We start from the raw sequence: 56,691 nt of genomic DNA, 5'->3' as shown, positions 1-56,691 counted from the left end.
GTCGCTTCCTGCGACATGCTTCGGGAAGCTGATACCCGCTCGAGACAAAAGCGAAACCGCCATGCGTTCCACCCCTGCACTCCGTCACGCCGTTTGTCTGCTGCTGCTCGTTGCCGCGCCACTGGCGTGTGGCGCAACCAAGCACTCGGCCACTTCCCGGCATCCCTCGTATCGCGGCCGCGTGATGTGTGGCTATCAGGGTTGGTTTCGCGCCGACGGCGATGGCTCGCAGCGGGGTTGGGTGCATTACGGTTGGGACGGCAAGTTCGATCCGCAGCACGTAACGATCGACTACTGGCCCGAGACGAGCGAGTACGCCAAGACGTACCCGACACCGTTTAAGATGGCGGACGGTACGCCCGCTCGGGTGTTCAGCAGTTGGGACCAGAGCACCGTCGACACGCACTTTCGCTGGATGAAAGAGTACGGCATCGACGGAGCGTTCATGCAGCGATTCTTTGGCGTCACCCGCACGCCCGAGTCGCGCGCTCAGGGGCGGGTGATCCTGGGCCACGCCTTGGAGGCCGCCGACAAGCATGGCCGGGCGGTGGCCGTGATGTACGACCTGTCGGGCCTGGAGCCGGGGGGCGACTGCGCGAGCATCATCCAGGATTGGAAGGAACTGGTCGACGAACTGCGCGTCACCTCGCGGGGCGACGATCAACCCTACCTGTACCATCGAGGCCAGCCGCTGGTGACCATCTGGGGCGTTGGCTTCCCCGATCGGCCGTACGACATTCGCCAGATTGGCCTGGAGAAGCTGCTCGACTTCTTGCAGCACGACCCCGAGTACGGCGGCTGTGCGGTGATGCTGGGCGTGCCGACCTACTTCCGCACGCTCGACCGCGACACCACGAGCGACGCCTACCTGCATGAGCTGATCGAGCGGGCCGACATCGTACTGCCATGGATGGTGGGGCGATTCAATTCCACCGCCGAGGGCGAAATGCGACGCTACCGCGAGCAGGTTACGGGCGACCTGGCCTGGTGCAGCGAGCGTGGGGTGGATTACGTGCCGCTGGTGTATCCGGGCTTCAGCTGGCACAACCTCAGCCGGCACGAGTTCAAGAAGCCGGCGCCGCTGGGCGGGATTCCGCGCGAAGGAGGGAAGTTCTACTGGAGCCTGGTGCATGGGGCCGTGGACGCCGGCGGCCAGATGCTTTACGTTGCCATGTTCGACGAGATCGACGAAGGCACCGCCATCTTCAAGTGCTCGGGTAGCCCACCGGTGGGGCTCGAGTGCCTGACTTACGAAGGCCTGCCCGCCGATCACTACTTGTGGCTCACCGGCCAGGCGGGCGAAGTGCTCCGCGGCGAGCGGAAACTGACCCGCGAGTTGCCGGAGCGATAAGGTAACGAGTTCCCAGCCCCAACCCCCAGCCTCCCCCACGCATGTCCCTCCCTCCCAACTCCACGCTCGGCGTTTTTGGCGGTGGCCAACTTGGTCAGATGTTTGCCACCGCGGCCCAAGAGTTGGGATACCGCGTGCACGTTTATTGCCCCGAGTCGGACTGCCCCGCCTCGCAGGTGGCCGACGAGCACACGGTGGCCGACTATCACGACTTTCAGGCGATTGCGAAGTTCGCCCAAGCGATCGATGCGGCCACGCTCGAGTTCGAGAACGTGCCCGTGGCGGCGGCCGAGGCGGCGGCCCATTTTGTGCCGGTGCGGCCGGCCGGCGAGGCGCTCTACACGGTGCAGGATCGCAGTCGCGAGAAGGGTTTCCTGACGCTGGCTGGCATTGCGACCACGCCGTTTCGCAATGTGCGTTCGGCCGACGAACTCAATGCCGCCGTGGAGGAACTCGGCACGCCGGCGGTGCTCAAGACCACTAAGTTCGGCTACGACGGCAAAGGCCAGACCATCATCCAACAGGCGGCCGAGACCGAAAAGGCGTGGAGCTACCTGGGCCGGCACAAGTGCGTCTTGGAACAGTTCATCGAGTTCGAACGAGAGATCTCGGTGCTGGTCGCCCGCGACACCGATGGCAACATGGCCACGTTCGGTCCGATGGAGAACGCGCACGCCAATCACATCCTGGACGTGAGCGTCTACCCGGCCAAGTCGCCCGAGCGAGCGGCGCGGGCCGCCATCGACGCGGCGCGGCAAGTGGCCGTGGAGATCGACCTGGTGGGCCTGGCCTGCGTGGAATTCTTCGAAACGCCCGCGGGCGAAGTGATGGTCAACGAGATTGCTCCCCGGCCGCACAATTCAGGCCACCTCACCATCGAAGCCTGCTCGACCAGCCAGTTTGCTCAGCAAGCCCGCACCGTGGCCGGATTGCCGGTGGCGGAGATGACCGCCCCGCGACCAGCGGCGATGGCCAACTTGTTGGGCGACTTGTGGGCCACCGGCGAACCGAACTGGGAGGCCGTGCAGCAGTTCCCGGGTGTCGAGCTGCACCTCTACGGAAAGCACACCGCCCGCGAAGGCCGCAAGATGGGGCACTTGACGGCCGTGGCCGACACGCCGGCGGAGGCCGAACGTCTGGTCCGCGAGGCTCGGGCCGCTGTTGTCCGTTAAACCTGGTGTGGCGACGTGGTGCGGTAGTTTGGGCCAAGTTTTCGGTGGTCGGGCCGAGCCGATCGTCTATACTTTCTTCAGCGCCGATTCCCCCTGCCTCCCCCGCCTTTCCTCAAGGAACCGATCCATGCGAATGCTTTTGTCGCTCGCCCTTGCGCTCACTTTCATTTGGAGCACCCAGACCATGGCAACTGCTGCCGAAACCGATAAGTCACAGGACAAAGAGTGGCCTGCCGCGCTCGACTTCACCATGAAGACGCTCGACGGCGAAAAAGTGCACCTGGCCGAGAAGTACGAGGGCAAGGTCGTGCTGTTGGTGAACGTTGCCAGCAAGTGCGGCTTCACCGGTCAGTACGCCGGCCTGGAAGAACTGCACGAGAAGTATGGTGACCAAGGCCTGGCCATCGTGGGAGTGCCGTGCAATCAGTTTGGTGGCCAGGAGCCCGGCACCGCCGAGGAGATCGCCACGTTCTGCGAAACTAAGTACGGCGTCGAGTTCGACATGCTCGAAAAGGTAAACGTCAAACGCGGCAAAGAAGATCAGGCGCCGCTGTACAAGTACCTGACTGACAAAGAGAAACTGCCAAACATTGGCAGCGACATCAAATGGAACTTCGAGAAGTTCCTCATTGGCCGCGATGGCAAAGTGATCGCCCACTACCGCTCGATGACCGGGCCGAAGTCGAAGAAGCTGGTCTCGGCCGTCGAAGAGGCCCTGGCCGACAAGCCCGACGAGAAGCCAGCCAAGAAATCCTCCGAGAAGCCGGCGAAGTAATTCGGCGTCGCCGGATCGAAATACCGTGATGCAACGAGCACGACCCAATGGGTCGTGCTCGTTGTACTTTGGCGGTTAGGCAGAGGTTGCCACCGGTCGGCCGACTCCGACGAAAACAGGCTGCTATTGCCGGAGCGAACCACTGGTGCGGAACGTCCGTACATCAGTTCGAGCTTGCTGTATTGTGCCCCGCTTGTGCTGGTTTCCCGGATTGACTTTCCCGGGCGGCCGGGGCGACAATACCCGTTGCCTAAACGTTGTACGCCACCCACATGGAGGTACCCCACCGTGACCCGCTCCGTTCTCGCTTTGCTGCTCGTATGTTGCGGGTGTTGCTGCCTGGCCGTGGCGCAGGACGAGAAGCCCAGCAAGGGGCCGAAGGTGCCTGAGGTGCTGCTGTCTGACCAGCATCAAAAGATGGTGAAGGTGGGCGTGGGGCAAGAGTTTCCGCAGCTTACATTGCCGCAGGCCGACCAGGAGGGAGGCCAGCCGAAGCCCTTGTCCGATCAATTCGGCACCGCCGCCACGGTGGTGGCCGTTTGGCACTCCGATGGCGCCATGGCCAAGTCGATGCTCCGCGACTTGAGCTATGACATCGCCAAACGCTATCAGGCGAAGCCGGGCGAGAAGCCCCAGGTTGCCACGCTGGCCATCGCCACGGGCACCCCCGCTGCCGAAGCTATCGCCGAGAGCACCGGCGCCAAATACACCGGCCCCGTGTTAATCGACGAGTCAGGCGAAGCGTTCGACAAACTTGGCACCGATCGTCTTCCCAGGATCTACGTGCTCAACAGCAAGGGGCAGGTTGTCTGGCTCGACATCGAGTACTCCCTCTCGACCCGCCGCGAGATGAAGCAAGCGGTCGCCGCGCTGGTGAAGAAGGCGGCCGAGTAGCTCGACTCGCGCCCCCCAAGCAGGGCGAAGCGCCGAGGCGCTCGTCTTTCGGAGCAGCCTTATGAGCACGCGCATCCACCAGATTCTCGAGCAGTCTGGAACCGTCGTCTTCCCTGGTATCTACGACGCGCTCTCGGCCAAGCTGGCGCAAGAAGCCGGGTTCGAGCTGGCCTTCGTTTCGGGTTTCAGCGTGGCCGCCACGATGTTGGGCGAGCCCGACTTTGGACTGCTCACCCAGACCGAGATCACCGACGCCGCGCGACGTATCTGCCGCGCGGTCGACATTCCCATCGTGGTCGATGCCGACACCGGCTATGGCAATCCGCTGAACGTCTATCGCACGGTCCGCGAGCTGATCGAAGCCGGCGCGGTGGGGTGCCTGCTCGAAGACCAGGTATGGCCGAAGAAGTGTGGGCACATGCGCGGCAAGCGGGTCGTCGAGCGCGGTGAGTACATCGAGAAGATCCGCGCCGCGGACGAAGCCCGCCGCGGGCACGACTTCTTTCTCATTGCTCGGACTGATGCGCTGGCCGTCCACGGCATCGACGAGGCGATCGCTCGCGTAGAGGCCGCCCGCACAGCAGGTTCGGACGCCAGTTTCGTCGAGGCGCCGACTTCCGTGGAGCTATTGGCCGAAATCGGTCGCCGCTCGCCGGGGCCGAACGTGGCCAACATGATCGTCGGCGGCCGCACGCCGCTAAAGACAAAAGAGGAACTGACCGAACTGGGGTTTCAGCTGATCGTACACCCGGTGGGTGGCTTGTTCGCTGCTACCAGCGCGATTCGCAAGGTGTTTGGAGAGCTCGCCACCACGGGCGACGAGCGCGGCACGGCGGCGGAGCAGGTATCGTTCACCGAGTTCACCGACATCGTCGGCCTGGAAGAGAAGTACGCCTTTGCCAAGCGATTCGGCGTGGAGTGACTTGGGCTAGAATCCGTGCCATTTCGAAGGAGTGTAAGCGACTGAGAAATCTACGTTACCACTCCATGGGCATGCTGCACTTGGGGAGTTCGGTCGGGCAGGCTCCCAAAGGGGCAACGTAACCTCGTTTGGCAAACCAGATTCTTCGGTCATCTAGTACTACAGCGCTAAGTTGCGCGAAGCACCGCAGCGATCACCACGAGTCCTTTTCGTGGTTCTTTGTGCCTTTTTGTGGCATAACTCGGGCAATTGCGGTCTCGGTCATGCTCCGCCGAATAGAGCAGTTGCTCCTCGACCGCTGGCTGCTTGTTCCCTCTACCCAGGGCGGCACTTGGACTCGTGTGACTCGTCCGCGTTTGCCCTGGGCTACCGAATTTCGTCCCTTCGGGACTGTTCTGATGCTTTAGGCTGACTCACTTCAGCCCGTGTTTCATCCGTGCTCATCCGTGGCTAGAAACCAACGACACTCAGCGCCGCCGTATTACGCTGCGAGCTAAGCCGCGAGCGGTTACAGCCCCTTCTTCATCCGATCGATCACGGCCATCGCCTCGAGCGGTGTCATCGAATTGAGGTCCAGCTCGCGGAGTTCGCTCACCAGGGGATGCTCGGCCGTTTCGAACAGCGTCAGTTGCAGCGAGCCGTTCTTCGAGGCTTTCTTCTTCGTGTGCGGCTCGGGCAGCTCGGCGTGTGCCTCGTCCACGCGATGCGCCGCCTCGAGCTCGGCCAGGATCTCTTCAGCCCGCGAACTGACGGCCTTCGGCACGCCGGCCAGCTGGGCGACGTGGATACCGTAACTGCGATCGGCCGAGCCCGGCACAATCTGGTGCAGGAACACGATCTTACCGAAGTGTTCGCGGACCATTACGTTCAGGTTGGCCACGCCTACCAGCTGGTCGGCCAGTTCGGTGAGCTCGTGATAGTGCGTGGCGAACAGCGTGCGGCTGCCGATCGACTCGTGCAGGTACTCGACGATGCTCCAGGCGAGTGACAGCCCGTCGTAAGTGCTGGTGCCGCGGCCGATCTCGTCGAGCACCACCACGCTGCGATGCGTGGCGGTGTTCAGGATGCGAGCGGCCTCGGTCATCTCGACCATGAAGGTACTCTGCCCGCGGGCCAGTTCGTCGCTCGCGCCCACGCGGGCAAACAGCCGATCGGCCACGCCGATGCGAGCACGGCGGGCCGGCACGAAGCTGCCGACCTGCGCCATCAGCACGAGCAGCGCCGTCTGGCGAATGTACGTACTTTTGCCCGCCATGTTAGGGCCGGTAATGAGGAGGATCGAGGGGTTAGGGACGAGGGACGAGTCCTGGTGTTGCGCGCCCCTCGCCTCTCGATCCTCGTTCCCTACTCCATTTCCTGCGCAACGCGTGTCGTTCGGGACGAACGTGCCGGCGGGCTCGGTGGCTTCGACCACGGGGTGGCGGCCCGCTTCGATTTCGAGCACCGGCTCCTCGGCGATTTCGGGACGGACGTAGTCCCGCGCCCGGGCCACCTCGGCCAGACTTGCCAGGGCATCGAGGTCCGCCAGCGCCGCCGCGGTGGATAACAGCCGCGGTCCAGCCTGGGCCGTGAGTTCGCGAAGTTCGGCAAACAGTTCAAGCTCCAGCGCCAGCACCCGCTCTTCGGCGCTCAATACCTTTTCTTCGTATTCCTTCAGCTCCGGTGTGATGTACCGTTCGGCGTTCTTGAGTGTCTGTTTGCGGATGTACTCCTCGGGCACCTTGTCGCGGTGGGCGTGCGTCACCTCCAGGTAGTAGCCGAACACCTTGTTGAAGCCGACCTTCATGCTGGGGATGCCGGAACGCTCAATCTCGGCCGCCTGGTAATTGGCCATCCACTGCTTGCCGCCACTCATCAGCTCGCGCAATTCGTCGAGCTTCTCGTGCGCCCCCACGCGAATGAACCCGCCATCCCGCGCGACCAGCGGGCAGTCGTCGGCCAGCATCCCTTCGAGCTTGCTCCGCAGCTCAGGACAGAGATCGACCCGCGACTCAATCTCGGCCAGTAGCGAGCTACTGCGGCCCGTGAGCTTCGCCTTCAGCGCCGGCAGCGCTGCCAGCGTCCGACCAACACACGACAGATCGCGCGGCCCCGCGCGGCCGGTCGTCACGCGGGCGATCAGCCGCTGCAGGTCGTAGATGTTCTTAAGCGCTTCGCGAATGGCAGCGGTGAGTTTGGTCTCGGCCACCAGTTCGGCCACCGCGTCGAGCCGGGCGTTGATCGCCGCGGTGTCGACCAGGGGATGCGCAAGCCACTCACCGAGCCGCCGCGCGCCCATCGGCGTGGTAGTGCGATCGAGCACGTCCAAGAGCGTTCCCTCGCGGCGACCGTCGCGTAAGGTTTGCGTGATCTCGAGACTTCGCCAGGTGGCCGCATCGATCTCCAGCGACTGGCCTTCGCGCAGAGGCACCAGCGTGGAGATATGCGACAGGTCGGTCTTCTGCGTTTCGGTCAGGTACTCGAGGATCGCCCCGGCGGCGGCCATAGCTTGGCGATCGCCCGCGTTCTCCTCGTCGAAGCCAAAGCCTTCGAGTGTGTTGGTACCGAAGTGCTTGGCCAAGAGCTCCATCGCTTGCTTCTGCCCAAACGCCCACGGCGGCCGCGTGGTCACCAGCCGCTCGCTGGTCCAGATCCGCGGTAGCTCTTCGCGTTGGTCGTCGCTCACCACCAGTTCGGTCGGGGCGATACGGGCCAGCTGGTCGGCCGTTTCGTTGGCGGCCAATTGCGCGGCCATAAACACGCCAGTCGACAGGTCGACCCACGCCAGCCCCACCCGCGCGGCGTCTTTGTCCAGGACCAGCGCCGCCAGGTAGTTGCTCTGCGAAGGATCGAGCAGCGAGTCGTCGGTCACTGTGCCACGACTCACCACGCGGGTGATGTCGCGCTTGACGATGCCCTTGGCCTGCTTGGGGTCCTCCATCTGCTCGCAGATCGCCGCGCGGTAGCCGGCGGAGATGATCTTCGCCAGGTACTGGTCGAGCTGATGATGAGGAAAGCCGGCCATCGCCACGGGGTTTTCGCCCTTGTCGCGACTGGTGAGCGACAGCCCCAGCACGCGGGCGGCCGTCTTGGCGTCGTCGTAAAACAGCTCATAGAAGTCGCCCATGCGGAACAGCAATAGCGCATCGCCGGCCGTCTCCTTGGCCTGGTGGTACTGCTGCATCATGGGACTAAGTGCCATCGCGTCGGTGCTCCGCTGGGATCGTTGGGGGCCCTCTATGCTAACGAACCGCCGCGGCGAAAGCAGGGGGCTGTGCGGTGTGGAGAAAACGGGGATTCACCACGGAGTTCACGGCGAACACGGAGAGTTTGGCGGTGGCATGCGACCCGTAGATCCCCCAATGGGTAAGGCAATTGGTGCTCAACTGACCTCACTTCCATCTCACAGGTGACTCCGGAAGCGAATCCAGAAAATCGGGGTTGGCACCTTCGAGCCAAACAAACACGCCGTCCGATCGAATTACACGTAGCAATGACATGCCTGCCATACCGAAAAGCACTATCCCGGCTATCATAACAAGAATACCAATGACCAAGCCTCCAAGTGGCAGAGGCGCAAGAGGGTTGTCAAAGTCTCCTGTTAGAAATGCGCCGGCGAAACTAAGTGCGAACGCCAAAATTGGGCCAACAATCACCATTGCGATTCCCAGTCTCCATCTCTTGCGGGCGATAGCCTGGTAGGCTGGCGATAGTCCAATACGATACTTCAGTCGTCTGCGATTAACGAATTCCATGACTGCCCGCCCCGATCTTCCCAGTAACAATCTGGCGGCCTGCTCTCCTGTGGATTCGTCAACTTGGATTTGTCCTCGCAGAAGATCGGCCTCGAAAAGGTAGTCGGCTGTATCTACTGCATCATTCGTCTTCACACATCTCGGTGGAAAAATTGCTCCCTCTAGTGGGACAACCAGCCATCTGCTCTCACGGCTTACGTTTGCTTCGGTGATATTATTCATGATAGACAAGTGCGAAGACTGACTTTAGTAATGGGACTGCGGTGTTAATAAAGTCGCTACTTGTTGCGACTAACTCGTCCGCCAAGAGTATACTCGAATGCTTTACTTTCAGGCTACTCTGCAGACACTACTGCGCCAGTTCAGCGACGCGAGCTGCTCGGAATTCGTGACCTCTGTGGTTGATTTCCTTGACCACCACCAAGCCGTTATACTAAAGGTGCAACTTCCCCTAATCGCCCCGCTATGAAACGCTTCACCATCACCCGGTTGCTCGAACTCTCGGCGCTGTTGTGGGTCGGGGTGGCGCTGCTCAACTATGCACCGGCTTGGGTGTGGGTGGTGATCGGGGTGCTCGGGGGGATCGCGCTGTTGCCGGTGCTGGCGATTGGTGTAATCGCCGGGTTCTACTATCCCATTGCTCAGGGGGTGAAGCTCCTGGGCCGCGGCGATAAAGAGGGGGAGTAACGAGTGCGACGCTTTAGGCTTTGGAGTTTGCTGTTGCTAACCGCCGTGATGGCTTACCTTATGGCGATTACCAGTGGGCCTGACGAGCAGATCGCCAACATGGTGCTGCTGACAGGCGTGGTGTTGTTTGTGCTGGCCGCCCTGGGAGGGGCTCATCGGCATCCTGGGCGAGGTTGGCAAGTCGCTACGCGGTAGCCGCGTCGAGCAGGATCGGCCCGCCACGCGTACTTCGAAATAGGCGGGTCGACGATCATGCCACGCTATTCTATCGCTGCTCTCTTGTTGCTGACGTTCGTGATTGCGATGGAGTTGACTGCTTGGCGGATCGAGCCCCTGCTAGCGGCATTCCCACTGGTTCCGGTCGTTGCACTGTTCGTGGTGCTATTGGTGGCGACCATTGGGCGAGTGGTCTCCGCGTTATTTGGCGGTGGTTGGTCGCGGCGGCGGCGGGACGTGGAGGAGTAGTCGCTGCGGTGGTGGTAAGGACTCTCGAACTATCGCGAATGGCAAGCCAGCGGCGAGTTTGCTCGTAAATCGACCACTGGCTTGCCCTTCGCGGTCCACCCCCTGGCTGCCAAGGAAGCGAGCGCGCCGCTATACTCAGCGGTTTCGCTTTCCCCTCTCTCCCCGCAGCGATCCAGCATGTCCGATACGGCTCAAATCATCGACGGCAAGGCAATTGCCAAGCAGATTCGTGACGAACTGGCCGTTGATGTGGTGGAGTTCATTCAGAACAATAGCGTCGTGCCCTGCCTGGCCGCGGTGCTGGTGGGCGACGACCCGGCCAGCGAAGTGTACGTTCGCAACAAACGCCGGGCGTGCGAGCACGTGGGCATCGACAGCCAGTTGCACCGCCTGCCGGCCGATACCACCCAAGACGAGCTATTGGATCTGGTGGCCAAGCTGAACAAGGACAACGAGGTGCATGGCATCCTGGTGCAGTTGCCGCTGCCCGCGGGGCTCGACGCCGATCAGATCCTGCTAGCGGTCTCGCCGGCCAAGGACGTCGACGCGTTTCACCCCACGAACGTCGGCCGGCTGGTGCAAGGCAAGCCGCGGTTTTTGCCCTGCACGCCGCATGGCGTGATGCAGCTTTTGAAGCGAACCGGCATCGACACCGCGGGCCAGCACGCCGTGGTGGTGGGGCGGAGCGACATCGTGGGCAAGCCGCTGGCCCAGTTGCTCTCGGCCCGCGGCGCGGACGCCACCGTGACGGTGTGCCACAGCCGCACCAATGACCTTCCCGGCATCACACGGCAGGCCGATATCCTGATCGCCGCCATCGGCAAGCCGGAGTTCATCACCGGCGACATGATCAAGCCCGGCGCGGTCGTGATCGACGTTGGCGTGAACCGCACCGATGCGGGCCTGGTGGGCGATGTGGAGTTCGAATCAGCCTCGAAAGTCGCGAGCCACATCACCCCCGTACCGGGTGGCGTGGGACCGATGACCATCGCCATGCTGCTCGTGAACACCCTGCGGGCCGCCCAGGCGCTAGAGCAATAGCCGGGCGTTGGTGCTCCCTCTCCCAGGCGGCCGGTTGGTCGATGCTTGTCGCGCCGCATGCAGGCACCTCGGGCAGGGCTGGTGACTTTGCGCATTGGTGGTCTGTTTTTTGCCGTAGATGGTTGGCTTCAGGCGGCCGAGTGATTCTACTGACAGTTTCCCGCTCCCCCGCGGCCCTGCCGACTGATAGCTGGGGACCTGGGGTCGAGTCTCCCCGAGTCCCTGCCGGTGTCGCCCGTGGGGGCCTGCGGAACTTCGACCCCCGCCGCCCTTGGGTCCTGCCTGCCATGATTAGCATTCTCGACTTCTTCACCATTGGTATCGGTCCTTCCAGCTCGCACAGCGTGGGCCCGATGCGGGCTGCGAAGACGTTTGTCGACCGGCTGGTCGAGCGAGAGTTGCTCGAACGGGTTGCTCGTCTCGAAGTCACCCTGTACGGATCGCTCGCGCTCACTGGCAAGGGGCACGGCACCGACAAGGCGGTGCTGCTGGGCTTGTTGGGCGAGACGCCCGATGGCGTGGACGTCGACACGATTGACGCCCGCATCGCTCAGATCGAAACCGACAAACGGTTGACCCTGGCGGGCACCCACGCCATTGATTTCCGCCCGCAGAAGGATCTGAAATTCGATCGCAAGACCAAGTGCAAGGTGCACCCCAATCAATTGCGGCTGGTGGCCATCGATGCCGAGGGCGAGCAGTTGGCAGAAGATGTCGTCTACTCGGTAGGCGGGGGATTCGTGCTCACGGCGGCCGACATTCAGGCCGCCCAGGAGGTCGAGGCCTCGGGTAAGGTTCCGCCGGACAGCCGCCCATACCCGTTCCGCACCGGTGCGGAACTGCTGGCCCGCACCAAGGAGACGGGTACGTCGATCAGCGAAGTGGTGCAGGCCAACGAACGGGTGTCGCGGAACGAAGAGGAGTTTCGCGCCGAAGTGCTCAAGCGGTGGCAGGTGATGCAGGACTGCGTAAAGAAGGGCTGTCAGGCCGAGGGCATCCTACCCGGCGGGTTGCAGGTTCGTCGCCGCGCACCGGCTTTGTGCCAGAAGCTCAAAGAGCGCGGACAGTCGCCCGACCCCTTGGCCACCTTGGATTGGGTCGACCTGTTCGCCCTTGCGGTGAATGAGGAGAACGCTGCGGGGGGACGCGTGGTGACGGCCCCCACCAATGGGGCGGCGGGCATCATCCCGGCCGTGCTGCACTATCACATGCGATTTTGCTACGGCGCAAGCGAAGATACCGTCGTGCGATTCCTGTCGGTGGCTGGCGCGATCGCGCTGCTCTACAAGGAGAACGCGTCAATCTCCGGCGCGGAGGTCGGCTGCCAGGGCGAAGTGGGTGTCGCCGCTTCGATGGCGGCCGGCGCACTGACCGAGGTGCTGGGCGGCACCGTGGAGCAAGTGCTGCAAGCGGCCGAGATCGCCATGGAGCATCACCTGGGGCTTACTTGCGACCCCATCGGCGGCCTGGTGCAGGTGCCGTGCATCGAACGCAACGCCGTGGCGGCGGTCACAGCCATCAATTCTTCGCGTATGGCCCTGGCCGGCGACGGCGAACACAAGGTGTCGCTCGACAAGGTGATCGCCACGATGCGGCGCACCGGTGCGGACATGTCGGCCAAGTACAAAGAGACGGCCCGCGGTGGCCTGGCGATCGAAGTGAACGTGATCGAGTGCTAAGCCTCGCTTGGTGGGTTTTGTTTACAGATCGCCCGTCCGCAGCTAGGATAAGGCCCGTGGCGGGAAGTCCGTGGCGACTTGCTTATCTTCATCATTGCTCGAGGGGCGTGTGCCGTGGCTTGGCTTTTTGAACGCACGGTGGAAACGGCGGCCTGGATCGCCCTGGTGGTGACCTGGGTGTCGATTGGCATGGCGATTTACTATTTCTGCCGGTGGTGCGGGACCCTGCAGGCCGACGAGGCCGACTGGTACCTGCTGCGGGACGCGGCCAAGTCGGCCGGCGCGGCGGTGGGCTTTGCGCTAGCACTGGGCGGGCTGGCCTGCGTCGACCGCTTTCTGTTCGACGCCGACGAGTAAGCGTACGGCCAATACCTGCTGATTCTCGGCTGGCTGGTTTCGCCTTCCGGCGCTACAATGTCCCGTGACCATGGACGATACCCCTGTGGTCGCCGAGCGGGCGGGTCCCGATGCCGGGCCGCTCGCCGAGCTGACCGCCGAGCTTGAACGACTCGACGGCTTCGCTGCAGTGCAGGCCAGCCTCACGGCGGGCCATAGTGGCACCCTGGGCGGAGTCTGGGGGTCGTCGTGCGCGCTAGCCGCGGCATCGCTCACCCGGCAATGTCCGGCCACGCTGGTGGTGGTCACTCCCCGACAGGCGATGATCGACACGTTGGCCGACGACCTGGCCCTGTTCACCACCACGCCGGTCACCTGCTTCCGCCCGTCGGAGGCCTCGCCCTCGCGCAGCGTGGTGATCGATGAAATCGAGTGCGAGCGGCTCCGGACCATCAAGCAACTGGCCGAGCGGCCCTCCGACATCCGCATCATCGTCAGTTCGATCCAGGCGTTGATGCAGCCAGTGGCCAGCCGCGACGTGCTGCGTGAATCGACCCGCGTGCTGAAGACGGGCCAAACGCTGGACGTCGAGGAACTCAGAGAGTGGCTTACCACCCGCGGCTGCCATGGTACGTCGGCCGTCGAGCTACCGGGCGAGTTCGCCATCCGCGGCGGCATCGTCGATCTCTACCCACCCGAGGCCGAGGCCCCGGTGCGGCTGGAGCTGTTTGGCGACGAAGTCGACTCGATCCGCGAGTTCGACGTTGCCACGCAGCGGAGCCTGGCCAAACGCGACAGCGTGGCCATCACCATGCTCGACCCGCAGTCGCCGGTCCGCTCGCACTTTACTAGCTACCTGCCCGAGGGGAGCTGGTTCCTGCTGGTCGAGCCAAGCGATATCGACGAGGAAGGGCGGTACTTCCACGAGCGGCAAGATGCCCCCGACCGGCTGCACAGCACCAAGACCACGTTGGCCGAAATCTTCAAGTTCCCGTCGGTCACCGCCGCGGGCATTCCGGCCGGCAGTTACGAGACCACCTGTCACTTGGGCTTCGAGTCGGTCGAGCGGTTCAGCGGCGACTTGCAGAAGGTCCGCGCGGAACTCGAAAGCGTAGCCGGCGACGAGCGGGTAATGCTGGTGTGCGAGACGCCGGCCGAGATCGAACGACTCAAGGAGTTGTTTGCCGGGTCGGCGCTGGTGAAGGAACATCGGCTGGAGTTCGTGATCGGCCGGCTGCACGAAGGCTTTCGTATTGTGCCGCGCAAGACGCTGCTGCTCTCCAGCGCCGAACTGTTCCACCGCCATGCGAGCGTCGCCCGCACCTCGCGGAGCTACCAGGGCCGGGCGATCGATAGCTTTTTGGAGCTGAAGCAGGGCGACCTGGTGGTGCACGTGGCCCATGGTATTGGTCGCTATCGCGGTATGAAGCTGCTGGAGAAGGAAGGCCGCGCCGAAGAGCACCTGGAGATCGAGTACGACGGCGGCACACGGATTTACGTGCCGAGCTTCCGTATCGAACTAGTGCAGAAGTACGTTGGCGGCAAGAAGCTCAAGCCGCCACTGGCGAAGATCGGCGGCAAGGCATGGGTGCGGCAGAAAAAGGCGGCCGAAAAGGCCGTGCACGACCTGGCCGCCGAGATGATCGAGCTGGCTGCCAAACGCGACGCCCGCCCTGGAATTCGCTTCCCCGAGGACACGCCGTGGCAGAAGGAGTTCGACGCCGCGTTCCCCTACCAGGAAACGCCGGACCAACTGACAGCCATCGCCGACATTAAGGCCGACATGCAAATCACCCGGCCGATGGACCGCCTGCTGTGTGGCGACGTCGGTTTCGGTAAGACCGAAATGGCGATCCGCGCGGCATTCAAGGCGGTCGACGCGGGTTACCAGGTGGCCGTCCTGGTGCCGACCACGGTGCTGGCCGAACAGCACCGCCGAACGTTCGCCGAACGGATGTCGGAGTTCCCCTACGAAATCGCCGCGGTGTCGCGGTTCTGTACCGCCGGCGAGCAGAAGATGATCCTCGAGCGAACCAAAGAGGGCAAGGTCGACATCCTGATCGGCACCCACCGCTTGGCGTCGGGCGACGTGGCGTTTGCCAACCTGGGGCTATTGATCATCGACGAAGAACAACGTTTCGGCGTGGCCATCAAGGAACGCTTGAAGGCGATGCGAACCGTGGTCGACGTGCTGACCATGACCGCCACGCCGATTCCTCGCACGCTGCACCTGTCGCTGCTTGGCGTGCGGGCGATCTCGAACCTCGAAACGCCGCCGGCCGATCGTGTGGCGGTCGAAACCCGCGTCACTCGCTTTAACGACGAACTGGTCCGCAGCGCGCTCTTGCGGGAGCTGAACCGCGGCGGCCAGGCCTACTTTGTGCATAACCGCGTGCACGACATCAAGAACGTCGCTGAGCGGCTGCAGCAGATCGTGCCCGAGGCCCGCATCTTGATCGGCCATGGGCAGATGCGCGAGGGCGAACTGGAGGACGTGATGGTGAAGTTTGTGAACCACGAGTGTGACATCTTGCTGGCGACCACGATCATCGAGAGCGGCCTCGACATCCCCAACGCCAATACGATGTTCATCGACGACGCCGACCGCTATGGCCTGGCCGACCTGCACCAACTGCGGGGCAGGGTGGGGCGGTACAAGCATCGCGCGTACTGCTATCTGCTGGTCGACGAAAACCGTCACCTCTCGCCCGAGGCCGCCCGGCGACTGCGGGCCATCGAGGAGTTCAGCCAAATGGGCGCCGGCTTCGCCCTGTCGATGCGAGACCTCGAGATCCGCGGTGCTGGCAACCTGTTGGGCACTCAGCAGAGCGGGCACATCGCCACGGTGGGGTACGAGATGTACTGCGCGATGCTGGAGAAAGCCGTGCGGCAATTCAAGAATCTGCCGCCGCCGGATTCGATCGACGTGAACATCGACCTGCCCGGCTCGGCGTACCTGCCACCGCAGTACGTGGCCGACGCCCGGACCAAGATCGACCTGTACCGGCGGCTGGCCCGGCTGACGACCATCGCCCAGGTGGATGAGTTCGCCGGCGAGCTATCCGATCGTTTCGGCCCCCTGCCCGAGGTGGTCGAGAGCTTGCTGGAGCGCAGCCGCCTGCGCATCTGGGCGCACGGCTGGGGTATCCACTCGCTGCACCGCGATGGCCGGTACGTGGTGCTAGCGTATGGCAACCGAGCGAAGCTGCGGCGACTGGTGGAACGCGCCGGCGGCGATCTCCGCGTCGCCGACACCGTGAGTGCCTACTTCTTGCTGTCCGATCCCGAAGGATCGTCCGAGACGATGCTCGCGGAGATCAAATCGCTCTTGCGGCCAGCGGCGGCAGCTGCGTAAACTCCCGCCGCGTTGGAATGTTTGGAACTCCCGGCCCGAGAACGGCCGGGCTCGCTTGTCTCAACGAATACCAATACTGTGCTTCGATTGCTTCTCTTTACGACGATCTTTTCCGTGGCGCCCGCCTGCTACGCGCAAACGCCTGGTGACGCGGGTCCCAAGAAGCTCCAAGGCGCGGAGGTTATCGCCCGTATTGATAAGCAGGTCATCCTGGCCAGCGACCTGTTGTGGGAAGTGCGACTGCTAATCGAACGCAACACGGTTCCCCCGGAACAGGTGGATGAAGCGACGCAGTTCCTCATGCAGCAGCAGCTGCGAGGTTACATCGACACCAAGTTGATGTACGCCGACTTCCGCCGCAACGCGCCTGGCGCCGACATGAAGGCCATTCGCGGTCAGTTGAACGATCCATTTTACAACGGTGGAGGCTCGGGTAAGTCGCCGGGCAGCGTTCCCGGCCTGATGGATGCCCTGGAAGTCGACAACATGCAGGACCTGGAGGCGAAACTGCACGAGCTGGGCACCTCGCTGGCCGATCGCAAAGAGGCCTTCGTCGAAAAAGCCATCGCCCAAACCTGGGCTTCCGAGCAGATTCGGGTCGACAAGCCGACCTATACACAACTGCTCGACTACTATCAGAAGCACAAGGAAGACTACGCTTACCCCACGCAAGCCAAGTGGGAGGAGCTGGTAGTGCAGTTCAGCAACCATCCCAGCAAAGAGGCGGCACGCAAAAAGCTGGTCGTGGCGGGCAACCTGTTGTGGCGGCGAGTGCAGCAGCAGCCGGCAGTGGGCGAGCCGGTGTTTACGGACGTTGCTCGCAAGTACTCCGAAAGCTACACGGCCGAGGACGGTGGCCTGCACGGTTGGACAACCAAGGGTGCGCTAGTTGACACCACGCTCGACACGGCACTGTTCACCCTTCCGGTTGGAGCGCTGAGCCCCATCATCGAAACCGCGTCAGGCCTGCAAATTGTCCGAGTGGTCGACCGCCGCGAGGCTGGATATACCCAGTTTGCCGATCTTCAAGATGAAATTCAAAAGAAAATGACCAACGAGTCTTTTCAGGAGAAGATGCAGGAACATCTCGGTAAGCTGCGTGGCGAAACCCGCATTTGGACCATCTACACGGGCGACACTACTGCCCAGGCGTTCCTGGAATCGCCTCCGAGTCCCGTGATGCGGCGTTAGAATGGCGGCATGCTCGCTGCCCATCATCTAGCCGAACTCGATGCCAACGGATTTACCATGGTCCGGGGCGTGCTTGTTGCGAACGAGCTTGAGCGGTTGCGCGTGGCGCTCGCAAATCTAGTTCTAGCTGGGGGCACCGTGCGTGAAAAGTCGAGCAACGCCCGGCGGCTGCTGGAATGTTGCGATGACGTGCGCAAACTAGCTGCCAGCCAAGCCGTGCGACAATTGGTAGAGCCGGTGCTCGGTCCCGATGCCTTTGCGGTGCGGGGTCTGCTGTTCGACAAGGTCGAGTCGGCCAACTGGCGCGTCGGTTGGCATCAGGATTTGATGGTGCCGGTGGTCGAGCAGGTCGATGCCCCCGGCTATTCGGCATGGAGCACCAAGGCTGGCGTGGTGCACGTGCGGCCGCCAGCCGACGTGCTGGCGGCGATGCTGACGCTACGCGTGCATCTGGACGACTGCCCCACGCAAAACGGGCCGCTGGAGGTGCTGCCCGGTTCGCATCGATGCGGCATCGTGCCGGAGTCGCAGGTCCGCGACACAATCGACCCGAGCCGTGTTGCCACATGCACGGCCGTCGCAGGCGACGTGCTGCTGATGCGGCCGCTCCTGCTGCACGCGTCGAAGGTCTCGACCCAACCGCAGCACCGCCGGGTGGTGCATCTGGAGTTCGCCAGCGAGGCGCTGCCAGGCGGCGTGACGTGGTATCGGGCGGAGGAGCATTCCAGCTAGATCTTGGTGCACTGCCCGGCTTCGCAAGACCCTAGTTGGGAAACTCGACAATCTCCCCACCATTGCGCGACGCCAGCGACTGGATCGTGGCCAGTTCAAGGTCCTCGGTGACGAAGTGCACCGAGCCGTCGGCCAGTAGGGCGTTCGCCCCGCCGGGGTGATCGGAGCGAATGTCTTCGTCGTACCAGGAAACCGCTGGTTCGGCGTTGATCGGATGCTGTACAGCCGAGACGTTTTGCCCGGCCGCCCAGATGCCGGTCTCTTCGCCGCGACCACTGCACTCGGCAACCATCATCGTGTTGGAAAGCCCGTCGGTGATGTCCTTGGCGCGAACCTTTGGTGGCACCAGCAGACGATTCGCGCGGGGCAGGTCCTTGAACGAGAGCAGCATGCCTCGATTGGGGCCGTACGGCTTGTTGCTGTCGGCCGGATTGAGGGCTGTTTTGTGAGGCCCCTTCACGCCGAGGTAGTCGATGCAGGCCATGCCATCGTCGTCGCCCGTGTCGAAGCGGTCGCCGTCGCCATCCAGGTCGATCACACGATCGTCTACGTCCCGCGTGGCGTGCGTCAGCGATTGGCTGGGGCACAGGTACATATCGATCAGGTCGGTAACCGGGCCCGGCGCCGTGGCGGTGCCTTTGTTCTCCACGGCGTCCAGATCCTTGGTGAAGTCGATCAGGTCGTGCAGCGCGTTTTGCTCCATGTGCTCCAGCAGGAACACCGACCAGGAGAACTCGTCGCCAAACTGCACAAACCGCTTCTGACCCGGCGGAAACTGCTTGGTGGTCGACTCGTAGTTGAGCATCCCCAGGCCGATCTGTTTCAAGTTGTTGGTGCATTGCATCCGGCGAGCCGCTTCGCGGGCCGACTGCACCGCTGGCAACAGCAACGCGACGAGAATGCCAATGATCGCGATCACTACCAGTAGCTCGACCAGCGTAAAGCCACTCGGCGATCGGTGAGCACGCCCAGTCTGTTTGCGATGGAGTAAATGCACAGCAGCTTCCTTTCTACAAGGCAAGTTGAAAGTTGAGATCACGTTGCGGATCGAGACCGGTGCCGCCAGCCGATCAGGCCGCCGGCCCATGCCAGTAGTGCCAAGGTGCCCGGTTCGGGCACCGCCGCTGAACCGACGCCAAACAGGGCGCCGTTGTCGCCGAAGTGCATCTTCCAGATGTCGTAGTCGCCGGCGTCCACGATTCCGCTGCCATTGCCGTCGGCCTGCCACAGGGGCGATCCCAAGTGGTTGCGCCACACGGTGTAGTCGGCCAGATCGACCAGGCCGTCTTCGTTGTAGTCGCCTTTGAGAAGCCAGCTACGAATGATGGTGAAGTCCTGCTCCTGGGTCAGGTCGCTCCAAATGTTAGGCTGGCCGAATGTGCTGGTCTCGCCGTCTTCGTAGGCGAAGGTCAAACCCGAAGGGTCGCTGGTGGGATCGACCTGCAGGCGGGCGACTTCGTTGCTGTTCAGTCCGCCACCGCCCCATAGGTCGTTGAAGATTACCTCTTCTCCGATCGGCCCCAGTTGCACCGCCGAAGCGGCATCCAGGATCGATACCTCCCAGGCGTCGTTCGTCACGGAGAACTCGCCAGATTCTGGCTCGTCGCCCAGGTAGTCGTCGGGGTTGAAGACTTCGGTCGTAATCAATGGCTCCGCCAGATCTCGCTCGTGCTTGGTGCTGACATGAATCCACCAGTCGTCCGCGTTGGGATTGAAGCTGGTGTCGGTCGACAGGTCGATCACGTAGTCCACGTCCTCTTCGGGAACATTGTCGGTCCGCAAACGGTCGTTGACGTCGGCTTCCGTGTCGTCGGGATCGTCGCTGAAGTCGGTGTCGACTTGAATGTACTGCCTCTCGCTGACGGTGATGATGGTTCCGGCTCGCAGGTCGCTCCATAGATCGTCCTGGGAAAAGGTGATCAGGCCGCTGCGGCGGCCACCCAGGCCACTGAGCGACTTGTCGGTGTCGTACTCTTCCGACCACTCCAGTTGCCAGCCGCGAACATCGGCGTGGTCGACCGTCACCACCAGTTCGATCCAATTGCCGCCATTGCCTTCGATCCGCCCGTCGGGCGTGCCTGCGGCAATGCCCTCGGGCGAGCCTTCGATCATGGCCAGTTCGGCGAGGCTGGCGAAGTACTTGTCTTCCTTCTCCGGTCGCGTGGCCGCCACGGTGCCGCTGTAGCTGTCTTTGTCCAGATAGTCGCCGTTGCTAACGGCGTTGTACTCGTTGATGATGATCGGTAGCTGCGCGATAGCGCTGTGGTGGCAGGCGAGCGCCCAAGTGAAGGCCAACAGCGGATAGGTAGCAGAGAGTCGGCGTGTTTTCATGTTTCTTGACGAATCGTTTTGGGGACATTCCAGCCGCGCGGTAACACGTTTCGACCGACCAGCACCCCATGGGGCCGGTCGGTCGACAACGGCTATTTGTCGGCTCTCGAGCTAGGCCAATCGCTTGCGAACTGCAACCAGGCCGGCCAGGGCCAGGCCTGCCAACAGGCAAGTCGCCGGCTCGGGCACCGCGCCCACGCTGCCGGGCGAGCCATAGTCGCCCATGGAATCGGCGAAGGAGCCCAGCACCCCCGGGGCCGCCAGCACAAATTGCTGGGGATCGGAGCCCGGCACCCATACGGCCGATTGGTTCTCGTAGGTGTCGCTGCCATCGAAGTTGCCGGCGGCCCAGTCGCCCGCGTGGGTTTCTTCGGGCGAAGAGACGCCGTATTTGAGCGTCAGGACCAGGTTGTCGCCGGCATCGAACAGGTTGATGGTGTCGCCCTTGCCGAGGCCCGCGCCGTCGTAGTAGCCAACCTGCACGCCGGACAGTCCGCCCCAGGCGTCGCGGAACACAGTTTCGTCAGCTGCCGCGTCGGCGGTAGCCAGTTGGAAGAACACGACCGACTCGCCGGGCACAATGCTGGTGATGCCCTCCAAGGCTGCGGCTTCGGCGAGGTCGGCGCTTTCGTCGTCGAACTTCCAGCCGGTGATGTCGACGGCCGCGGCGCCGGTGTTGGTGAGTTCGAAGTAATCCTCGGGGTCGAACTGCGACTTCGTGCGCAGTTCGGTGATCATGATTTCTGCGTTGGCGACCTGCACCAGGCCAAAAACTACCGCCAGCGTGCTCAACCAGCGCAATGTACCCAATTTCATTGGTGCTCCTGCCTTTCTCCCGTCAGAGTGATTCCCAAGCGTCCGTCAGCTCTGTTGGCCGATCCGGTGGAACAAGCGCAAGGGTGAAGAAAGGCAGTAGTGTAATACCTTGGGCGCGCAGTAGCGTTAAGGCTGGGTTAAGCAGCCGAGAACATTGCATGAAGAAAGCGTAAAGACCTACGCTGGCAGGCCTTCCTTACCCACCCGTTCGCAGAAGTCGCTGAACGTTTCGCCCGGCTGGCGAGTGTCGCGGAACTGGCGGAATATCGGCACCAGGGTCGACACGACTTCGGCTTCGGGAACCAGGTCCTTGTAGATCCAGTTCAGTCGGTCGCCATGACGGCGGCCGCCCAGAAAGATGGTGTACTTACCCTTGGTCTTGCCAACCAGGCCAATGTCGCTGTTGTAAGGGCGAGCGCAGCCATTGGGGCAGCCGGTCATGCGGGTGGCGAATACCTCGTCCTCGAGGCCCAGGTCGGCGAGTTGCTTTTCCATTTCGTCGATAATCGAAGGCAGCATCCGCTCGCTCTCGGTAACCGCCAGGCCACACATCGGCAGCGCCGGGCAGGCCATGCTCCACCGCCGGGCGGCGGAGATCTCCTCGGTGAGCTTTACATTGTGGTGCACCAGGGTGCCCTCGACCAGTTCCCGATCCTCTTCGGTCAGGTCGCAGAATAAGATGTTCTGGTGCGCCGTCAGTCGGATGGTGGGGGCGACGGTCGTGCAGACTTCGCGCAGGGCGGACATCAACTGCTGATGCTCGTTGTCCTTGACCCGGCCGTTCTCCACAAACAGCCCATAGAAGTAACGCCCATCGCCCTGCTCGTGCCAGCCAAGGGTGTCGTTGTAATCCTGAATTTCGATGGGGCGAGGCTCCTCGAGGTCGGCGCCCAGGTACTCTTCGACCTTCTTCTTGAATTTCTCCAGACCCCAGTTCCGTACCGTGTACTTCAGGCGAGCCGTTTTGCGGTCGGACCGATTACCGAAGTCGCGCTGCACCTTGAGGATGGCCTTCGCTACGTCGATAGCCGGGGTGTTGTCGTCGGCGACGGGAATGAAGGCCATTGGCATGGCCACCGCGGCGTAGGTCTTGGCGGCGCTGGGGGTAACGCCCATGCCGCCGCCGACCAGCACGTTGTAGCCGACGATGTCAAAGTCCTCGCACACGGCCAGGAAACCGACGTCCTGCGCGTAAACCTCGCCCGAGTTGTCGCCGGGCAGGGCGACGCCCAGTTTGAATTTTCGCGGCAGGTAGGCCTTGCCGTATAGCGGCTCGGTGTCTTCGGCTTTTTTCGCGCCGTTGGCCGCGGCAACGTTGGTTTTCTCGCCAGTTTCCTGGTCGGTCAGCCAGATTTCGGCGTAGGCCGAGGTCTTGGGCTTAAGTTCAGCGGCCAGTTTGTCGGCCAGCAGTTGCATCTTGTCGTACACCGGGTCGTTCTTGTACGGAGCGGGCGAGCACATCAGATTGCGCCGCACGTCGCCGCAGGCCGCCAGGGTGGTGAGCTGCACGTCGTTGATGCGGCGGATCGCCTGCTTCAGGTTGCCTTTCAGCACCCCGTGAAGCTGCAAGCCCTGGCGAGTGGTGATGCGAAGGGTGCCATCGCCCAGTTCGGTGCCCAGGTCGAGGTGCTCCAGCAGTTGGCCGCTGGATAATTTGCCGCCGGGAATGGCGGTGCGGATCATGAAGCTAAAGTACTTGCCGCCCGGCACGCCTTCGGCCTTGGCCTGGGCGCGGAGGTCGCGGTTGTCTTGCTCGTAGCTGCCGTGGTGCTTGAGCAGCATGGCGTTATCGCTGCTGAAGTTCGGCTCGCCGTTGACCAGCTCTTCGGCAATCGTGCCGCGCAGGTAGTTACTGGCCAGCTTGACGCCTTCGGCTTTGCTTGGCTTGGCCTCTTTGTTGGACGCGGCTGGTTTGGCGGCCGCCTTCTTGAGTTGATCAAGCGGATTGGGCTTCGCTTTGGAAGTGGTCGGTTGAGGCTGGTCGGAGGAAGCTGACATCGCGCACAATGGGGCAGAGGGAAGCTGGATGGGAGGGGCGTAAACGAGTGGGGTGGAGGCCGATACAGGCGGCATTGTTCATCAAGTTGATAAACATTCTCCACTTTGCCCTGTCTATCTGGCAATCATAGCTGGCCGCGGGAAGATGGGAAACGGAGACTTCCCCCAATTTCACCCGCTTGTTTACGGATTACAGGATCAAAGCCCCAAAATGACGCCCGATGAGCCTGCTGCACCACGACGCTACACCCTGGCTGTTTGGCTGGCTTCGGGGTTGGGCGTTGGACTGTTCGCTCGGGCGCCCGGTACGTTCGGCGCCATTTGGGGGCTGCCGCTGGCCTGGGCCTACTTCCAGTTACCCGGCGTCTGGACCTGGGTGGCGGCCGCCATGGTCGTGGCGCTGGGAGTGCCGGTTTGCGACCGGGCGGCCCGCGATTTGGCGATGAAGGACCCCGGCCCCGTGGTGTGGGACGAGTTCGCCACGGTGCCGCTGGTGTTTCTGTTGGTGCCACTGTCGGGCATTCCTGTCATGAGTGACATCTGGATTGCACTGACCGGCTTTGGCCTGCACCGCGCGTTCGACATCACCAAGCCCTGGCCCTGCAACCGGCTGGAACGCCTGCCTGGTGGATGGGGCATCATGGCCGACGACATTGCCGCGGCCCTGTACGCCGCGGTGACGTTGTGGGTGCTGGTGTGGGCGTTTGGCGCCTGGTATGGCTGAACCGCAGACCAGATGTGCGTGAAATTGCATCGCCCGTGCGCAGTATTTGGTTGAGACCGGCGCGCGCCTGCGGTACGGTGAGGCCAACAGGCATTGTCGGCGAGTCTTTTCACCCTACCTAGGCACCCCATGAAACCGCGCTTTCTGTTGTTGGCATTCGTTCTTGCGATGCTGTTTCCATCGCATCCGGTACAAGCGCAGCTCGAACAGTCGGACGAGCCACCCGTCATTCCGGTGGGGCTCGATGCCTATCGCATGTGGGATCGGTTGCCGCAGCACCGCATCGGCGCACGGGCTTACATGCGGAGCACCTACGACCGCGAAGGAAACAATCGCAGCGCCGACTCCAGTCATTATCTCTACCAGGAGTCGGACGATTTCAACGCCGCGCTCGACATCACGGGCCCGGGGGTGGTGTACTTCAAGCGGACCAACCACTGGCATGGCTCCCCTTGGCACTACGAGGTCGACGGGCAGGACACCATCGTCAAAGAGACAGCCACTGCCGATCCGGTGAACGCCAAACGCGATTTGCAGCAAACCACGTTTATTCCCCAGGAGCTTTTTCCCGAGCCGCTGGTCTGGACCTGGTCGACCACCAAAGGGGCCGACCTGATGTGGGTGCCGCTACCGTTTGAAGAGACCTTCCGTTTCGGGTACGGCCGCACGTTCTACGGCACCGGCTACTACATTTTCCATCGTTACGCGCCTGGCATCGAGAATCTCTCGCAGCCCATTCACTCCTGGAGCAAGTCGCCGCCGGCAAGCGATGTGCTCGACCTGATCGACCGCTCGGGCACCGACATAGCGCCACAGGGCGATGGGGTCGAAACCATCGAGCGCAATGGCCTGAAGCTGAAACGCAACCAATGGACCACGCTGGCAGAGATCGACGGTCCGGGCAACATCCGCGCGCTGAAGTTCACGGTACCCCGGTCCGAGGCCATGGATTTTGGTAAGGCCCGTCTGCGGATCACCTGGGACGATCGCTGGCACGCGTCGGTCGACGCGCCGGTCGATTTGTTTTTCGGTACCGGGCTGATTCACAACGACAACGGTCGCGAGTACCTGGTGCGGGGTTTTCCGCTGTCGATTCGCTACGACGGCGACCAGGTGCACCTCGACTGCTACTGGCCAATGCCCTTCTTCAAGAATGCCAAGTTGGAGATTCAGCCACGCGGCGAATTGGAGGAAACCGAAGTCGACTGCCAAGTGCGGGTCACACCGCTCGAAGGTCCCGCGAACCACCACACCTATTTCCACGCCACGTACTCCGACCATCCACATCCCGTGGTGGGGCAGGACATCACGTTTCTCGACACGACCCAGGTCGAAGGGGGTGGCGACTGGTCGGGCAACTTTGTCGGCATGAGCTGGATCTTCAGTCGCGATGGCAATCTTACGACGCTCGAAGGCGATCCGCGGCTGCTGTTCGACGATTCGCAAACGCCACAGGGCTGGGGCACCGGCACCGAGGAGTGGGGCGGCGGGGGCGACTACTGGGGCGGCGAGAACATGACGCTACCGTTTGCCGGGCATCCGGTCGGCAAGCGGAAGAATCGCATCCAAACCGAACACGACCTGGTGAACTCCGCCTACCGGTTCCTGATTGCCGATCATTTCCCCTTCGGCAAGAACGCCAAGATCAACCTCGAACACGGGGCGGTGAACCTGCACGACCAGCACTACTCCGGCGTAGTCTACTGGTATGGCATCGATCAACCGACGCTGGTGCTTACGGATCATTTTGCTGCTTGCGACGAGAAGATCGAGGTGCCCGAGCACGAGTACCAGAGTCCCACGGCCAGTGAGCCTTACACGCTGGTGTCGCGTTACGAATGGGGGCCCGACCATCGCGGTGCGCGAATGCATTTTCCTGCTCAGCAGGACCAGGTGCGGACCATGAACGGCACCTCGACGTTCAAGATGCGGCTCGATCCCGAAAACCACGGGGCACTGCTCCGCCGCAAGTTCGACTACCAATACCCCAACCAGCAGGCCCGCGTTTCGGTGCGGCCCGCCACCGGGGGCGAGTGGCAGGAAGTGGGCATCTGGAGAACGGCCGGCTCGAACACCTGTGTCTACAGCTATCCGCGAGAAGCGGGCGAGCTCGGGGCTGCCGAGCATCGCGTCGTCACGTCGAACCGCCGCTGGCGCGAAGCGGAGTTCCTGCTGCCGGAGAAGCTCACCCGCGGCCTCGACCGCATCGAAATCCGCATCGAGCATTTGCCCGACAACCGCGAACTGTATCCTGGCCACCCGTTTCCCGAGCCATCGCTATGGTCCGAGTCGCGGTACTGGCTCTATTCGTACCGGGTGCCGCAGCTCCCGTGAGCATTCAGTAAACACCAAAGCCCAACGACGGCAGTCCGTCGTTGGGCATATGGTGCTTTGTCGTTAGCACTCTTCTCGTTAGAAGTTGGTTTCCCACTGCGTGTAGAAGAAGTGGGCGTCGTTGGTCCCGATGATCTTGCTGCCTCGCCACAGGTTCGAGTAGCCGAACAGGACGTTCGAGCTGGGAGCGAACTTGTAAGTGGCGATCAGGTCGAGCTCGTGACCGAAATACTTGGTGTCGGTGTTCTGCACCGAAGGAGTGGCCACGAAGGGAATGATGTCGTTCGCTTCGTCGGCGCCCAGGTAGTAGTACCAGGCCAACAGCGACCACTTACTGCTGGGCGACATGGTGAGCAAGCAGTTCGGCGAGCTGATGTTCGAGCGCTGCGCGGCGTCGATGAAGCCAAGGTACTTGTGGGCCAGCGGGAACAACTGATTGTAGCGGTTGAACGAGCCGTCGCCTTTGTTGCCCGAGGCGAAGTCGTAGTACGCCCAGATTGTGGGCGACCAGGGCATGTCCAGCTTCTTACCGAAACCACAGGTGCACATTCCGGCACGGTGGTCGAGGCCCAGGCCACTCTGCCGACCGGCCTGCAGCGTGGCTTCCACTTCGTACAACCAGCCGTCTTCCACTTCGCCCCAGAAGCGGGTGCCGAACGTGTGTACCGAGAAGTCGGCGGTGCCAGCCGTGGTGATGGTCGGCGGGGCAGAGTACTGGTTGTCGTTATCGTAGCCCAGATAGAACAGGTCGACGTTCGGACCACCACACTGCGCCATGCGGGTAGCGTAGATGCCGTAGAACTTCTGCTGGTAGTCAGGCTCGTCGAAGGCGTAGGGATCAACAGGCACGTAGTTGGTGAAGAACCCGTCGACGTTCCAGGTGTCGCCAGTGTACATGAGCTTCACGCCCGAGAAAGTTCGCCGGGTATTGGCCCAGTCGAGTGGCGACACGTGACGCTGCACGCCGTACAGCAATTCCTGGCGACCAACGCGAACGGTAAGCGAATCGGTGACGGCTACGTCCGCGAACAGGTTCAAGAAGTCGGCCGCATTGATGTCGATCGGACGTGGGACGTACAGGTCGTTCGCGGTAACTTCGGCGGTGATGCCTTCGGCGTAGACGCGCAACCAGTCTTTTTCCCAGTTGGTGTACAACCGCAACCGGGTGAGCAAGAAGTCGTTCTTCGTGTCGTTAAAACCGGAGACTCCGGGCTGCCGGCCCATGCCATCTTCGTGGTGGTACCGCAAACGCAGCTGTCCGCCGATGTCGAGCTTGCCCCAATGGCCGCAGGGGTCGATCCTCATCTGCTTCATGCAGTCGCCCAGGCAATCGCCGCAGTAGCAGGGATCGTTCAGGTAGCTGAAGTCGTTGTTGTAGAACACCACCTTGTGGCTGGTGGCACAAGGATTGGGCGTAGCCGCCCAACTGGTGGCCTGACAACAAACGGCGACTATCGCCAGACAGAGATGCAATGCAGGGCGAAACGGTAGGTGAAGCGACACGGCGATCCTCGCAACGGTAGCTGTTTTTCTAATCCTTTAGGGGGCGCAGAACTGCCCTGTAGGTTCTTCGGCGTGTAGCGGCCGTCAAGCCAATAGCGGTGAGTGCGCCCCCTTTGCCGGCACAGTCGCTACAACCCGAACAGCGGAGCATCCGCTCGTTGCAACGACGGTCGCGAATCACGCACTTCTGGTGTTGCCATGCGGAGGGGCGCGACCGCTGCAGACAGCTTTTTTCGCCTACTGGAGGTTTGTGGAATGATTACCCCTTATGTGATGTTTGCCAACCTTGGCGAACTGGACGAGACACCTACCGACGGAACACTCCGTCGTACGCTGCACAATAACCAGCAGGCGAAGGTGGTGGCGTTCAACGTCAGCGCGGGGCAGGAACTCTCCGAGCACACGGCCTCTACGCCCGCGGTGCTCCACTTTCTGTCAGGCGATAGAAAAGTGGAGTTGGGCGACGATTTGGTGGCCGCGACCACTGGTGCATGGATTCACATGCCCGCCAATTTGCCCCACCGTATTCGCACTAAGACCCCGGTAACCATGCTGCTGACACCGCTAAAGATGGCGAAGTAGTTGCCGCGCCTCACTTCATTCGTTATGTTGTGGACGCGAACGAACGTGTACTTTTCCTGTTTCCTAGTCTTTTAGCTGGATTGGCGAGCGGAGCTTGCTGGCACAGCACGCAATGGCGATAGGCGCATGGCTGCTCCTGCTTCCCCCGAAAAGCCAGATAAGAAGACCAAGAAGGGATGGGTGTGGCCCGTGCTCGTGGCCGCCGCTTTTGGCGTGCTCGGAGGACTGGGCACCTTTACTTTTGGTTACGGCGAGGGCTACGCCTACCTGGGGAACGATCCGGCGAGCTGCGCCAACTGCCACGTGATGCAGGAATTCTATGACTCGTGGCTGAAGTCGAGCCACAAGGCCGTGGCCACCTGCAACGACTGCCACACGCCGCACGACAACATCATTGCCAAGTACGCCACGAAAGCGGACAACGGGTTCTTTCATTCGCTGGCGTTTACCACCGGCGACTACAAAGACCCGATTCAAATCAAGGAGCGCAACAGCCGTGTGGTTCAAGCGGCTTGCCTCGATTGCCACCACGATCTGGTGAATCACATGTTGCCCGTCGAACGAGGCGGCGACATGGCATCTTGCGTGCATTGTCACCGCAGCGTGGGACACGCCCAATCAGTCGCACCCCGACGGTACGAAGGATATTGATATGCAACCTGCTCACAACATGAATCCGCGTTGCTTGCGCGCCGGTAAGACGGGCATCCTGGTGCTTACCTTCTTGGTCGCCGCCGTTGCCACCGCCCTGGTGACCTGGGTGCTGATCCAGATGTTCACCCGCAAGCAGGAAGAGCGCGTGCCCTTCGTGCGGGTGGCGGAATTGAATGAAATTTCTGTCGATCCCGAGCCCTGGGGACGCAACTGGCCGCACCACTTCGACGGCTGGAAGTCGACCGCTGGCGACAAGTTCTACGGTGGCTCGAGCGCCATGCCAGAATCGAAGCTTGATCTGCAGCCCTGGCTCAAGCGCCTGTACGCGGGCTACGCCTTCAGCATCGACTATCGCAAAGCCCGCGGTCACGCTTACATGCTGTACGACCAGGGTGTTACCGAGCGGGTGACCAAGAAGCCGCAGGCCGGCGCGTGCCTGCACTGTCACGGTTCGACCACCGTGCTGTACCGCAAAGTGGGCCTCGAAGCGATGGGCGAGGACGCCGACGACGAGGCCTTGGCAGCCGACTTTAATATGGAGGCCGTGCAAAAAGGCTTCGAAGAGGTCAGCACCAAGAGCTATGAGGAAGTGCTCGGCATGCTCAAGCAAATGCCGGACGGCACGCCGGATGAAAACGAACCGGTCTTTCCGCCAGCCCCGGTCGGCGGCTTCGAAGGCGAGTTCGCCGGCCAGCCGGTGCCTGAGGATCATCCCACCGGCGGCGAAGCCCACCCGGTAACCTGCATCGACTGCCACGACCCCGAGACGATGGCCATCCGCGTGACCCGCCCCGGCTTTATCAATGGCATCCAGGCCCTTGCCGAAGGCGATGCTCCTGCGCCGCACCTGCCGAGCATCGACAAGTGGCGCAAAGGCAGTCGCAGCAAGCCGTACGATCCCAACAGGGACGCCACCCGTCAGGAATTGCGGTCGTTTGTCTGCGGCCAGTGCCACGTCGAGTACTACTGCGCGAACAAGATGACGCTCACCTTCCCGTGGAAGAACGGGCTGAGGATGGAGGACGAGGAAAAGACCTGGGAAGAAACCACCTTTCCCGATGGCACCGAGTTCTACGACTACATCCATGGCGAGACTGGCGCCAAGATCGACAAGGTACAGCACCCCGAGTTCGAGTTGTGGAGCCAAGGCATTCACGCCCGCAGTGGCGTGAGCTGTGCCGACTGCCACATGCCGTACCAGCGGGTGGGAGCCGCCAAGTTCAGCAGCCACAATGTCCGTTCGCCTTTGGAGAACGTGAATGCCTCATGTCAGAACTGCCACCACCAGAGCGAAACCGAACTGGTGAGCCGCGTGGAAGGCATCCAGGAACGTAACCAGGCCCTGTTGGAACGAGCAGGCGAAGCGATGACGCAGATGCTCGACGCCATTCTCGAAGCCAAGGCGGCCGGCGCCACGGACGAAGACCTGAAGGAGATCTTCGACCTGCAGCGTAAATCGATGTGGCGGCTCGACTACATCAGCAGCGAGAACTCCAAGGGCTTCCACGCCTCGCAGGAAGCGGCCCGCATCCTGGCCGAGTCGATCGACTACAGCCGCCAGGCCGAAGTGGCCGCGCTGCGTTATCGAGCCCCCGAGGCGCCTAGTACCGAAGAGATCGAGGTCGAAGGAGTCGTTGGCGTCACGCCCGAGGAGCCACCGGCCGAAGCGGCTGACGACAAGCCAGCCGATGCCGAAGCGGAAGAGGACGGCGAGTCCGACACCGACACCGGCGACGAGGGCGAGCGCGAAGGCTCCTGAACCGCCGCCACCTGAGTTACCGCAACCGACGCGGGGGATGGTGGGACGTGTCAGCTTGCCGCGAACAACATCGCAATGCCGCCCACGGCCATCACTGCGCCGCACACCGCTCGTAGCGAAACCGATTCGCCCCGCAGCACCACCAGCGGCATGACGAACAGCGAGCTGGTGGCCAGCAGCGTTTGGGCGATCCCTGCATCGGCGTTCTGCAGCGCAATCTGTTGCAGCGTGATGCCGATAAAGGTGCCAATGAACGTGGCCAGCAGGATCCACCGCCAAATCGTCGTACGGCGGGCCGAGGAGGGTAGCAGCGGGCGGCCACTGGCCGGCAGCCACACCAACAGAATTGCCACCCCGCCCAGCATGCGAACTAGCGCGCTTTGCATGGGTCCGATGTCGGTGGTGGTGAGAATGCCCCGCGAGATGACCGCCCCAATTGCCTGGCACAATGCGGCCACCATGGCGTACACCACGCCCGACTTCAGGTGTTCTCGATCGCGGGGGTCGCCGATTCCTCGATCGACAATTACCCAGGCCACGCCCAGCAGCGTGAGCGCCATACCCAGGTACGCGGCGAGTGGCAGCAACTCGGCCAACACCACCATGGCGATCAGCGTCGTAAGCGGAGGCGCCAGCGTCTCGGCCATCAGCACTGTGCGGCGTTCGCCCAATCGGTTGAGCGCCGCAAAGAACGCGGTATCGCCGATGCCAATGCCCACCGCTCCGCTCGCCAGCAACCACGCCAGCGCGGTGGCATCGCCCGCAATGAACAAGCTACCTTGCACGGCCAGTGCGACGGCCAGCATCGTGCTGGCGAGCACCCCCTTATACAGATTGAGCGTCAGCGGGGGAATGCTGCGACCGATATGAAAATAAAGCATCGCCGTCACCGCCCACAACAACGCTGCCGCCAGTCCGGCGAATTCTCCGAGATGACTGGCGAACATGGGGGCGAGATCAACGGCGGAAGGGCGGGATGATGGCAGGCGTCATCTTATTCTGGCCGGCAATGAACCCATTCACCAGGCCCCGGCCAAACATGTTTGAGCCTCATTCTTGGTCCGCCTGCATGCCGTGCGCAACGGTCCAGTTTCCGACTCGGTCGATACGTCGGCCCGTAGCTGGGCGCTTCCTTCTCACACCCCGGCGTTGAAGATGACAATCTTCCATTGCCAGGAGCCGTCGGCAGTTTTCTCGGCCACGATCACCTGTTTGTCTGGCGTCGGGGGCTTGTCGCCTGAGCTGGTTGTCCAGTCGACATCGGTCGAGATGACCGCCAGGTTGCTTGAGCCGAAGATCTGCCAGTTCGTGAGCGTCACCTGTTCGACGTCGCCGAAGTTCTCACGCATGTAGTTCATCATGGCGGCTCGCCCAACAATTCGCGGCTGGCCCGGTGGCATGATTACGCCGTCTTCGGCCCAGTACTGCGACTAGGGGTCGAACTGGTGCGCCTCGAGATGACGTGTGAACTCTTCGAACTTCGATCGCAATTCAGCAGCGTCCGTTGCAGAAAGTGTAGCGTTCATGGCATGCCCCGCAGATGGAAGAAAGGAGCAAGGAGTGACGGCCAGCGCTCACCCCACCAGCCCCAGGCCTTCGAGCCAGCCGTACTTGTCCCAGTCGACCCAGCTCTCGACGAGGGTGCCGCCCTCGTAGTGGTCGGTGTGTACGCCGGTCCAACTGGTGGTCTTGCCGGTGGCCTGGTAGCCGCGGAAGGGGCCGGTGTTGTGGGCCGTCATTCTCCATCGCGAGCAAACGTAGTCGCCTTCGGCCACTTGGTGCAGAACTTCCATCTTCACGTCACTGAATCCCTGGTGGAAATCGCTCACCAGGCCTTTCCACTCCTCGAGCGACAGATCCGACGTGCCGTCTCGGGCGTCGGGCATCTGGTGATTCACGTAGTTGGGCGAGAGATAGTCGGCTGCCTGGTGTAAGGCGTTGTCGCCCCACAATTCGAGCAGCTTCTTGGACGAGGCTTTGTTGTCCGTGGACATGACGTTTCTCCCTGAGATAAGTGAGTGGAAGGCAATGTCTGTCGTGAGGCTATCCGGGTTTCACCGCGCCCGCAAGTTTCTCTAGCCGTCTTCTTGTTAGAAAACGGTAGACTGGGATTGGCCATCGCGGGTGGGGGGGTACACTCAAGTAGCGATATTGGGGGGGGCTCGTTGACGCCTAACCGGTTCGGCGGAGGTGACAATCACAACAAAGCGGGGCAAAGTTGCCATGAATCCTTACACCGCGCAAAGAATCGCCCTGGCCGATACCTACTTGCCGGCGGCGGGGCCGTTGGCGACGACCAATCGTGGTTTTCACGAGTGCTACAATCACCTGCTGGGCGAGACGCTCGATCGGCTGGGACACGCGATTCCCGTGTTGGTCATGCTGCACGACGATCTGCACCTAAGTGCTGCTGGATCGCGGCAATATGTTCAAGTTGTTCCCGAGCACTACCATCAATTGAAGGCCGTCGCCCATTCCGGTTTTGGTATGCAGTTGTGGTTGATGACGCATCGCGCGAAGGTGCTGAACGAAACACTGCGCAGCCAATTGCAGGCCAACTCCGAGGTGTTGCGGCAGTCCCGTGCGGCGCTCGACTGCCTGCCCATCGCAGAACGGGCCACGCCAGCGACACTGCTCGATACTTCGCTGGGATTTATCCACCGCATCATGGCCGCTGGCGGCGTGGAGACGGAGTTGGTCGAGGAGTACTCCACGTGGATGGCCCCGCATGTGATGAAGCTGGCCCGGGCTGCGGTGCGTCTGGAGATCGACGCCCTGCACGAGGCGACCGATCGCTGGCGACGTGAGTTGGGCGAGTCGATGTGGCGAGATGTGTACGTTGTGCTGTGTGGCACCCATCAGCCTCGCTATCGTCAGGCGGCCAGTCAGTACTTCGATCGCGTGCTGGGCGAGCACCCCGGCATTGGGGCCGAGTCGGAGGATCGAATTGTTTTTGCCGAGAACATCGACGAGCTGGATGGGGCGTTCGACTTGCTGGCGCGGCACATCGTCGATCAGCAGGCGTCGACCATGATCTTCGGCTACCGTGGTCGGTTGCAGAAGGACTTGCTGGCCGATGTCGCCACGGAATACCTGGACCAGATCCTGCCAACGGGCGAGTGAGCCTTGTGCGCCATAGCGGTTTGCATTTCGCCGGTCGTAAGGGTTGTTCCGCCGTTTGCGGACAAATGCAAATTGTGAACTATGCTTTTCTGGTGCCGTCTGCATCGCATAGGGGACGGCGAGAGTTTTTGGTTCAACTCTACCGGGGGATCTGTCATGTCGGTTGTTCTGTTCTTGAATCTCAAGGGTGGTGTCGCCAAGACCACCAACGCCGTGGCCATCGCCGAGTGTCTCGCCAGCAGTGGCAAGTCTACTCTGGTGATCGATGCCGACCACCAGTGCACCGCTACCGAGGTGTTGCTGGGCGAGTCGCGCATGGAGCAACTGGAGACCAGCAAGCGGACCCTGCACGATTTGTTCCTCGAGATGATGAAGCCGAACTTCAAGCCATCGCGGTTTGATGCCTTCGTGGCCGACCGAGCTTCTAACATCCAAGGTGGGCTCGAACACCTGTCGGTCATTCCCTGTTCGGTCCGCATCAACGACATCGCCACCCGTCTGCGAAGTCACTACAAGGATCTGGGTCCCGAGAAGCTGAAGTCGGTGCTGCAAAGCAACCGCTACCAGTTCCAGCGTTGGCTTGAGTCGAACTACGACTACACGATCGTCGATTGCCCGCCCAGCTTGTCGTTTCAGGTCAAGCAGTTGCTGCAAGTATCCACCGGCTACGTCGTGCCGTGCCAGCCCAACCGCTTGTCGCTACGTGGTGCCGACTGGCTCTGCAAAAAGCTGTACCGCGATGGATTCCGCCGCTCGGCGTTGGGTACCTTGTGGTCGATGTGCCGAGTGCAGGATTCGCGTCAGGTCGAGGTCATGGAGCAGGCCAAGCACGGCCGGTTTGGCGATCACCGTTTTCCGACTCCCTTCGAAACGGTGGTCCCGATGCGATCGGCCATCGCGCATGCCGTGGATACGGTGTGGGAGCCGGCGTCGTCGATTCGCGACAAGTACGATTCGGAGTTCTATCCTCTGTTCGTCCAACTCGCCAACGAAATCATCACCCGAGCCGACGAGCAAGCTGGTACGATCATGGGGGTCGAAAAGCAGCTCGACCTGGTAGAGGTGTGACGCGCGTCAGTCCCCGCCGTCGCCGTAGTCGCCGTCGAACCCCAGGCCAGGTCCCGTTTCGCCGTAGTCGCCCCAGCGCGACCGAATGAGCGGGGCCACGGCCACCAACAGCCACAGCCAGGGGGCCTCCATCGGGGTGGGCAGATCACGCCCTGCGTAGTGACAGCCCATCCACACCAGCAGGGTGTAGATGAGAAACTGAAACAGATAGACGAACACCTGCGCGGCCATGCTTTCACCCAAAATTCCACCAACGACCGCCGTGGGGCGTGGGGCCCGCACGGTCTGTACCTCCAGTGTAGCTTGCGGCGGAGAAGGTATTTGAAACGGGGCCGCGGCGGACTGCCAGATCGTCAAGCGAACCGGCTGCTGCAGGAAGGTCCCTGGAGTTATCCAACGGCTGCCATAGTCTTCTACGGTTTCATCAGATGCGAGCAGCATTCCTCGACGCATAGGCAACTCGACATAATGGGATGGTCAGGGTTGCCCCACACCGCTTGATACTGCTCGTCTGCTTCATGTGCTTGTGCCGTCTTGTTCTGCGCCTTCAGGGCCACGCTCAGTCCCTTCAGCGACCACCCGTTGTTGGGCCATTCGGCCAGGTCTTCACGATAGACGCGCTCGGCGTCGATAAATCGACCCGCTTTCAAGTAAGCCACGCCCAGCGTATGTCGCACTGGTTGTGTTGGTTCGGGGGGCTCCCCATACCGCGCCGCGTCCTCGAACTCCACGGCTTTTTCCAGGCTCTCAATTGCCAAGTCCAAATGCTCTTGTGCGGCGGCAGGGTTTTTCTTCGCTTCTTCGGCCAGACTTTTTTGAAGCTCGATTTCGCCGGCAGCAAAGTGACGGGTCACGTTCAACAGCGAGTTGACCCTGTCGATCTCGGGGTAGTCGCTTGGCACTTCGTCCATGGCTGCCAGCGAAGCCTGATACTCTTCCTCGGCGTTGTCAAAGTCCTTGAGCACCGCGTAGGCGATGGCCCGGTTGGCATGCCAGATGGCGCGCGTCACGACGAGACCATCAGGCGGAACCTGCTCTTCATCAATCAACTGCTGCCACCGCCCAAAACGTTTCTGTACGTCGTAGACGCAGCACATCAGTCGATCCAGATAGGCTAGCTCGGGGTCAATCTCGTCTGGTTCTTCGTCCACCAAGTCATCAAAGTCCTTCCACATATGCCGAGCTGCTGCCATCGCTTCCTTCTCGCGACCGCACATCGAGGCAGCAAATACGAGCATATGCGTGTTATGAATGATGTAGCCGTTTTGCACCTCAGGTACATCGTTCGATTCCTGGTATCGGTCATCCGCTGCCATTGCGACTTCATTTCTCGTGATCGCATCTTCCCATTGACCCGTGAGGACATAGATGTGACTCGGCATATGATTCAAGTGGCCGCTAATCGGCACGAGTCCGCCCAAGCGGTCGGCGGCAAATAGAGCCCTGGCCGGTTGCTGCGAAGGCTCCACCGCGTGGATATACAAGTGCAGAGCACCAGGGTGGTTCGGAGCGAGGGCGAGAACGCGCTCGAGTGTCGAAACAATCTCTTCTGTACCTTCCACCGGCGTGCGGTCGCCGTTGACGTACAGCTGCCATGGTTTGAGTACCATCCGCGCTTCGGCGTACAGCGCGCCGATGTTGGGATCGTTGTAGTGGATGTTCCAAAGCTCGCCCATAGCATCCGCGTAGGCTTGGTTCAGTTTGGCTCGCCCCTCTGTGTCGGGCTCGGTCTCCGCATTGCGGTGCCTGAGTGCTTCGATCAGTGCGCGTTCGACAGGGGTGGTGTGGTCGATACGTTTTTGCGCCTCCTGCATGGCGTTCCAGGCCCGCTTGGTGCGTTCCTCGGTCATTACGGGGTGGTTGTACTGTGGTCCCGATGCAATGGACACTCCCCACCACGCCATGGCACAGTCTTCGTCCAACTTGGCCGCAGCCTCGAACGACCGGATGGCCTCATCGTGATCGAACGCGTGCATCCACGTCATCCCTTCATCGAAACGACGCTGTGCCTCGGCAGAAGTTGTGGTGATCTCCCAGTGGAAGGGACCATAGTCGCCTGCGGCCAGGGCCTCATTGGCGATTTGTTGGCCAGCGACGACCACCAGGGTGATCGCGAGCAAGCGTGGCAAGGAAGGCAGTTGCATGAGGGCCTCGCTGAAGAAAAGAGTCATGATCCAGAGCAACCTGCCCGGCGGACTCACGTAACCGCCGAAACAGAGCTGTCTTGAAAAGTGCCTCTTGCGTAGCCAGCGAGTGTCTTGCGTCCCCTCGGCTACGTCCCCACCATCGGTAGAAGATACCATTGGCGACAAGTGTAGTCCATCAATAAATGGCCAATGCAAGGTGCACTTTGGCGCACAGGACTCGGGGGGATGGAGTTTAATCCCTCGGGTTCAGCAGTCCGCCCTGCCGACATTCGCTATCGCATTGATCGACGGCCTTACCGGTCGTGGTTGGCGGCCTCAGAATGCTGCGAGCAATGAACTGCTACACACGTGCTGCAAACTAGAGACATCCGCGGCCACTCTATTCTGACTGCGGCGCAACGTGCGACTGCAACGAACCTTCCACCACCACGCGGAATGGGCCGGTGTTGTGAGTGTTGTCCAGCGAGATCTTTCGCGAGTGAATCCCCGCGGCCACAACGTCGCCGCCCAGCTTTGACATGCTGTAGCAGAGGATGAGGCTGGAGACGATCATCGCCACGGCGATGATAATGGCGGGAGTGAGGCTGGGATTCTCCATGGTGGTTGGCGATCCTTTCCGATAGCGCTCTCGATCAGGGGATAGCGCTGTCTGTTTTTTGGCCCATGTAACAGCGTGGTATTCGCCGGGGGGCCCAAAATCTTGGGTTCTCCGCGCGGTTTGCCAGTTACGCAGGCGGCGACTCGTTTCGATTGGTTCTAAGGTTTGCCTTCGCCACGTCGGGGGACAGGTCTTCAGGAGAGTTCGCAAAAAGTCCTAACTGGTTCGCGAATGTGGTGCTATTTCTGCTCGCTTGTCGTAAATGAGTCCATCGAATGCGGAAAAGAGTTTTGGCAATGGGACTCGTGTGTCAGTAAATTGGGACTCAACTTTTCTGCCGGTGCGATATGGGGATCTCGCACCACCAATCTTTTTTCTCCTTTTGAGGTGCTCTAATGATTTCGACTACCAGAGTCGCGCTATTATGTGCGATTGCAGCCCTGATTCTGGGCGCGACTCAAACCACGCAGGCAGCGCTATTGGTCTACGAACCGTTTGACTACGAACCGGGAAGTGCGATCCTTGGACAAGGCGGAACGAACGGTGGATTCACCGGTGCCTGGCGCGAACATTCATCGGGCAGCGTTCCTGCTGGCTCTTTCATGACCGCAGCAGGCAGCCTGGCGCATCCGTCAGCTGCTCTGCCCACCCTGGGCAACTCGGCCATCCTAACCGGCGAGTTCGGCACGTTGCAGCCAGCTCGCGACTTTGCCGAGATCTCCGGTGCCGATGGCACGACGACCTGGATCAGCTACATCGGCCAGCGCCAAGGCGAGGCCCAGGATCCCGCCACCACTTCGCCCCCTAACATGTATCCGCGCGGTGTGAATGTAGGCGTGTTCGACTCCGATGAGTTGGCCCATCCTGGCCGTCCCGAACGGGTCGGCATTGGCAACTCGTCGAATGCCGATGAAAACGAATGGTCCATCATCCCCGAAGGGAGTGGCGGATCGCGTGAGGGTGCCGGCGCGGCGAACCCGTTCACCAATCTGGCCTGGGCCGTGGTGCGTATCGACCATATTGGCGACCACACGGTAGACGACAATATCTACATGTGGTTGAACCCGGATCCGAACGTCGAACCCGACGTTGGCTCGGCCGTTGCCACGATCATCGGTCCCAACGAAGGCGACCCGGATATCAGCTTCGACTACTCCGGTATCGACTTCACCCGGCCGTTTGTTGGCAATGCGAGCAGCGACCGTCCGTTTGGTGTCTTGATCATGGATGAGCTCCGCATCGGGACGACCTACGCCGACATGAGCGGCACACAGGCCATACCCGAGCCGAGCACTTTGGTCCTGCTGACGTTGGCAGGATTGGGCCTCGTTACGCGGCGGCGAAGTTAGGTAGGGTAGCTGGCTTCGCTGGCGTCATAACCGCGAGGCATGCCAGGTGGTACTTGTCGGCGATCGAGTTAAACTCACAGGCGCGAGTTGCGCGATCGCCGGCAGGTCCTCCTAGTGCTGCAAGTCGCCCGAGGTGAAACCGTTCATCTCGGCTGCTTACAAGCTAACGAGCTGGTCGTGGCCGCGGTGCTGCTGGTCGCCGTGCCGTTCTACCCGCCGAAGTAGTGCACGCCCGACGTCTTGATGCCCATCAGCAGGCGTTGGAACATCTCCTTGTTGGGCGCGGCGTGCAGGGCGACTTCCCGGTCGATCATCCCTTTGTTGCACAGGTCGACCAGGCACTCGGCATATCCCAACATGCCCTCTTCGCCGCTGCGAATCACGTCGCCCAGCTCATCCTCTTCGCCTTCGGAGATCAGCTTGCGAACGATCGGCGTCGAAATGAGTATCTCGACGGCCGGCACTCGTTCGATGCCCTCGGCGCACGATGGCAACAGCATCTGGGAGATGACCGCTTTCAGGCTGAGCACCAGCGACTGGCGGATCATGGGCTGTTCGTCCAGCGGAAACATGTTGATCAGCCGCGATATCGATTGGGCCGCATTCGAGGCGTGCACCGTGGTGAACACCAGGTGTCCCGTGTCGGCCGCCTGTAGCGCCGCGCGAAAGGTCTCGGCGTCGCGCATCTCGCCAATCAGCACCACGTCGGGGTCTTCCCGCAATAGCGCCCGCAGCGCCAGGTCGAAGCTTGGTACGTTGATGCCAACCTCGCGTTGATCGACCAGCGAATCCTTACACTCGTACAGAAACTCGATAGGGTCTTCGATGGTGACGATGTGATCATGCCGGGTGCGGTTGATGCGTTCCAGCAGCGCGGCGATGGTGCTGCTCTTGCCACTGCCAGTGGTTCCCGCCACCAGCACCAGGCCCCGCGTCATGTCTGCCGTCCGCGCGATGATCGGCGGCAGATTCAACTGATCGAACGAGGGAATCTCCCGCGGCACGAGCCGCGCCGCGAGCGACAAGCCGGTTTCTTGCTGGTACACGTTGACGCGAAACCGAGCCTCGCCCCCGAGATCGTAGGCCATATCGACCGATCCTTCGCGCAACAGCGTTTGCCGTTCTTCGTCGCTCAACAGGCTGAGCACGCGGGCCTCGAACTCTTCGCTGGGGGCAGCCTCCTGGTCAACTTTGCGCAAGCGACCGCCGATGCGGAGTCGCGGCGATTGGCCCGCCTTGAGGTGCAGGTCGGACGCCCCCGTCTTGATCACACCGCGGAGAAACGCGTCGATCTCTTCCGACCCACGGCGGGGCCGCGTTTGCTCGAAAGTCTGATCAACGCCGGCAACTTCTCCTCCAGACGGGACCGCAGCATTGTTGGCAGGCATCATCCACTCATGAAATCTTGGAGGAGGAGAGTTGATCATGGAGAACGGACCACGATCGCTTCTTTGCGATTGTGGTCCGTTCCAGCGGTTGTTTCAAGTCAGCAGGCGCACCCGCGCGGATGACCTTTCTACCGTAGTTCGAGAATCAGGTACAACTGAGGCTTCTCTTGATTGGCGCTCTCCCCGTCGCCGCGGTCCCCGAATTCGCCGATGGTTGGTGCGTAGGTCATCCCACCCACCAAGTAGGGCTCGCCCAGCGGCATCCGCAACGTGGTGGCGAACTGCTGGGTTTCGATGGCGATCCGGTCGACCGACGGTGCTACGCCATCGGCCGGCGGACTCACCACCGCTGCTCCCGTTCGCTGGCCTGGCACGGTAATCGTCGACTTCAGATCGACCGTCACCTCTTCGTCGCCCACGACCAGCGTCGGACGAATCTCGAGCAACGCTCCAAAGTTCGAGGTGCCGACGATGGGTTGATAGCCGACAGAATTGCCTGTCCCGAAACCGCCTTGATCCGATACCAGCGATATCACGGAGCCCTGCCGTCCAGCGAGTCGAGGTTGTTGCGTCCAGTCGCCCTCGACGCTGCCGACCACCGGGATGTACGACTGCACCATGTTGCGCCGCGTTCCACTGACCAGGTAAACCTTCTGGCCACTGAAGCATTTGGTGATGCCACGAATGGTGGTTGGCTGGCGAGTGAGAAACTCGAGCGTCTTGCGATCGATTTTTCCCTCGTCGCCCGACAGCAGCTTGTCCAGGTCGTCGGACATCAATAGCAGCCACCGCGCGTCGACTCGCAAGGTTTGACGTTTTCCGGAGCCCGAACGAAGTGCATCCAGCAGTCCCGCGATCATTTGGTGCACCTGTGGCGTTTGGCTAACGACAATCGACTTGCCAATTGCGGTGATCTGGGCATCCCCGCCACGATCGCTCCAACTGTCGGGCGCGATCGTGGTGACAATACCATCGATCAGGCCGCCGAGCGTCACGTTCATTCCATTGTCGGTGGAAGCTTCCATACCACCGCCACCTCCCATGTATCCCCCTCTGCCACCGCCGAACCCCCCGCCACCGCCGCCCATGCCACCGCCATACTGCGCGAACTGAATGCGAGCGCCGGTGGGACGATGGGCTGTAGTGAAACCACCTTCGCTCGAGCTCGCCGCTTGCGGGCCGCCTCGGTTCGTTTGGGTGACTGCTTCGCGATAAGCATGGTCGTGCACGTTCATGACCAGATCGCCCACGTCGTAGGTCCGCAGCACCAGTTGATCGTCGGCCTCTCCGGCCGGTTGCTGCGCCTGAGCAGCTCCGAAAACCATCAGGCCAAGGGCCAACAACGATCCAATAGTTACACAACGCATCGTAATGCCTCCTAAAACTCTGCAGTGATGGATAGGAAAACTCTTCGCATCGATTGCCATTGGCACGCTGGTCATTGCACCTCGCGCGACCATTGCAGCCGCGCGTTGTTCAACTGGCCGAGCAACCGCGGGCTGTGCGTCGCCCGGAACAGGAAGTCGTCGGCGGCGTCGCACCGGCAACTAAACAACGCAAACCAGGCCTCCTTCGAGCGAGAGGGCCGCTCTTCAATGCGGGCGATCAATGCCTGGGTCAGGGCCCTGGTCGTGCTGAGGGCTGGTGCGTTGTCGGCGGTGGGCAGTGGGCAGAAGGCGGTGAGTAGGTGAGGCCGCTTGATCTGCGAACTGGCCGCGGGGGGCACTTCGCTCATTTGCGGAGCAAATGGCCACCATCAGAGTTTTGGGCCACGTGTGGTTAACCGATGTACCAAAACTCGCTCGGTCTTCGAACTGGGCAAAGTTATAAACGCTTATCAAGAAAGGAGTTACGAATCCCCCAGGCCGCGGAGTTTTGGGCCAATTGGGACCATGGATCTAAATGGGGGAAGTTGGCCCAAAACAAGTTGGCCCAAAAAACGGGCCTCACCGGAGGGTTTGCCAGCGGCGCGAACCTTGGTGGACAGTTGGGCGTATTACTAGACACAGCCACGGAGCGGCGATCTTTTCAGCTCCGGCGGCGATCGAGGGCCGGCGATAGTGACGTCGCCGGCCGTTCTGGCACGACGCCTTTTCATGAGCGGTCTTGTCGACAGGTTCGGTGGAATCCGGACAATCGACAAGGACGGCAGGCTCCGGCGAGGTGGCACGGGACCACTAATCAGCCACCAAGCAAGTGCAATAAGGCGCTTGTACGGATCGTGCGGCACACTGCATTGAATAGCTGTGAATTTTGTGGTGTCAGTTTTTTTGACCACCCCCAAATCGTGGCCTATATTCGCTTGTGCCCCCGACTAGTGGCCTTGCTGCTTTCGGTTCGGCAACCTGCCCCGCTCGGTTTGAAGTCGCTGGTTCAGCCAGGCTGCAAACCATTCGCGATACATAGACGGAACGAAACAGAATGCGTCATTCGCAACCCAGCGCGATACTCCGACTCCTTGCCGCGGTAGCCGTAGGCGTTACAGCCCTTACGGCCGGCACCGTGGCACGAGCCCAGGGCGACGCCGTCGCCATTAGCGGCGAGGCAATGCCTCAGGTTATCACGAAGCTCCTGAGCCAAGGTCGGGAGCTGGAAGGTCAGCACCGCTGGGGCGACGCCCTGGCGCTATACGAAGAAGCCGTTCGCAAGCATCCGGACGACCGTCAACTGGCTGAGCGATTCGACATCGCCCGCCTGCACTACGGGGTGGAGCGTCGGTACGTCGATCACAGCTTCCTGGATGCCGTCTCGACATTGGAAGTAACACAAGCCGACGAACTGTACGGCGAGCTGATGGCGAGGATCGAGTCGCACTACGTCGACGCGCCGCCATGGAGTGTGCTGGCCAAGCGTGGCGTGCAATCGGTGGATGTTGCCCTCACCAAGACCAACTTCCTGCGTCACAACGGCATCAAGGCCGATTCTGCGACGGTACTGCAAACCCGGCGGGCCATCTACGCACCGCTTCGCAATCGTCAGGTCACTTCGCGGGAAGCGGCCGTGGCCGTCGAGCAACAAGTCGCCCAGATTGCTTCGCAGCAGCTTGGTCTGAGTCGTACGGCCGTGGCTTTGGAATTCACTGCCTCGGCGGCTGGCAGCCTGGACCATTACTCGGCATTCTTGTCGGGCGACCAACTGCGTGAGATCTACTCGCAGATCGAAGGCAACTTTGTCGGCCTGGGCGTGGAGCTGAAAGCTTCGCCTGAGGGTGGGTTGGAGATCGTGAGCGTGATTCCCAACAGCCCTGCCGAGCGAGCCAACATTCAGGCGGGCGACGTGATCACCATGATCGACAACAAGAACATCACCACCATGAGCACCGACGAAGCCGCCGGCATGCTCACTGGCGAAGAGGGCAGCTTCGTCCGCGTGCATGTGGTACCGTCGAAGACCAACGGTCTGGCACGACCAGCGTTCGACGTGGATGTGCGTCGCGAGCATGTGGATGTACCGAGCCTGGAAGGCGTGGAGATTGTCGACGCCTCGTACGGCGTGGCTTACGCCCGGGTGCCGGTGTTCCAGAAAACCACGAGCCGCGACTTGGAGCAGGCCCTGTGGGATCTGCACGCCAAGGGGATGCGGACGCTGGTACTCGACCTGCGCGGCAACCCTGGTGGATTGCTGACCTCGAGTGTGGAACTGGCCGACAAGTTTGTCGCCCAGGGACGCATTGTCTCGACCCGCGGCCGCAGTGCTGGCGAGGACTTCGACTACCGAGCCCACCGGGCCGGCACCTGGCGGGTTCCGCTGGTGGTGCTGATCGACGATCAAAGTGCCAGTGCCAGTGAGATCTTTGCCGCGGCCATCCGCGACAACCGCCGCGGCACGGTGGTTGGCGAACGAAGCTTCGGCAAGGGTTCGGTGCAGGGTATCTTCCCGCTCGGCTACGGTGGTGCTGGCATCCGCCTGACCACGGCCAAGTTCTTCTCTCCCAACGGACAGCCCATCAGCCAGGTCGGAGTGCAGCCCGATATCGTCGTACGACGGGCCAACGGCTTGCCGGAGGGAGGCCACATGGCGGCCTATCGGGGCACCGATCAGGACACCGCCCTGTCGAAAGCCCTGGAAATCGCCCGCAGCCAAGTGGTCCAGAGCACGACGTCCGATAGCTCGCACCGCTAGATCTAGCGGATTAGGCCCGCTCGAGGGTACCTGGGTGGCACGTTGACGGCGCGGGCAAATCGCCTGATACTGATGGTTTCTCGCGGGGCCACAACTAGCGGATTGTCTGTTCGCCCCCACCTCCAGCCCTCAGCCGAAAAGCTGCTTGCTATGCCAGCCGAAGACGACAACGACCTGTACGATGGCGACTACGAATTCGTCGACGATGACGACGACGAGTACGAAGACGGCGAAGAGTACGAATATGAGTACGAAGAGGAAGATGAGTACGAAGAGGAAGACGAGCCTGAGGCTGAAGTAGCCGAGGAGCCCGAGGAAGAAGAAGTCGCCGAGAAGAAGCCGAAGTCGCGGGCGAAGAAAGCACCGGCCAAGAAGGCTCCCGCCAAAAAGGCTCCTGCCAAGAACGCGTCGAAGGCCAAGGCCGAAACCAAAAAGGCCGAAACGAAGAAGGCCAAGACGACCAAAGCCAAGGCTGCCAAAGAGGAGTCCGAGGAGAAAGAACCGGCCGAGTCGAGCAAGAAGAAAGCCCCGGCCAAGAAGTCCACGAAGGGCAACGCCAAGAAGCAGAAGGAAATCTTCGACGACGAGCCCGAAGAGAAGCTCGCAGAAGCCGTCGAGGAGACCAAACCTGCCGACGAGCCGGCGGAAGCTCAATCCGACGCTCCCGCAGCCGAGGGCAGGGGCGAGGGTGAGGGCGCCGACGAGTATGGTCGCACCGAGCCGGTATCCAACTATGTGGTGCACGTGTACGAGTTCAAGGACTTCAAGCGGACCATCGACCGGAAGTTCACGCCCGAAGACGCGGATGCCTTTGCCACGGAGTACAACCGTTGCAGCAAGAACTATGGCCGCTTCGCCGTCCCTGGCAAGGCCGACGTAAAGCCGGGTGAAGAGCTGGCTCCATAGGCAATTCTGCGGTTTATTTCTGCAGAATCAGCTTGTCGTTCTTGGTTACTAGCAACCGATAGCACTGCCCTGCGTGCTCGATGACGATCTCGCGTGCACCTTGCAGGAGCGCGGCAGACTCGATGTGCCGTGGCGGTGGCTCCGGTGCGTTGGTCTGGGGTGCATCAGTCATGGTGAGCATCTCCTTGCTGGGCGGCCGACTGGGGAACGAACGAAGCAAGCTGCGCGGCAAACACCCCCGCCCGCGGCGAGTCGCCGTAGGCCATGGCCAGTTCCAGTAGTCGCCGCAAGCAGCCCTTGCAGCAAATGCCTTCCAGCGCCGCGACGGGCAGTTGGCGCAGTTCGTTATAGGCCTCGTCGCAGCGGCGCTGCTCGATCAGTTGAACGATGAGCGCCGCCCGGTAGCGCTCGACCGACGGTGCCAGATAGACGGCCCGCCTGAGCAACGGTACCACCGACTCGGCCGGCTGCCCCAGGTGCAGCGACGAGCGGCTCAGCAGGTACAACTGCAGGTCGTCGTCGGGCGAGAAGTGCAGCACCCATCGGCAAAGCCTCGCCACTTCGGCCCACATCCCCAGCCGTCCCAGGCCATGCTGCACGAGGGGCAGCATCTCATCGACGGCCGAGCACGATTCGGCCAGCGCCAGGTACACATCGCCGGCTAACTCTTTCCGCCCCAGGTGCCGCAGGCCCTCGGCCATCACCAATCGCGCAGCGGGCATCAGCGGGACCAGCATCTGCGCCCGCTCCACGTCGTGTAGCGCCTCGGCAAGCCGGCCATCGTGGTACAGCAGCAGGGCCCTGATCTGCCAAAGGTGTCCCTCGTCCGGCGATCGTGCCAACTCGACCTCCAGGACATCGATCGCACCCCGAGTGAATCCCCGCCGGTGCATATCGAGGGCCCTGCCACAGGCAGATTTTCTTGGGCACGATTTTTCGCACGAGAATATGAGTTTTTTTAGCGTCTCCATGGGGAAGAGCCTTGTTTTGTAGGGTTTTTCTTGAAACACACGCCCGTTGACACCTGGCGAGAGGTCGCTATCTTATTGCTATTGAGACGCAGTCGCAATACCTAGCCAGCCACGTGAATCGGATTTCGCTCGCCAGCGACCGCACCCCTTGGTCCCCCGTCCGCGAGAGTTCGCTCTGCCTCGCGGATCCCGCCTCGGAGGGATGCCTAAGAAATTGATGCTGTGATGAACCCCTCTTGGCAGAGCATTTTTTGGAGAAGTGTAATGAGTCGCGTTTTTGTTACTGGCCTGGGATTGTTGATGACCGTGGTACTGGCCCCCGCTGCTCTGTCCGACACCGACACGAGCCCCTACTGGTTTGCCGATCTTGGTACCCCGTCCACTGGCCAGTTCGAGTGGGATGAGTTTGCTGCCACGATGTCGCAGCCCACGCCTTTCGCTGGCCCCATCGTGCCGGATGTCGCCGAGTTCGGCACCGGTTCCGCAACGCTTTCGGCCAGCGACTTCGTTCCGGGCACCGGCCCTGGTCCAACGGTTCCGCTGTTTGCGAGCACCGATAACATTTACACCGCTGACTCGGTGGTGAATTTCGACCTCAGCTTGACTGGCTTGTCGACGGCCGAGGCCTTTTCGACGGTCGTGCTGCAAATTGGCGTGCAAGGCGGAGTCGACCCAACGTCCGTGCTGCTCGACGGTGTTGCACCTACCAAGTTGATCTATCGCGGCACCTCGGCCGGAGTGTTGCACGACATCGACGATGGCAACGCGGCGGCCGCGACCAGTTATGTGTGGGCCGAATGGCAGGTGGCCGCCGAAGCTGGCTACCTGGTTGAGTTCGCCAATGCCGGACCCCACACGAGTTTCGCCCAATTCCGCGTGGACTACGTGAATTCGGCCAGCGCGTACGACGCCGTTACCCCCAGCCAGGTGCCCGAGCCTTCGACGCTCGCCATGGTTGGCCTGGCCGGCCTGGGGCTGATGGTCGCCTGTCGTCAACGGCGGGTGGCTGGCTAGTTCCGAATGGTGATTCAGATCCCCGGCCGCCACTAGCTGGCGACCGGGGCTGAGTACCAACGATGTTTCGCTTCAGCACTATCAGGATGGTTGGTAGCACATGGACTCCCCCCAACGCTTCAAAAGCACTGCGGCCGTTGGTCGCCCGCCTGCCAGCAGGGCTCGTGGGTTCACGTTGGTCGAACTGCTGGTTGTGATCGCCATTATCGGCATTCTGGTCGCGTTGTTGTTGCCCGCGGTGCAAGCCGCGCGTGAGGCGGCCCGGCGCTGTTCGTGTTCGAATCATTTGAAGCAAATCGGTCTGGCAGTATTGCTTTACGAAGATACGTTCAACGGCCTACCCGCTGCGTGGCAACTATCGGATGGCGATAGCGAAGGGTCGGGAGACCGCTTTCAGGAAAGCGCGCTGGTCAGGCTGCTGCCCTACTTGGAACAAGCTAACCAGTTCACTCACTACAACCCCGAAGTAAACGTATTTCACCCCGACAACGATGGCGTGATCAGCACCGCCATCCCGGTATATCTATGTCCTTCGATGGTGCTGCCCGCGGGAGGCAACTCCACCGCCGCTCACGGCAGTTACGTTGCCTGCACTGGCACCACACGGCCCGACTTGTACATCGATGTGCGAACGCACAAGTGCTTGCACAACGGGGCGATTATCGCCCAGCTGAAAAACGAGAAGCTGTTGCCGCTGCGGACGATTATCGATGGCACCAGCCATACCTTTGCGATTGGCGAGTTTGACTACTTCGATGGTCAGAGCGACTCGGGGCCGAACTGGGCGGGCGGTTACGTGGTTGGCGCGTTTGGTGCTACCCATGGCGAGTTCAATCCCAGGTTGCCGCCGGACGATTACGGGCAGTTCGCCAATACGCACACGGCGTTTCGTAGCGATCATCCGGGCGGCGCTCAGTTTCTGATGGTCGACGGTTCAGTGCACTTCGTCACGGAGTCCATTACCAAGGAAGTTTACGACGCGTCGGCCACACGCGAGGGTGGCGAGCTCGTGAGTTTGAGCTCGTTGTAAACGGGACTGTCAGCACCTCCGTTTGTTCGCACAGCAATCCACTTTCAACCTTCGTAAGAAAGTTGCCTTAGATATGAGCAAGCACATGATCGTCCTTGCCGCCTGTATGATTCCGTCGCTCTGCGTTTCTGCCGACGAGGGGTTTACCTCCAGCCTGCAAGTGACTTCGGGCTTCGAGGAGCCAAGTGGTTGGAGTGTGGGCGATGCGGGGTCGACCCATCAGGTTTGGGATTACAAGACAGGCTCTGCCGATAACCTTCCCGACCGTGGCTACGATGTCGCGGGGGCGACGCTCACCGAGCCCACTCACAGTGTGCTATCGCCTGGCTTCCAGAGCGGCACCTACAACTTCTACTCGTTTGCCGGCGACTATAGTGCGGCGGCCGACATCTACAATCATGGTGGGGCTGCCGAAGGCCTCGGCACTCATGTGATGGTGCAGATAGGCTCGTCGCAGAATCCCGACGAAGATTCTCTCCCAGGGCATGGCACCGGAGTCTATCTGGAGTCGCTGCAAATTGTCGACCTGTCCGACTCGCCCCTCACCGGGGGAGCGAGCGACGACGCCTTACAGGTGGCCGAACTGAGCTACGAAGATGCCGTGCTGACGAGTTTTGGCGAGGCGCAGTATCAGGAGTTGGTCTTCGAATTCTGGTTGCCAGAGTACACGGGCGACTTTCGCATTAACTGGAACCAGAAAGTCCATTCCACCGTCGATACGCTGCGTGTCGACACCATGATCGCCGAGCAGACTGCTAGCGGTGGCTCGCCGTTCTTCGAAACGGTGGAGTATCCACCGGGCGACTACGATCAAAGCGGTACCGTCGACATCGATGACTACACGTTTTGGAAATCGCAATTTGGCACTGACAATGTCGCGGCCGACGGCAACCTGGATGGTGTGGTGGACCTGGCCGACTTCGCCGTTTGGCGGAACAATTTGGGGGCCAGTTTGCTTCCTGCAGGTGCTCAGACTGGTATACTGGCCGTCCCTGAACCCACGGGAAGTCAGTTGGTCGGCACGCTGGTAACGACGGCCGTTTTCTTCGCCTGGGTGAACTGGTTCGTCCGCCCCGTCCGCGCACAAAAGAGCAAATAATGAGGGGCCACCGTCCGTGCGACTGGTCCCATTTCGACGACTCCAATTTTTCACTCAAAGCGAGATAAGTATGCTGTTCAAATCGACCGTGCTATTGTCCTGCCTGGCTGGCCTGATGGCCATGGCCAGCGTTTCCCACGCCCACTTCCCCTGGCTTTCCTCCGACGATGAGGGGCGCGTGCTATTGTTCTTCAACGAGTCGCCGCACGAGATGGATTACCGCATGCCCGAAGTGGTTGGTAAAGCGAAGGTGATGTTGAAGGGTAAGACCGACGAACTGAAGCAGGTCGAACTCGAGGCCGAAGAGACGAAAGAATTTGTCGGCCGCAAGAGCGAGCCGGATGCCGTATCGACTGGCGTGCTGACCACCACCTGCGTCTACGGCAACTATCACGGCACATTGCTTTCGTACTATGTGAAGCACTACGCCGGCAACGTGAAGCAAGCGGCCGAGCTCGAAGGCGACAAGGCGGTCGATGGCTTTGCGATCGACGCCCGCCCTTCGCTCGTCGACAAAGGCATTGCCATAACCGTTACCCGCGACGGCAAGCCCGTGTCCGATGCCAATGTGACGGTAACCACGTCCGATGGCGAACAAGCCGACAAGCAGTCTGGCAAGGATGGAGTAGCGAAGTTCTATAACCTGGCCAAAGGCAAGCTGGGCTTCACCGTTGGGGTGACCGACAAGGAAGAAGGGGAGCTGAACGGTGAGAAGTACACCAGCGCATCGCACTATCTGACGATGACCGTCGATACTTCGGTGCCGCCCAAGGAAGAGACCCCGGCGGACAAGGAGAAGGCCGCCAGTAACGAGCCGCCCGTTCCCTCGGCCCTGAAGCCGTTGCCCGAGGCCGTGACGAGCTTCGGCGCCGCGGTCGCTGGCGATCACGTGTATGTCTACAGCGGACATACCGGTCGGGCTCATGCCCACTCCAAGGAGCACTACTCGCAGCGTTTCGTCCGTATGCCGCTGGCCGGTGGCGAGTGGCAGGAACTGCCGATGCAGGACCCCGTGCAGGGGCTCGCATTGGTGCCTTACGACGGCAAAGTCTACCGCGTGGGCGGTGTGTTCTCGCATAACTCCAAGGACGAAGACGCGGACATGCACTCGGTCGACAAGGTGGCCATGTTCGATCCCGCCACCAACCAGTGGAGCGATTTACCTTCTCTTCCCCAGGCCCGCAGCTCGCACGACGCCGTGGTGATCGATGGAGTGTTGTACGTCGCCGGTGGATGGGACTTGCAAGGTACGCCCGATGGGGTGTGGAGCGAGACTGCCTTGAAGTTGAACCTCGAGCATCCTGAAGAAGGTTGGCAAGAGTTGCCCCAACCGCCGTTCGTGCGGCGGGCACTGGCGACTTCGTTTGTCGACAACACCTTGGTCGTCATCGGTGGCATTGACGAATTCGGCGACATCTCCCGGCAAGTCGACGCCCTGGATCTCGCTTCGGGCGAGTGGCGCACTCTGCCCGAGCTGCCCGGCGATGGCATGCAGGGCTTTGGTGTCTCGGCCTGGAATCACAAAGGCAAGCTGTACGTCAGCGGCAGTTCGGGCATCGTCTATGCATTGTCGGACGATCTCGATGGCTGGCAGGAAGTGGCTCGCCATGCTGACCCGCGGTTCTTCCACCGTCTGTTGCCCGCTGGCGACGACCGCCTGCTGATGATCGGCGGCGCTTCGCTGACGCGGCGCGGCCATGTGGCCGACAGCGAGTGGGTAGAGCTGAACGAGGAGTAAGCGGGAAGCGAATGCTATCGCTTACTGAGCGGCTTGGATCTGCCGAACCCCAATTTGCAGGCTGAGAATCACCAGCCACAGGCTGGCGCCCAGGTCGGTGAGCCGGAACCAGGGTGGGGCAATGGGCATCCACAGCGTGGCCTGGTGCACCAGTGCGCCGAAGAACAGGCCGTAAAGCAACAGGTAGACGATCAGGTTGGCGCTCATGACCAACAGCCGCATTTGCGGTGGTACGCGATCGCGTACGGCCAGCGTCGACCCCAGCATCAGTGTTGCCACGCCTACCATCACGGGCACCATGGTGGCAAACTGTGCGACCGTCACCAGGGTGAGCCCCCCCACGAGTAGCCACCCCACGGTGTTGGGGGGCAGTTGTTCGAGAAATGTGGGTAGGGAATCGTTGCGGTTCATAACTCCCATGCTGATTGGACGAACATCAGGCGTAAAGCAGTTTGCCTGACAGAAAGTGCGAAATCGCCGACCGGGTTATGCCGGTCGTGCGGCGACGGCAAAGCCTCCGGGGGCACCAGCAGCTGGTCTGCACCTCGATTGCTCAGTTTTCGTTGACCGCCGCCACCAAGTCGACCATCGCTTTTTTGCCATCGCCAAAGAGCATCAGGCAGTTGTCGGCGGCAAACAGGGGATTGGGAATGCCCGCAAAACCGGGCGAAAGGCTCCGCTTGATGACCACCACGGTGCGGGCTTTGTCGACTTCCAGGATTGGCATTCCAGCGATGGGGCTGGTCGGGTCGGTATTGGCCACGGGATTCACCACATCGTTCGCGCCCAGCACGATTGCCACATCCACCTGCGAGAACTCAGGATTCATCTCTTCCATGGTCTTGAGTTTGTCGTAGGGCACGTCGGCCTCGGCCAGCAGCACGTTCATGTGTCCCGGCATGCGACCAGCTACGGGGTGAATGGCGTATTCGACAGTGGCACCACGGTTCTCCAGTTCGTCGGCGAGTTCTCGAACCGTGTGTTGGCATTGGGCGACCGCCATGCCGTAGCCGGGCACGATGACCACATGCTGGGCGCCGTCGAGCAGCATGGCGACTTCTTCGGGGCTGGTGGCTTTGATCTTGCCCTCGTAGACTTCGTCGGCCGAAGGACCTTCGGCCGATGGTTCGAGCTTGCCGAACACCACGTTAGCCAACGAGCGATTCATCGCTTTGCACATGATGTTGGTCAGGATCAACCCGCTGGCACCCACCAGCGAGCCGGCGATAATCAGGACGTTGTTTTGAATCAAGAAACCGGCCGCCGCGGCCGCCAGGCCCGAATAGCTATTCAGCAGCGAAATGACCACCGGCATGTCGGCGCCGCCAATGGGCTGAACCAGCGTGATGCCTAAGACGGCGGCCACCCCCACCAGCACCCAGAACGCCCACGCATAGCCGGCCACCATCAGTCCCAGTAGCACCAGAGACGAAACGGCCAGCACACCGCTGACGAATTGCATGCCTGCGGGTGGTTTGCGATCGACCAGGCGGATGCCCTGCAGCTTGCCGGCCGCGATCAGTGAACCCGTAAGTGTCACAGCACCGATCAAGCCAGCCGCACCCGCGGCCAGCAGGGCGAAGTTGGGAGCAACTGGCTGCACCTTGTCCGCGACCTTTTCGACGACCGTAACAAGGCTCTCGCGTTGGGCGATGTCTGCTCCCGCCACCAGTAGCGAGGCCGCGCCGCCAAAGCCATTGAACAGCGCCACCAGTTGTGGCATCTCGGTCATCTGCACTCGCACGGCCAGCACCCAGCCGATGGCCGCGCCAATAGCCATGGCGCCGCCCGCTAATCCGACCGGTAGCAGTCCGAGTCTCACGACGGTGACCAGCACGGCGATCAGCATCCCCACGGCGCCCAGCAGGTTGCCGCGGACCGCCGTGCGGGGATGCGTCATGCCCTTGATGCCCAGGATGAACAGCACCGCGGACAGCAGGTAGCCGGCATCGGCGAGTTTGGGACTGGCGAGGTAGGTCGTGATGTCGGCGGAGGCTATCAAGAGAGGTTCTTTATCGAGTTGGTGGTGGTTTACTTCTTCTTGAACATGGCCAGCATGCGGTGGGTGACAAAGAACCCACCCACGACGTTAATCATCGCCAGTACGATAGCCACGAAGCCGAGCGTGGGCGCCAGCCAAGCCACCTGGAAGTCGGCCTGCATGGCCAGGATAGCCCCGATCAGCGTGATGCCACTGATTGCGTTCGAGCCACTCATCAGCGGAGTGTGGAGCGTGGGCGGAACCTTGGTGATGATTTCGAAACCCACGAAAATGGCGAGTACGAATATGGTGAACGTTGTCATGACTCGGCGTCCAGGTTGGGGACGGGGAGGAGGCTGTAATTAGTTGGCGGTTTCGAGCAGTTGTTGCACGCGGGTATTGGTAATTTCGCCCCCGCGAGTTACGAGCGTATCGCGAATTACTTCATCCTCGGTATCGATCGTCAGTTCGCCGTCCTTGATGAGCAGCGAAAAGAAGTTGATCAGGTTGGTGGAGTACATCTGGCTGGCACTCAGCGGCGCGGTGCTGGGAAGATTCGTGGGCCCGAGGATCTTCACGCCTTGGTGTTCGACGGTCTGGTCGGGCTGCGTCACCTCGCAGTTGCCACCCCGTTCGGCGGCCAAGTCGACAATGACACTTCCCGGCTGCATAGCGGAGACAGCCTTTTCGGTAATCAACAGCGGCGACCTGCGGCCCGGAATCGCGGCCGTGGTGATTACGACATCGCACTGGGCCACGACGCCGGCCAGTTGCTCGCGCTGTCGATCTTCTTGCTCGGCCGACAGTGCCTTGGCGTAGCCGCCCTTGTCTTCGGCGTCGTCGGTGGCCAGGTCCAACTGTACGGCCGTTGCCCCCACGCTTTCAATTTGCTCGCGAGCGGCGGGACGTACATCGTACGCCTGCACGATGGCTCCCAGTCGCCGAGCAGTGGCAATGGCCTGCAGCCCGGCAACGCCCGCACCAATTACCAGCACCTTGGCCGGCTTTTGCGTTCCCGCGGCGGTCATCAGCAGCGGAAACATCTTGGGCAATTCGTAAGCGGCCAACAGCACCGACTTGTAGCCGGCCACGGTTGCCATGCTCGAGAGCACGTCCATGCTCTGCGCGCGACTAATGCGGGGCAGCAGTTCCAGCGCAAACAGCGTGAGCTTCCGCGAGGCATACTCCGTAGCCGCCGCGGGACTCCCCAGGGGGTCGGCCATGCCGATTACCACGGCACCGGGCTTCAGATCGTCGAGATCAGTTGGCGATCCCGTGGGATTGGCTCCCAGGGTGCGGACTTGCAGTACCACATCCGCCGCCTGCAGCAGCGTTGCGCGATCGGCGACAATCTCCGCACCCGCCTCGCGGTAGGCTTCGTCGGTAAAGCCAGCGGCGATGCCGGCGTTGGCTTCCACCTGGCAGGAAACTTCCCGCTTCGCGAGCGCCGCAACTCCCGCCGGCACCAGCGCTACACGGCGTTCAGCAGCACTGGTCTCACGAGGGACGGCGACAATCATGAAAGCATCCAGCAATGAAGATAAGACGAGCTCAACGCGCGCATTCTAACCCATTTGCCGTCCGCTGTCCCTAGCAGTCGCCGCAGAAGGGATGCGACGCAGCTAACGGCGACTCTCGCGACTGGGTTGCGCCGAAGCTGGATAGTCCAGAAAGTCTATTAAACGCAGAGTTAGGGCGCCGGTTGTGCTGTTGTTTCTATCTCCCCTTTTTCCGCCGCCCTCTCCGTCGCAGAAGCGTGGAGGAATGCCCGCCACTTGGCAGCGTCGTCTCCGAAGTTTTGCCCAGTGTACTGACGGAGCGACCCAATGAAGGCGGCTACCGTCTCCTGTCGTTGTCGCTCGAGTGCTGCTTCGATTCGCGGAGTACTGCGATAGCCATCTTTCGGCACATAGTACTGCTGGACGTATTCGATCATTTCGGCAGTGCGAACCGCGTCCTGATGGGACTCGATGCCGCGATAATCCTCTTCCCAAGCCGCCAGTTCTCGAGTCACGCTCCGTTGATGAATTCCAACCAAGTACTGAGGTATCGCGAATATTGCCCACGCGAGCACACTTATCACCACCGGAATTAGCCAAATGATTTTACGCCGTCGCATGATCGATCCGAGTTGAGGTGAGCTCGGGAAAGGTACGATCGATGTATGATACACCCGTTGGCAAACGCTTCGTCACGAGTTCTTGCACTTCGGATGGCAAACCACCTAAGAACGTGTTTTAAAAATTCATTTTTCCGCCATGGCCAGCCGTTTGGACATGAGACTGATCATGGCGATGTAGGTGATCGCTTCGCTGGAGGCTTCGGTCTTTTCGTAGTCCTTGCTGTGGCGACGGTGACGTCCTAGCCAGGCGAAGGTGCGTTCGACAATCCATCGTTTCGGCAGCACGACGAACCCTTTGACGTCGACCGGACGAAGCACTGTGTGCAGCATCCAGCCGAAAGTCTCCTTAACCCACTCTGGCAATCCCGATCGACCATACGCAGAATCGCCGAAGATAACCTTGAGTCGCCGAAACTGCTCTCCCAGTTTGTCCATCACCCACTCTGCTCCCCACTGATCCTGCACGGCTGCGCTATGAACTACCACGGCCAGCACCAGTCCCAGCGTATCGACCGCCAGATGCCGCTTACGACCAGTGATTTTCTTGCCCGCGTCGTAGCCACGTTCTTCTCCTCCCTCGGCCGTTCGGATCGACTGGCTGTCGACAATAGCCGCTGTGGGAGTCGATTTCTTGCCAGCCGCTTTCCGCACCTTTTCCCGCAAGCGATCGTGAATTCGCTGCCAAGTGCCATCGTCTCGCCACCGCCGGAAAACTCCATAAACCGTGTTCCAATTCGGGAAGTCCTGGGGCAGCATTCTCCACTGGCAACCCGTGCGGACCAAATACAAAATCGCATTGACGATCCGCCGACGATCGATCGGCCGCCGCCCCAGTCTGGCGGGAGGTGGCAACAACTGCCGAACCGATTGCCATTGCTTGTTCGTCGAATCACTGGAATACTGACACTCCGTTTTCATGCTGCGGCTCCTTCCTTGAGGCTGCTAACCAAAAGAGGGAGCCGTAGCTGTTTTTTGCTATTCAGGCAATTTCAAAACACGT

General features: G+C 61.4%; 51 protein-coding genes and 1 pseudogene. 28 read left to right on the top strand and 24 right to left on the bottom strand.

Features of this window, described 5'->3' with window-relative positions; genetic code table 11:
* The first annotated feature begins 61 nt into the window (after window positions 1-61).
* The 5 genes from NG895_RS03410 (at window position 62) to NG895_RS03390 (ending at window position 5,114) form a co-directional block, all read left to right on the top strand.
* Entirely contained in the window at window positions 62-1,351 is a 1,290-nt protein-coding gene (locus NG895_RS03410; RefSeq protein WP_252851048.1) for a glycoside hydrolase family 99 protein, read from the top strand.
* Window positions 1,352-1,392: 41 nt separating this feature from the next.
* Window positions 1,393-2,523 (top strand): 5-(carboxyamino)imidazole ribonucleotide synthase, encoded by a 1,131-nt coding sequence (locus tag NG895_RS03405; protein WP_252851047.1) that lies wholly within the window; start codon window positions 1,393-1,395, stop codon window positions 2,521-2,523.
* A 127-nt stretch (window positions 2,524-2,650) separates the two neighbouring features.
* Window positions 2,651-3,298 carry a glutathione peroxidase gene (locus tag NG895_RS03400; RefSeq protein WP_279675885.1) on the top strand — a complete coding sequence of 216 codons (648 nt, stop codon included), beginning with the start codon at window positions 2,651-2,653 and terminating at the stop codon, window positions 3,296-3,298.
* Between the two features lie 288 nt (window positions 3,299-3,586).
* Entirely contained in the window at window positions 3,587-4,192 is a 606-nt protein-coding gene (locus NG895_RS03395; RefSeq protein ID WP_252851046.1) for a redoxin family protein, read from the top strand.
* A 61-nt stretch (window positions 4,193-4,253) separates the two neighbouring features.
* A complete protein-coding gene (locus tag NG895_RS03390; protein WP_252851045.1) occupies window positions 4,254-5,114 on the top strand; it encodes an isocitrate lyase/PEP mutase family protein in 861 nt (286 codons plus the stop codon).
* Window positions 5,115-5,622: 508 nt separating this feature from the next.
* Here NG895_RS03390 and mutS read toward each other — a convergent pair.
* Together mutS and NG895_RS03380 are read right to left on the bottom strand one after the other, a co-directional pair.
* Window positions 5,623-8,295, bottom strand: a complete 2,673-nt coding sequence (gene mutS, locus NG895_RS03385; protein WP_252851044.1) for a DNA mismatch repair protein MutS — start codon at window positions 8,293-8,295, stop codon at window positions 5,623-5,625.
* A gap of 190 nt (window positions 8,296-8,485) precedes the next feature.
* Window positions 8,486-9,070 carry a hypothetical protein gene (locus NG895_RS03380; protein WP_252851043.1) on the bottom strand — a complete coding sequence of 195 codons (585 nt, stop codon included), beginning with the start codon at window positions 9,068-9,070 and terminating at the stop codon, window positions 8,486-8,488.
* A gap of 243 nt (window positions 9,071-9,313) precedes the next feature.
* Between NG895_RS03380 and NG895_RS03375 the strand changes: the two genes are divergently transcribed.
* The 9 genes from NG895_RS03375 (at window position 9,314) to NG895_RS03335 (ending at window position 18,334) form a co-directional block, all read left to right on the top strand.
* Window positions 9,314-9,535: a hypothetical protein gene (locus NG895_RS03375; protein WP_252851042.1), complete on the top strand. Its 222-nt coding sequence runs from the start codon at window positions 9,314-9,316 to the stop codon at window positions 9,533-9,535.
* A 3-nt stretch (window positions 9,536-9,538) separates the two neighbouring features.
* Window positions 9,539-9,730 carry a hypothetical protein gene (locus tag NG895_RS03370; protein WP_252851041.1) on the top strand — a complete coding sequence of 64 codons (192 nt, stop codon included), beginning with the start codon at window positions 9,539-9,541 and terminating at the stop codon, window positions 9,728-9,730.
* A 57-nt stretch (window positions 9,731-9,787) separates the two neighbouring features.
* Window positions 9,788-10,000 carry a hypothetical protein gene (locus NG895_RS03365; RefSeq protein ID WP_252851040.1) on the top strand — a complete coding sequence of 71 codons (213 nt, stop codon included), beginning with the start codon at window positions 9,788-9,790 and terminating at the stop codon, window positions 9,998-10,000.
* Window positions 10,001-10,177: 177 nt separating this feature from the next.
* Entirely contained in the window at window positions 10,178-11,041 is an 864-nt protein-coding gene (gene folD, locus NG895_RS03360; RefSeq protein WP_252851039.1) for a bifunctional methylenetetrahydrofolate dehydrogenase/methenyltetrahydrofolate cyclohydrolase FolD, read from the top strand.
* Between the two features lie 287 nt (window positions 11,042-11,328).
* Window positions 11,329-12,720, top strand: a complete 1,392-nt coding sequence (locus NG895_RS03355; protein ID WP_252851038.1) for an L-serine ammonia-lyase — start codon at window positions 11,329-11,331, stop codon at window positions 12,718-12,720.
* 114 nt (window positions 12,721-12,834) lie between these two features.
* Entirely contained in the window at window positions 12,835-13,077 is a 243-nt protein-coding gene (locus NG895_RS03350) for a hypothetical protein (RefSeq protein ID WP_252851037.1), read from the top strand.
* A gap of 70 nt (window positions 13,078-13,147) precedes the next feature.
* Complete coding sequence (gene mfd, locus NG895_RS03345; RefSeq protein WP_252851036.1) at window positions 13,148-16,411, top strand: transcription-repair coupling factor; 3,264 nt, start codon at window positions 13,148-13,150, stop codon at window positions 16,409-16,411.
* A 78-nt stretch (window positions 16,412-16,489) separates the two neighbouring features.
* Complete coding sequence (locus NG895_RS03340; RefSeq protein ID WP_252851035.1) at window positions 16,490-17,602, top strand: peptidylprolyl isomerase; 1,113 nt, start codon at window positions 16,490-16,492, stop codon at window positions 17,600-17,602.
* Between the two features lie 9 nt (window positions 17,603-17,611).
* On the top strand, window positions 17,612-18,334 hold the full coding sequence (locus tag NG895_RS03335; protein WP_252851034.1) for a phytanoyl-CoA dioxygenase family protein: 723 nt from the start codon (window positions 17,612-17,614) through the stop codon (window positions 18,332-18,334).
* A gap of 31 nt (window positions 18,335-18,365) precedes the next feature.
* Here the strand turns inward: NG895_RS03335 and NG895_RS03330 are convergent, their stop codons facing one another.
* From NG895_RS03330 to NG895_RS03315, 4 genes are all read right to left on the bottom strand, one after another.
* A complete protein-coding gene (locus NG895_RS03330) occupies window positions 18,366-19,331 on the bottom strand; it encodes a DUF1559 family PulG-like putative transporter (protein WP_252851033.1) in 966 nt (321 codons plus the stop codon).
* A gap of 38 nt (window positions 19,332-19,369) precedes the next feature.
* Window positions 19,370-20,665 carry a PEP-CTERM sorting domain-containing protein gene (locus NG895_RS03325; protein WP_252851032.1) on the bottom strand — a complete coding sequence of 432 codons (1,296 nt, stop codon included), beginning with the start codon at window positions 20,663-20,665 and terminating at the stop codon, window positions 19,370-19,372.
* A gap of 111 nt (window positions 20,666-20,776) precedes the next feature.
* The gene (locus NG895_RS03320; protein ID WP_252851031.1) at window positions 20,777-21,481 is read right to left on the bottom strand and encodes a lamin tail domain-containing protein; all 705 of its coding nucleotides are present in this window, start codon (window positions 21,479-21,481) and stop codon (window positions 20,777-20,779) included.
* Between the two features lie 177 nt (window positions 21,482-21,658).
* Window positions 21,659-23,479 (bottom strand): NADPH-dependent assimilatory sulfite reductase hemoprotein subunit, encoded by a 1,821-nt coding sequence (locus NG895_RS03315; RefSeq protein ID WP_252851030.1) that lies wholly within the window; start codon window positions 23,477-23,479, stop codon window positions 21,659-21,661.
* Between the two features lie 211 nt (window positions 23,480-23,690).
* On the opposite strand from NG895_RS03315, the gene NG895_RS03310 reads away from it, so the two are divergent.
* A complete protein-coding gene (locus NG895_RS03310) occupies window positions 23,691-24,203 on the top strand; it encodes a phosphatidylglycerophosphatase A family protein (RefSeq protein ID WP_252851029.1) in 513 nt (170 codons plus the stop codon).
* A 129-nt stretch (window positions 24,204-24,332) separates the two neighbouring features.
* On the top strand, window positions 24,333-26,537 hold the full coding sequence (locus NG895_RS03305) for a DUF2961 domain-containing protein (protein WP_252851028.1): 2,205 nt from the start codon (window positions 24,333-24,335) through the stop codon (window positions 26,535-26,537).
* A gap of 78 nt (window positions 26,538-26,615) precedes the next feature.
* Here the strand turns inward: NG895_RS03305 and NG895_RS03300 are convergent, their stop codons facing one another.
* The gene (locus NG895_RS03300; protein WP_252851027.1) at window positions 26,616-28,040 is read right to left on the bottom strand and encodes an alginate export family protein; all 1,425 of its coding nucleotides are present in this window, start codon (window positions 28,038-28,040) and stop codon (window positions 26,616-26,618) included.
* A gap of 255 nt (window positions 28,041-28,295) precedes the next feature.
* On the opposite strand from NG895_RS03300, the gene NG895_RS03295 reads away from it, so the two are divergent.
* From NG895_RS03295 to NG895_RS03285, 3 genes are all read left to right on the top strand, one after another.
* Window positions 28,296-28,622: a cupin domain-containing protein gene (locus tag NG895_RS03295; protein WP_252851026.1), complete on the top strand. Its 327-nt coding sequence runs from the start codon at window positions 28,296-28,298 to the stop codon at window positions 28,620-28,622.
* Window positions 28,623-28,748: 126 nt separating this feature from the next.
* The gene (gene nrfH / locus NG895_RS03290) at window positions 28,749-29,273 is read left to right on the top strand and encodes a cytochrome c nitrite reductase small subunit (protein WP_252851025.1); all 525 of its coding nucleotides are present in this window, start codon (window positions 28,749-28,751) and stop codon (window positions 29,271-29,273) included.
* Between the two features lies 1 nt (window position 29,274).
* Window positions 29,275-31,035: an ammonia-forming cytochrome c nitrite reductase subunit c552 gene (locus NG895_RS03285; protein ID WP_252851024.1), complete on the top strand. Its 1,761-nt coding sequence runs from the start codon at window positions 29,275-29,277 to the stop codon at window positions 31,033-31,035.
* 50 nt (window positions 31,036-31,085) lie between these two features.
* Here NG895_RS03285 and NG895_RS03280 read toward each other — a convergent pair whose 3' ends face one another.
* The 3 genes and pseudogenes from NG895_RS03280 to NG895_RS03270 all read right to left on the bottom strand — a co-directional run bounded on the left by NG895_RS03280 (window position 31,086) and on the right by NG895_RS03270 (window position 33,029).
* Complete coding sequence (locus NG895_RS03280; protein ID WP_252851023.1) at window positions 31,086-31,982, bottom strand: DMT family transporter; 897 nt, start codon at window positions 31,980-31,982, stop codon at window positions 31,086-31,088.
* A gap of 189 nt (window positions 31,983-32,171) precedes the next feature.
* Window positions 32,172-32,450, bottom strand: a pseudogene (locus NG895_RS03275) (YybH family protein); the annotation flags it as partial.
* A 159-nt stretch (window positions 32,451-32,609) separates the two neighbouring features.
* Entirely contained in the window at window positions 32,610-33,029 is a 420-nt protein-coding gene (locus NG895_RS03270; protein ID WP_252851021.1) for an ester cyclase, read from the bottom strand.
* A 229-nt stretch (window positions 33,030-33,258) separates the two neighbouring features.
* Between NG895_RS03270 and NG895_RS03265 the strand changes: the two genes are divergently transcribed.
* Window positions 33,259-34,158 (top strand): hypothetical protein, encoded by a 900-nt coding sequence (locus tag NG895_RS03265; protein WP_252851020.1) that lies wholly within the window; start codon window positions 33,259-33,261, stop codon window positions 34,156-34,158.
* Between the two features lie 156 nt (window positions 34,159-34,314).
* Complete coding sequence (locus tag NG895_RS03260; RefSeq protein WP_252851019.1) at window positions 34,315-35,226, top strand: ParA family protein; 912 nt, start codon at window positions 34,315-34,317, stop codon at window positions 35,224-35,226.
* Window positions 35,227-35,232: 6 nt separating this feature from the next.
* Here the strand turns inward: NG895_RS03260 and NG895_RS03255 are convergent, their stop codons facing one another.
* The 3 genes from NG895_RS03255 to NG895_RS03245 form a co-directional block, all read right to left on the bottom strand.
* The gene (locus NG895_RS03255) at window positions 35,233-35,667 is read right to left on the bottom strand and encodes a hypothetical protein (RefSeq protein ID WP_252851018.1); all 435 of its coding nucleotides are present in this window, start codon (window positions 35,665-35,667) and stop codon (window positions 35,233-35,235) included.
* Window positions 35,640-37,370 carry a tetratricopeptide repeat protein gene (locus NG895_RS03250; RefSeq protein WP_252851017.1) on the bottom strand — a complete coding sequence of 577 codons (1,731 nt, stop codon included), beginning with the start codon at window positions 37,368-37,370 and terminating at the stop codon, window positions 35,640-35,642. Before NG895_RS03250 ends, NG895_RS03255 begins: the two co-directional genes overlap by 28 nt.
* Window positions 37,371-37,752: 382 nt before the next feature.
* Window positions 37,753-37,971: a hypothetical protein gene (locus tag NG895_RS03245; protein ID WP_252851016.1), complete on the bottom strand. Its 219-nt coding sequence runs from the start codon at window positions 37,969-37,971 to the stop codon at window positions 37,753-37,755.
* A gap of 395 nt (window positions 37,972-38,366) precedes the next feature.
* Here NG895_RS03245 and NG895_RS03240 point away from each other — a divergent pair, with 395 nt between their 5' ends.
* The gene (locus tag NG895_RS03240; RefSeq protein WP_252851015.1) at window positions 38,367-39,320 is read left to right on the top strand and encodes a PEP-CTERM sorting domain-containing protein; all 954 of its coding nucleotides are present in this window, start codon (window positions 38,367-38,369) and stop codon (window positions 39,318-39,320) included.
* Window positions 39,321-39,529: 209 nt separating this feature from the next.
* Here the strand turns inward: NG895_RS03240 and NG895_RS03235 are convergent, their stop codons facing one another.
* From NG895_RS03235 to NG895_RS03225, 3 genes are all read right to left on the bottom strand, one after another.
* A complete protein-coding gene (locus NG895_RS03235) occupies window positions 39,530-40,708 on the bottom strand; it encodes a type IV pilus twitching motility protein PilT (RefSeq protein WP_252851014.1) in 1,179 nt (392 codons plus the stop codon).
* A gap of 128 nt (window positions 40,709-40,836) precedes the next feature.
* Window positions 40,837-42,075: a hypothetical protein gene (locus NG895_RS03230; protein ID WP_252851013.1), complete on the bottom strand. Its 1,239-nt coding sequence runs from the start codon at window positions 42,073-42,075 to the stop codon at window positions 40,837-40,839.
* 71 nt (window positions 42,076-42,146) lie between these two features.
* Window positions 42,147-42,443 carry a hypothetical protein gene (locus tag NG895_RS03225; protein ID WP_252851012.1) on the bottom strand — a complete coding sequence of 99 codons (297 nt, stop codon included), beginning with the start codon at window positions 42,441-42,443 and terminating at the stop codon, window positions 42,147-42,149.
* A gap of 686 nt (window positions 42,444-43,129) precedes the next feature.
* On the opposite strand from NG895_RS03225, the gene NG895_RS03220 reads away from it, so the two are divergent.
* On the top strand, window positions 43,130-44,830 hold the full coding sequence (locus NG895_RS03220) for a S41 family peptidase (RefSeq protein WP_252851011.1): 1,701 nt from the start codon (window positions 43,130-43,132) through the stop codon (window positions 44,828-44,830).
* 150 nt (window positions 44,831-44,980) lie between these two features.
* Window positions 44,981-45,736, top strand: coding sequence for a hypothetical protein (locus NG895_RS03215; RefSeq protein WP_252851010.1), 756 nt, complete (start codon window positions 44,981-44,983; stop codon window positions 45,734-45,736).
* A 13-nt stretch (window positions 45,737-45,749) separates the two neighbouring features.
* Here NG895_RS03215 and hemP read toward each other — a convergent pair whose 3' ends face one another.
* Window positions 45,750-45,908: a hemin uptake protein HemP gene (gene hemP / locus NG895_RS03210; RefSeq protein ID WP_252851009.1), complete on the bottom strand. Its 159-nt coding sequence runs from the start codon at window positions 45,906-45,908 to the stop codon at window positions 45,750-45,752.
* Window positions 45,901-46,578 carry a tetratricopeptide repeat protein gene (locus NG895_RS03205; protein ID WP_252851008.1) on the bottom strand — a complete coding sequence of 226 codons (678 nt, stop codon included), beginning with the start codon at window positions 46,576-46,578 and terminating at the stop codon, window positions 45,901-45,903. The genes hemP and NG895_RS03205 overlap by 8 nt, the downstream gene beginning before the upstream one ends.
* A 393-nt stretch (window positions 46,579-46,971) precedes the next feature.
* Between NG895_RS03205 and NG895_RS03200 the strand changes: the two genes are divergently transcribed.
* From NG895_RS03200 to NG895_RS03185, 4 genes are all read left to right on the top strand, one after another.
* Entirely contained in the window at window positions 46,972-47,721 is a 750-nt protein-coding gene (locus tag NG895_RS03200; protein WP_252851007.1) for a PEP-CTERM sorting domain-containing protein, read from the top strand.
* Window positions 47,722-47,821: 100 nt separating this feature from the next.
* Window positions 47,822-48,751 carry a DUF1559 domain-containing protein gene (locus NG895_RS03195; RefSeq protein ID WP_252851006.1) on the top strand — a complete coding sequence of 310 codons (930 nt, stop codon included), beginning with the start codon at window positions 47,822-47,824 and terminating at the stop codon, window positions 48,749-48,751.
* Between the two features lie 73 nt (window positions 48,752-48,824).
* Window positions 48,825-49,850, top strand: coding sequence for a hypothetical protein (locus NG895_RS03190; RefSeq protein WP_252851005.1), 1,026 nt, complete (start codon window positions 48,825-48,827; stop codon window positions 49,848-49,850).
* A 70-nt stretch (window positions 49,851-49,920) separates the two neighbouring features.
* Entirely contained in the window at window positions 49,921-51,588 is a 1,668-nt protein-coding gene (locus tag NG895_RS03185; RefSeq protein WP_252851004.1) for a Kelch repeat-containing protein, read from the top strand.
* A gap of 21 nt (window positions 51,589-51,609) precedes the next feature.
* Here the strand turns inward: NG895_RS03185 and NG895_RS03180 are convergent, their stop codons facing one another.
* The 6 genes from NG895_RS03180 to NG895_RS03155 all read right to left on the bottom strand — a co-directional run bounded on the left by NG895_RS03180 (window position 51,610) and on the right by NG895_RS03155 (window position 56,609).
* Window positions 51,610-51,999, bottom strand: coding sequence for a hypothetical protein (locus NG895_RS03180; protein WP_252851003.1), 390 nt, complete (start codon window positions 51,997-51,999; stop codon window positions 51,610-51,612).
* 142 nt (window positions 52,000-52,141) lie between these two features.
* Window positions 52,142-53,590 (bottom strand): NAD(P)(+) transhydrogenase (Re/Si-specific) subunit beta, encoded by a 1,449-nt coding sequence (locus NG895_RS03175; protein ID WP_252851002.1) that lies wholly within the window; start codon window positions 53,588-53,590, stop codon window positions 52,142-52,144.
* 29 nt (window positions 53,591-53,619) lie between these two features.
* Window positions 53,620-53,892: an NAD(P) transhydrogenase subunit alpha part 2 gene (locus NG895_RS03170; RefSeq protein ID WP_252851001.1), complete on the bottom strand. Its 273-nt coding sequence runs from the start codon at window positions 53,890-53,892 to the stop codon at window positions 53,620-53,622.
* A 39-nt stretch (window positions 53,893-53,931) separates the two neighbouring features.
* Window positions 53,932-55,089, bottom strand: coding sequence for a Re/Si-specific NAD(P)(+) transhydrogenase subunit alpha (locus NG895_RS03165; protein ID WP_252851000.1), 1,158 nt, complete (start codon window positions 55,087-55,089; stop codon window positions 53,932-53,934).
* Window positions 55,090-55,259: 170 nt separating this feature from the next.
* Window positions 55,260-55,688 carry a hypothetical protein gene (locus NG895_RS03160; protein WP_252850999.1) on the bottom strand — a complete coding sequence of 143 codons (429 nt, stop codon included), beginning with the start codon at window positions 55,686-55,688 and terminating at the stop codon, window positions 55,260-55,262.
* A 126-nt stretch (window positions 55,689-55,814) separates the two neighbouring features.
* On the bottom strand, window positions 55,815-56,609 hold the full coding sequence (locus NG895_RS03155) for an IS5 family transposase (RefSeq protein WP_252850998.1): 795 nt from the start codon (window positions 56,607-56,609) through the stop codon (window positions 55,815-55,817).
* Between the last annotated feature and the right edge of the window lie 82 nt (window positions 56,610-56,691).

Source organism: Aeoliella straminimaris, assembly GCF_024054565.1.
Taxonomy (GTDB): domain Bacteria; phylum Planctomycetota; class Planctomycetia; order Pirellulales; family Lacipirellulaceae; genus Aeoliella; species Aeoliella straminimaris.
This window is presented reverse-complemented; position numbering and strand designations above follow the sequence as displayed.

What these genes read in the sequence shown, in the direction of transcription:
- NG895_RS03410 (WP_252851048.1), top strand. Translation starts at nt 62, where the DNA reads ATGCGTTCCACCCCTGCACTCCGTCACGCCGTTTGTCTGCTGCTGCTC.
- NG895_RS03405 (WP_252851047.1), top strand. Translation starts at nt 1,393, where the DNA reads ATGTCCCTCCCTCCCAACTCCACGCTCGGCGTTTTTGGCGGTGGCCAA.
- NG895_RS03400 (WP_279675885.1), top strand. Translation starts at nt 2,651, where the DNA reads ATGCGAATGCTTTTGTCGCTCGCCCTTGCGCTCACTTTCATTTGGAGC.
- NG895_RS03390 (WP_252851045.1), top strand. Translation starts at nt 4,254, where the DNA reads ATGAGCACGCGCATCCACCAGATTCTCGAGCAGTCTGGAACCGTCGTC.
- mutS (WP_252851044.1), bottom strand. Translation starts at nt 8,295, where the DNA reads ATGGCACTTAGTCCCATGATGCAGCAGTACCACCAGGCCAAGGAGACG.
- NG895_RS03380 (WP_252851043.1), bottom strand. Translation starts at nt 9,070, where the DNA reads ATGAATAATATCACCGAAGCAAACGTAAGCCGTGAGAGCAGATGGCTG.
- NG895_RS03375 (WP_252851042.1), top strand. Translation starts at nt 9,314, where the DNA reads ATGAAACGCTTCACCATCACCCGGTTGCTCGAACTCTCGGCGCTGTTG.
- NG895_RS03365 (WP_252851040.1), top strand. Translation starts at nt 9,788, where the DNA reads ATGCCACGCTATTCTATCGCTGCTCTCTTGTTGCTGACGTTCGTGATT.
- folD (WP_252851039.1), top strand. Translation starts at nt 10,178, where the DNA reads ATGTCCGATACGGCTCAAATCATCGACGGCAAGGCAATTGCCAAGCAG.
- NG895_RS03355 (WP_252851038.1), top strand. Translation starts at nt 11,329, where the DNA reads ATGATTAGCATTCTCGACTTCTTCACCATTGGTATCGGTCCTTCCAGC.
- mfd (WP_252851036.1), top strand. Translation starts at nt 13,148, where the DNA reads ATGGACGATACCCCTGTGGTCGCCGAGCGGGCGGGTCCCGATGCCGGG.
- NG895_RS03335 (WP_252851034.1), top strand. Translation starts at nt 17,612, where the DNA reads ATGCTCGCTGCCCATCATCTAGCCGAACTCGATGCCAACGGATTTACC.
- NG895_RS03325 (WP_252851032.1), bottom strand. Translation starts at nt 20,665, where the DNA reads ATGAAAACACGCCGACTCTCTGCTACCTATCCGCTGTTGGCCTTCACT.
- NG895_RS03320 (WP_252851031.1), bottom strand. Translation starts at nt 21,481, where the DNA reads ATGAAATTGGGTACATTGCGCTGGTTGAGCACGCTGGCGGTAGTTTTT.
- NG895_RS03315 (WP_252851030.1), bottom strand. Translation starts at nt 23,479, where the DNA reads ATGTCAGCTTCCTCCGACCAGCCTCAACCGACCACTTCCAAAGCGAAG.
- NG895_RS03310 (WP_252851029.1), top strand. Translation starts at nt 23,691, where the DNA reads ATGACGCCCGATGAGCCTGCTGCACCACGACGCTACACCCTGGCTGTT.
- NG895_RS03305 (WP_252851028.1), top strand. Translation starts at nt 24,333, where the DNA reads ATGAAACCGCGCTTTCTGTTGTTGGCATTCGTTCTTGCGATGCTGTTT.
- NG895_RS03295 (WP_252851026.1), top strand. Translation starts at nt 28,296, where the DNA reads ATGATTACCCCTTATGTGATGTTTGCCAACCTTGGCGAACTGGACGAG.
- nrfH (WP_252851025.1), top strand. Translation starts at nt 28,749, where the DNA reads ATGGCTGCTCCTGCTTCCCCCGAAAAGCCAGATAAGAAGACCAAGAAG.
- NG895_RS03285 (WP_252851024.1), top strand. Translation starts at nt 29,275, where the DNA reads ATGCAACCTGCTCACAACATGAATCCGCGTTGCTTGCGCGCCGGTAAG.
- NG895_RS03280 (WP_252851023.1), bottom strand. Translation starts at nt 31,982, where the DNA reads ATGTTCGCCAGTCATCTCGGAGAATTCGCCGGACTGGCGGCAGCGTTG.
- NG895_RS03270 (WP_252851021.1), bottom strand. Translation starts at nt 33,029, where the DNA reads ATGTCCACGGACAACAAAGCCTCGTCCAAGAAGCTGCTCGAATTGTGG.
- NG895_RS03265 (WP_252851020.1), top strand. Translation starts at nt 33,259, where the DNA reads ATGAATCCTTACACCGCGCAAAGAATCGCCCTGGCCGATACCTACTTG.
- NG895_RS03260 (WP_252851019.1), top strand. Translation starts at nt 34,315, where the DNA reads ATGTCGGTTGTTCTGTTCTTGAATCTCAAGGGTGGTGTCGCCAAGACC.
- NG895_RS03255 (WP_252851018.1), bottom strand. Translation starts at nt 35,667, where the DNA reads ATGCTGCTCGCATCTGATGAAACCGTAGAAGACTATGGCAGCCGTTGG.
- NG895_RS03250 (WP_252851017.1), bottom strand. Translation starts at nt 37,370, where the DNA reads ATGCAACTGCCTTCCTTGCCACGCTTGCTCGCGATCACCCTGGTGGTC.
- NG895_RS03245 (WP_252851016.1), bottom strand. Translation starts at nt 37,971, where the DNA reads ATGGAGAATCCCAGCCTCACTCCCGCCATTATCATCGCCGTGGCGATG.
- NG895_RS03240 (WP_252851015.1), top strand. Translation starts at nt 38,367, where the DNA reads ATGATTTCGACTACCAGAGTCGCGCTATTATGTGCGATTGCAGCCCTG.
- NG895_RS03235 (WP_252851014.1), bottom strand. Translation starts at nt 40,708, where the DNA reads ATGCCTGCCAACAATGCTGCGGTCCCGTCTGGAGGAGAAGTTGCCGGC.
- NG895_RS03230 (WP_252851013.1), bottom strand. Translation starts at nt 42,075, where the DNA reads ATGCGTTGTGTAACTATTGGATCGTTGTTGGCCCTTGGCCTGATGGTT.
- NG895_RS03225 (WP_252851012.1), bottom strand. Translation starts at nt 42,443, where the DNA reads ATGAGCGAAGTGCCCCCCGCGGCCAGTTCGCAGATCAAGCGGCCTCAC.
- NG895_RS03220 (WP_252851011.1), top strand. Translation starts at nt 43,130, where the DNA reads ATGCGTCATTCGCAACCCAGCGCGATACTCCGACTCCTTGCCGCGGTA.
- NG895_RS03215 (WP_252851010.1), top strand. Translation starts at nt 44,981, where the DNA reads ATGCCAGCCGAAGACGACAACGACCTGTACGATGGCGACTACGAATTC.
- hemP (WP_252851009.1), bottom strand. Translation starts at nt 45,908, where the DNA reads ATGACTGATGCACCCCAGACCAACGCACCGGAGCCACCGCCACGGCAC.
- NG895_RS03200 (WP_252851007.1), top strand. Translation starts at nt 46,972, where the DNA reads ATGAGTCGCGTTTTTGTTACTGGCCTGGGATTGTTGATGACCGTGGTA.
- NG895_RS03195 (WP_252851006.1), top strand. Translation starts at nt 47,822, where the DNA reads ATGGACTCCCCCCAACGCTTCAAAAGCACTGCGGCCGTTGGTCGCCCG.
- NG895_RS03190 (WP_252851005.1), top strand. Translation starts at nt 48,825, where the DNA reads ATGAGCAAGCACATGATCGTCCTTGCCGCCTGTATGATTCCGTCGCTC.
- NG895_RS03185 (WP_252851004.1), top strand. Translation starts at nt 49,921, where the DNA reads ATGCTGTTCAAATCGACCGTGCTATTGTCCTGCCTGGCTGGCCTGATG.
- NG895_RS03180 (WP_252851003.1), bottom strand. Translation starts at nt 51,999, where the DNA reads ATGAACCGCAACGATTCCCTACCCACATTTCTCGAACAACTGCCCCCC.
- NG895_RS03170 (WP_252851001.1), bottom strand. Translation starts at nt 53,892, where the DNA reads ATGACAACGTTCACCATATTCGTACTCGCCATTTTCGTGGGTTTCGAA.
- NG895_RS03165 (WP_252851000.1), bottom strand. Translation starts at nt 55,089, where the DNA reads ATGATTGTCGCCGTCCCTCGTGAGACCAGTGCTGCTGAACGCCGTGTA.
- NG895_RS03160 (WP_252850999.1), bottom strand. Translation starts at nt 55,688, where the DNA reads ATGCGACGGCGTAAAATCATTTGGCTAATTCCGGTGGTGATAAGTGTG.
- NG895_RS03155 (WP_252850998.1), bottom strand. Translation starts at nt 56,609, where the DNA reads ATGAAAACGGAGTGTCAGTATTCCAGTGATTCGACGAACAAGCAATGG.